Below are 55931 nucleotides of genomic sequence, written 5' to 3'. Positions count from 1 at the left end.
AAAACTCAGAAAAACTATTTTCTGAAGCAAAATGGAAAAGTGGAGACACGGAATAATGTTATGCGTTCAGACAGTGAATTTATGGAATATGACAGCCAAAACAGGACAGAGATCCTGCAGGAATATTTTGTTCCAGTGGATGAATTCTCTTCTTATGTGGATGACTTAAAGGCAGTTCTTACTAAAGAAGATCTGAATGTGCTGAATATTACGATACGCTATGTTGATCAAGACCAGCAGGCGATGATGACGTATGCGAAAAAGGATATGTTTGCCCTTGTTTGGCTGATCAATCAGGAGAAAAGCAAGAAAGGCACTGCTGATACTAAAAGAGTAGTCCGCAAGCTCATTAATATTACACTCGATCATGGAGGCAGCTATTATCTGCCTTATTACCCTTTCGCCAGCCAAAGCCAGCTGGAACGTGCCTATCCGCATACGCAGGAATTCTTTGCACTGAAAAGAAAGTATGATCCGTCCGAAATGTTCATGAACTACTTTTATAAGGAGTACGGAGATGACCTATAAACAGCTCATACGATCACAAAGCGTCATGATGACGGCAAGCAGCATCGTATTTCCTTTTTATCTGCTGCTTCTCCGCAATCTGGGTGACAGCTATTCTCAATTCGGCTGGGCCTATGGTCTGTTTGCTTTATCTTCCGCCTTATTTCATCCGTTCATTGGCAAGTGGAGTGACAGGTTTGGTGACCGTATACTGCTGCTGATCTATGCATGGGGAATGGCGGTGGTCATGCTGCTGGTTCCAGTCCTATCTGAGACCTGGCATGTTTATGTTATTCAGATAGTTATGGGCCTTTTGGGAGCATTTCAGAAAACAACAGAAAAAACAGCCCTATCCCGCCACACGGAAAGAAGCAATGCCGGTAAAAAGGTGGGCCACTATCATTTATGGACGTCTATTTGGGCAGCACTTGCTGTCATCATGACAGGATACATTATTGATTTTCTAACCATCGGCTCATTGTTTTATCTTACCTCTTTGTTGTATTTGATCGGGGGGATAATTCTCTGGAAGCACCCGGTTATGGATGAATCAGCCAGCCAGTTGGATAAAAAGGTGATGTAAAGTAAAAAGAAGGACGAACCCCAGGTTCGGGTGTTTCGTCCTTTCATTTTGTAAGGATCAAGAAGGATTACCCAAGCGCTTTAGTTCCTCGTCGATCTGTTTAATATCAATCCGCTCAAACAGCGGCTTTACACCTGAAAGCTGAATTCGATCCGGATAAATCACCTTCCACGATGATTCTTTCATTCCAAGTGCCTGCTGGACTTCTTTGCTCGAAAAAGGAAGGAATGGTTCCAGCAGCTGCGCGAGATTAGCGATAATGGCAACACAGGTAGCCATTGTTGTCTCACAGCCAGCAGGGTTCTCATTAATTTGTTTCCAAGGCTGCTGTTCATCAAAATATTTATTCGCCGAACGGATGTAAGCGAAAATTTCTTCAAGTGCTTCTTTAAAACGGGACTCTTCAATCAAACGGCCTGTCTTTTGGTAAAGAGGAGGTAAAAGGGATTCTGCGATACGATCAACTCTACTCTTTGGCAAGAGCCCCCCGTAATATTTTTCAATAAATTTAAGTGTCCGGTTCACAAAATTGCCGTAGGCGCCAAGCAGTTCGCCGTTATGGCTATAGATGAACTCTCTCCATGAAAAATCAGTATCTCGGTTTTCGGGTGCATTGATCGTTAGGAAGTAGCGGATCGAATCCGGATGGTACCTCTCCAGAATGTCTGGAACCCAGACCGCCCAATTTTTACTCGTGGATAATTTTTTCTTCTCCAGTGTCAAATATTCATTCGAAACAATGTGACGGGGAAGGGCGGGATTTTGAGTTCCGTGCAGGATGGCAGGCCAGATGATGGTGTGGAACGGAATGTTATCCTTGCCATGGACATAATACGTGATCGTGTCTTCCTTCCAAAAGAGCGAATCATCATTGCCAGTCTCCTGTGACCATAATTGGCTGGCAGAAAGATAGCCTGACACCGCTTCAATCCAGACATACACCTTTTTGTCTTCATAGCCCTCAATCGGGATACTTACTCCAATAGGCAAGTCACGTGAAACGGCACGGTCGATCAATCCTTCTTGTAGATAGCGCTTAGTCAACTGAATGGCATTCTGCCGCCAGGATTGTTTCTGCTCTGCTCGTTCAACATCTCTTTCCAGCTTTTCCTGAAACTGACGAAGCGCAAAATAGAAATGCTCAGTGAGCTTGAACACGGGCGGCTGGCCGCATAGCTTACATGTCCGGTCCAGCAGATCAGCAGGATCAAGGATGGTAGAACAATAGTCGCACTGATCTCCTCGCGCCTGTTTTCCGCATACGGGGCATGTACCCTCAACATAACGGTCAGGCAGAAACTGATCGTAGGTTTCACAATACGCTTGCTCCATTTCTTTTTTATAGATATATCCGTTGTTTAATAAAGTAAGAAAAATCTTCTGAACGACCTCATGATGTTGGGGGTGGTCCGTTCTTGTGTAACAGTCGTACGAGAAACCGAGCCTGGTGAAGCAATCCTGAAATTCGGTATGATAGCGGTCCGCTACTTCCTGCGGTGAAATGTTTTCCTGCCTTGCCCGGATAGTAATCGGTGTCCCGTTGCAGTCACTGCCTGAAACGTATAATACGTTCTCTCTCTTTAGGCGGTAATAGCGGGCTAACAGATCTCCAGGCAGCAGACTTGAAATGTGACCAGTGTGCAGTGAGCCATTCGCATAGGGCCAGGCTCCTCCAATAAAAATCGCCATTAGTCATTCTCCTCAATTTAGAGTTCAGTTATATCAGAATTGGCTAAACTGTTGGATTGCATGCTTAGACATTAAAAAAACCGTCCATATCTAAATATAGATAAGGACGGGGCTGATCTTCCCGTGGTACCACCTTCATTCATGAGAGGCTTGCGCCTGTCACCTCAGCTAGTACGGAGTGGATAAAAAACACTCTTATACTGTGGATTTGATAACAAGTGCCACCACTTGCTGCCGCCTACTTGCTTAAAGAAGCGTTCGGGACAGAGCTCAGAGACCATTTTCAAACCGTCATTTTTTGCTTCTTTTCAGCTGCCGAAGCTCTCTGTGTAAAAATAGTACGATTCTACTTTTCTCATCATTGCTTTTTTGAATAAGGATTTTGTAACCATTATTATAGCAAATATATTCAAATAATATCCAGTATTACAATAAAATAGATAAATAAGTCTATTGCTTGCATGTCACCTACGGGAGTAAAATTAAATTGTCTGAAAATTATGATAGCGAGGAGACAGGTGAATGAAAAAGAGGAACATGGCATTGGCGGCCGCGGCCGTGATATTATTGTCAGTCAGTATGCCTTCTTTTCAGCATGGAAACAGCCCTGCTTTAAGAGGAAATGCTGTAAACGCTCAATCATTAAGCGCGAAATCTTCTGCAGATGACTTTTTAAAAAGGAATGCCGCTAAGTACAACCTTTCAAATGATCTCTCAGGCCTGGACTATGTTACGACCATTTCAACAGCTGCCGGCAGCTATGTGCGTTATCAGCAGATGGTAAACGGTTCACCTGTTTTCTCCAAGCAGCTTACCGCGACAGTCGAACTTGATGGACATGTCAGTTTGATAGTCTCAGATTATACACCATATAACTCAGTTGAACGTGCGCCGGACAAGCTTACAAAGGAGCAGGCTGAGACAAAGGCTGCTGCCTATATCAATGACAAAGGAAAAGGTAAGTGGGGCACGACAGAGAACACGTTTGGCTATGTGATTCAAAACGGCAAAGCCATTCCTGTGTATAAAGTCGTGATTCATGCGAATGAACCATTTGGGGCCTGGGAAGCGATCGTCCATGCGGGCAATGGGAGATTAATAGAGAAAAAGGATCTTAACCAAAAAGCAACAGGTTCAGGGCAGGTTTTTCTACCGAATCCGGTGGAGTCCAGTGGAAGTGCGGCAGGGCTGGCAGACAATAATGATGCGGATTCACCAGCATTGAACGCCCAGCTTAAAAATGTTCAATTATTGGGTCTTGATGGAACAGGAAAACTGGCAGGCCAATATGTTGCCATTAACTCAAAAGCAAGGACGAAAAGTTCAACCCTTACATTCAATTACACTCGCTCGGATAATCAATTTGAAGATGTAATGGCTTACTATCATATTGATACCTTGCAGCGCTACATTCAATCGCTAGGTTTTACCAACATCAACAACCGTTCGATTACAGCGAATGTGAATACGTATAAACAGGATAACTCTTTTTACAGCCCGACGAAGAAGGATCTTACCTTTGGTTCTGGCGGGGTGGATGATGCTGAGGATGCAGGAGTCATCGCTCACGAATATGGACATTCTATTCAGGACAATCAGGTTCCAGGTTTTGGGGACTCCCTTGAAGGAGGATCTATGGGGGAGGGCTTTGGAGACTATCTTGGTGCAACCTATGAGGATGCAGTTACAGGGGATGGATTTGGACATGCTTGTGTTGCGGAATGGGATTCAACCTCCTATTCTTCGTCAAACCCTCCTTGTCTGAGAAGACTGGATGAAAATAAAGTATACCCAAGGGATGTTGCCGGGGAAGTTCATGCGGATGGAGAGATTTGGTCTCAGCCCCTATATGAGCTGGCAGGAGCTATTGGAAGGGACGCTGCTACAAAAATTATTTTGCAGTCTCATTGGTCACTGACACCCAATGCAACATTTAATGACGGGGCACGGGCGATCAAGCAGGCAGATCAGCAGCTCAATGGCGGCCGCAATGCAAAAACAATTGATGCAGTCTTTAAAGCGAGAGGGCTATCAACCAATTAATACATGAAAAAAGGGGCTGTCCAAGAAGTCTGTAAGCTGTTGATTTCCGTTCCAGGCTGCTCGCTTTCCGCGGGGCGTGCGGTGAGCCTTAACGGCGTGAACGCCTACTTTTTGGTGCAAGNTGTCTCACCTGTCACGCTAGTCCCGCAGGACAAGGAAGGCTCCGGCAGCTTTTTATCGCACGAAGAAAATGTGAAGTTCATTTTCGAGGAGTCTCGCATCTTCCACTTCAAATAACTTTTCATTGAAGATTTTTCAAGCCAAAAAGGGGCTGCCTGAAGGTCAATTTTCGACTTTCTGGACAGCCCCTTTATTATTTATTTTTATTCTGATTCAATTTCACGATCTTATATGCACTATGCTTGATGACTTGCCTTTCGTGCTGTGGATCTACCTCCTGAAATTCTTTGAAATCTGCCACGACAGTATCTGGAAAGCTTGCAATGACCCTGGCTTTCATGTTATTTACTTCGATTACGTCGTAAGGAAGTGCTGGTTTCATAGAAATCTCCTTTATAATGATTTGAACCCATAAAAAAAGAGCCGATCGGGCTCTTTTTTATGACAAGCTCAAATTCTGATCTTACACGTGTGTAGGTGTGTCACGGATTACTCCGTGCTCGCTTTGAAGGCTGCCATTAGCAGCAGCTGCACCCATCAAGGCTGTTAAAACCAAAAAAGTTCCCAGTAAAATTTTTGCTTTTTTCATCGTAAATACCCCATTTCTTCAATTTTGGTTTTAGCGCGGTACGCCTGATAAAAATAAGTACTGGCTTTCTCAAACTTTTTTTCATGATGAAGAATCGTAGCAATGGCTTCGGTATAATCTTGTACAAAGCCCCATAACTGCTGTTCTTCAAAGTATTTCAAATGCTCAGTAACAACTTGCTCGATTTCCTCAGAGGGAAGATTAGAGTACTGGGCATTTAAAATTTGCAGGTGGTGAATATACTCTTCATTCTGAATGGTGCTGCAAACGTCCATGCCTTGCTGGAGATAAAAAAAACCATTCTCTTTATCTTCCATTTTGAAGTATTCCCGTGCGAGCAGGAAGGATAGTTTATGGGGGATAAACTCCTTGCTGTACAGTTCGCTAAGGTGGCGAATGGCAATATCGGACAAATTTTGTTCAGAATAAAGGAATCCAAGGTTATAGCGTATAAAGTTGAGAAGCTCTTCATCTTTAAACTTCTCAGCGATATCCAGTGAATCCAAAAAGTGCTCTTCTGCCTGCTCGTACTGTTTTAGACTAAGACAGCAGAGACCTAGAATGTTTTCGCAGTCTGCACTTCTGAGATCGTTTTTTGAAACTTCTTCATACGTGGTTTTAGCCAGTTTTGCATAGCTGAGTGAAAGCAGAAACTTCCTGCTGTGATAATAGGCAGTGGCCGCTTTATAAAAAAATTCGGCAACTTCGATCTTATCTTCAATACTGCCCATAAATCTTTCCGCTTCATAATAGCAGGCCACAGCTTCTATGTACTGGTTCATACTGTAGGCATAGACGCCTTTGAAAAAGTGATAGTAGAAAGCCATTTCAGGGGATAACTGTCTTTGAAGCAGTTCAAGCTGCTGCAATAGAACTGCAGTGTCATCAAAGTTTTTTTGGATGAGTGTATACCGGATCTCCAGCAGCGAATGCCATAACAGTTCTTGCTGATCCAGTCCGGCAGGATCGATTTGTTCCTGCACCTCAATATTTAATTCTTCGACCACTGCCAGATTTCGATCCCTCATACTCACGTTCCATCGACTGAGCAATTCAATGACTTCAGACGCCTTTTCTGTTTGTAATATCATGATAACTCCCCTTAAGAAGGTTATATGAAAATAGTAGCATATAATGGAAAAAGGAAAGTTGGGAAAGTAGTATTAAAAATATAGCGATTATTAAGCAGGAATCTATCTCATTTTCCCAAGTTATTCTAAAATTCGGATTTTTCATCTTTATTCATTTTGGGTTTATAATAGTAGCCATTGTGGTAATTAGCAATGAGGAAGGTGAAGATTATGTATAAGCTCATCTCGCTTGCTATACCAATTGTACTGCTGAGCGTATGGCTTGGCTTTGCGCATGGTGACAAAGCGAAAACGGAAGAAAATATGCCAAAAACTAAAATAAATTCAGGATCGCACCCTTTAAATACATTATCTAATGTGGTTGTTTCAACCGACAGTCTTTCGAATCAGGAAAAGGATATCATGCTGGAGCAGGTCATATCTACAGACAAGCTCTTTCCCGATCAGCGACCTGCCAGTATATCGGCTCACAGCGGCAAAACCTACGCGAATGCGAAAGAAAAGCCGGTGAAAGAAAGTATAGTAAAACCGGTGAAGCAAAAACCAGCAAAGGAAAAAAAGGCAAAGAAACCCAAAGATAACAAAGGCTTGAAAAAAGGAAAAGTGAAAAAAGACATGCCGGTAAAGCCGGAAAAACCGGCAAAAGAGGAAGAAAACCCCGTTAAAATTCCGAAGCCTTCTGAAAAGCCTGCTGATCAGACAAAGCCAAAACCTGAACCAAAGCCTGAAAAACCAATGCCGCCTGAGGAAGAAGATACAAATAAGGACGATGGGACAGATGGCGGTCAAAGTGATGCTCAGCCATCACAGCAGGATAACAGTGCTCAAATACAGAGCATAACCCCTCAAAATGAGAGTACAACAGAATAAAACGAAGGCCTTTTCTGATGAGAAGGTCTTTTTTGTTGTGATCTTGAGAGAAAAGTCTTGCTTGTTTGAGCGGAATTAAGCGTAACTCAAAATAATTGAACCTTTTAGAAAAGTCAGATAACTTTATGGCCTGATTTCAGATAAACACAGTTGTTCATCAACTCACAGAAAAGGGTAGGATACTATGGAAGCAATATTTTTAGGCGTTGAGGAGGCTCTATTCTATGTATATCTTTACAGGAGATGAAATTAAAAAAATCGATCAAACAGCACAAAATAGCGGCATGGATGTGTATACCTTGATGGAGAATGCCGGAAAAGCTCTGTATGAAGCCGTCTCGGATCTGGTAACCAGAGAAAGCCGTATCCTCGTCATGGCGGGTAAAGGCAATAACGGAGGAGACGGCATCGTGCTCTCAAGATACCTTCAGCAGAACGGATTCCATTGTGAGCTCGCCCTTCCAGATGGAAAACCAGGCACGGAAACAGCGTTCAAACATTTTACTTATTATACGGCTTGCGGCCTGAAGGTATCCGAACGGGAAGGGAAATATGATGTGATCATTGACGCCCTGCTCGGTGTCGGAACTTCTCCTCCCTTAAGAGGGAAGATTGCCCAAGAGGTCAGATGGGCAAATTCGCAGCAAGCACTGAAAATAGCGGTGGATCTCCCTACAGGTGTTTCTGCAGATCATGGAAAAACAGATGAAGCCTTTCAAGCAGAATTTACTTTTTGCCTGCATGGCTTTAAACCCTCTGCGTTTTTAGAAGGAAGTACAGATTTCTTTGGTGTCATCAGAGTGTTATCAATCGGTTTGCCTCAGCAATCCAATTGGCAAGTTTGGACAGAAGAAAATGTTCGGTCAACGTTTCATAAGAGGTTTGCCGGTGCTCATAAAGGAACGTTTGGAACGGGCCTTCTTCTTGCAGGATCTGATGAGATGCCAGGAAGTGCGCTGCTGGCTGGAAAAGGCGCATTAAAAAGCGGCATTGGAAAACTGACGATAGGAACGAGCCGTTTTGTCTCAGGGATTCTAGCGGGGCAGCTGCCAGAAGCGATGTACAAGCATGACGGACTAGAGGCTGTGGGAGAGGGCGATGTACCAAAAGGGATAAAGGCCTGCGCGATCGGACCAGGGCTGGCAGATGCTGAAAAAACCGACATGGCATTACAGCACTTAATGAACACGGATCTGCATCTGGTCATCGATGCAGGAGCACTAAAAAAACGAACGTACCCGAAGCGAAAAGGTTTAGTGATCCTAACCCCGCATCCCGGTGAATTCAGCAGAATGACAGGCGTACCAGCCAGTGACATACAAAAAAACAGATTTCAGTATGCTCTTGCCTATGCACAGGAACAGAACGCAATCGTTATTTTGAAAGGAAGATATACGGTGCTGGCCTTTCCTGACGGCAGCCTCATTGTCAATCCGACAGGCAACGCCGGTCTGGCTAAAGGGGGAACAGGTGACACGCTTACCGGAATGCTTCTGGCTTTCGTTTCCTCAGAAAAAGACGTAAAGCCGGCTGTAGCCAATGCAGTTTATTTTCATGGAGCAAGTGCTGATTTATGGGAACAGACAAATGCTGAACGAGGATTGCTCGCCAGTGATGTAAGTGAACACCTTCCGCTGGTCATGAAATCATTTGAGCATTAAATCCGTAATTAGACAAAGTTTCCAACTTAACATAGATAAAAGTTTATTACAAATAAAAAAGTCAGACGTTCAACTTATGAGGAAAAGGCACGAAAGAAACTAATGGGCAGCGATTTAAGGGATGGTTTTTAATTTTGGCAATGCTATTGGGGTGAACTATCTTCTGACAGCTAAAAGCTTGCAGCAGATAGGTGGATTAGCAAGCATATAGATTAAAAATATGTTTCATAAACCGCAAATACGGATAATTATATGTATTATTTGTCAAAATACGTCGAAAAATAATTAGAATGAGGAGTGCAGAGTACTAAGGAATTTTGAAATTTTGAAGGAGGAAGTTCATGTCAGATCAAGGACCATTTAAAAAAACGATATCATTATTAGATCTTATACTCATCGGACTAGGAGCCATCTTTGGATCAGCTTGGCTGTTTGCAGTAAGTAATGTTGCTTCCAAAGCAGGACCACTCGGGAGTATTTCCTGGATTATCGGAGGAGTCATCGTTCTGCTGATCGGGCTTGTCTATGCTGAACTGGGTGCAGCCCTTCCGCGTACAGGGGGGATTTTAAGGTATCCGGTGTATTCGCATGGACCGCTGGTAGGATATCTCATATCCTTTATTACTATCGTTGCTTACACAAGTTTGATTTCAATAGAAGTAACAGCTGTCAGACAGTATATCGCTTACTGGTTTCCAGGGCTTACGAAAGCAGGGTCTGACTCACCGACGATCACAGGCTGGCTCGTACAGTTCGGTTTGCTTTGTGTGTTTTTCCTGTTGAACTACTGGAGTGTTAAAACTTTTACAAAATCGAACATTATCATTTCGATCTTTAAATATTTTGTCCCGCTCACCATTATCACCGTGTTAGCCTTCCATTTTAAATCCGGAAACTTTTCGGTTGAAGGATTCGCTCCATTTGGTTTCCAAGGTGTCCAGGCCGCAATATCCACAGGCGGTGTTATGTTTGCCTATCTAGGGCTGCATCCGATCGTATCTGTTGCAGGTGAAGTAAAGAATCCTCAGCGGAATATTCCAATCGCTCTCATTGTGTGTATCGTTCTCGCCGCAGTGATTTATACTCTTCTGCAAGTTCTGTTTATCGGTGCCATTCCTACAGATGTGCTTGGTGGAGGCTGGCAAAAGATACAGCAAGAATTCGCCCTGCCGTTTAAAGATATAGCAGTCGCGCTGGGACTAGGATGGCTTGCGACCATCGTTGTGCTTGATGCCGTCATTTCACCCGGAGGAAATGGAAATATCTTTATGAACACAACATCCCGTTTAGTGTACGCATGGAGCCGTACAGGAACACTGTTTAATGTATTCTCAAGAGTACATGAAAAAACAGGAATCCCTCGGCCGTCATTATGGCTGTCCTTCGTGCTGTCCGTGTTCTGGACACTGCCGTTTCCATCTTGGAACGCGCTCGTAAATGTGTGTTCAGTTGCCTTGATCCTTTCCTATGCGATCGCTCCGATTTCTTCGGCGGCATTCCGCTTAAACGCTAAGGATCTTCACAAGCCATTTACTCTTAAAGGGATGAGTATTATTGCTCCTCTCTCCTTTATTTTCGCGACCTATATCGTATATTGGTCCGGCTGGAAGACGATTTCATGGTTAATCGGTTCACAGCTTCTGATGTTCGTCATCTACCTGCTCTTTTCGAAGTATGTACCGAAGAAGGATGTCAGTCTTGCACAGCAATTGAAATCATCATGGTGGCTAGTGGCCTACTATGTGATGATGCTTATCATTTCGTATATCGGTTCCTTTGGAGGCGGACTAGGCGTGTTGAGTAATCCATTGGATCTCATAATCATTGCTATCGGCTCTCTGTTGATTTATTTCTGGGCCAAACATTCCGGGCTGCCAAAAGCCATCATTGATAATGATGATGAGGATCTTAAAGAACAAGAAGAAAGCATAAAGGGAAACCCTGTTTCAACGTAATATACAAATCAACTATAAATAAAGAGTCTCTCCCAAACCGGGGGAGGCTTTTTATCATATGGGTTATGGAAGTTGACACTCTTGAGAAAAAGAAGTATATTACTTATTGTTTCTCTATTTTGTGCAAAATTTAATTTCAGGCAATGGAATATATGGAGTTTAAATGGAGGTTATCTTATGTCAACCAGAGATTTCACAGATGTTATCAATGAACGTCACTCAGTAAGAAAATATGATCCTTCTGCAGAACTGTCAGCAGAAGAAATTACAGAACTCCTTGAGGACGCAGCTAAAGCACCCTCTTCTTGGAACCTTCAGCACTGGAAGTTTCTTGTGTTCCATGATCAGCAAGCAAAAGAGCAGCTTCTTCCGATTGCTTATAATCAGGAACAAGTAGTGCAAGCATCAGCTGTTGTTGCCATTCTTGGTGATTTAGAAGCTGACCAAAATGCTGACAGAGTTTATCAGGATGCCGTTGATGGCGGATTTATGACAGAGGAAATTAAAACAGCACTTGTTAGCCAGATTAAAGATGCTTATGCAACCCGTCCGGAAATGGCTCGTGATGAGGCCATCCGCAATGCCTCACTCGCATCCATGCAGCTTATGCTTACAGCAAAAGCAAAAGGACTTGATACATGTGCAATGGGTGGATTCAATGCCGATGAACTCGTAAAAGCGTTTGGCATTCCGGAAAGGTATCTTCCCGTTATGCTGATATCTGTAGGAAAAGCAGCTAAAACAGCTCATCAGACTGCCCGATTCCCGATCCAAGAAGCGATTGTATGGAACAAATTTTAATTTATATAAAGTAAAAAAGCAGCTCTCACATGTGAGAGCTGCTTTTTTTAGGCTTCAAGCCAGTTTTGAGACCAATTTTCCACTTCTCTCATGATCGGCTGGATCGCCAATCCTTTTTCAGTAAGGGAATACTCTATGCGTACAGGGGTCTCTGGAATAACCACCCGTTTTACTAAACCATGCTGTTCAAGGTCCTTTAATCTCTCAGAAAGAATCCTGCCGCTCACTCCGATGGCTGATTCAATGGCACAAAAACGGTGAGGGCCGGATAGAAGCAGATAAATAATCATGCCCGTCCATCGCTGGCTCAAGAGATTCATTGCTTTTTCGAACCTGGGACAAAGTTTGGACGTGTTCATTGTGTACCTTCACCTCGCTAATTTTAGTATAACATAAGATGATTTTTATTAATATAATTACTTTTAGTAAGTGTCGATAAACAAAAAAGTACCAGCCAGGCGGCTAGGTACTTTTTTTGTTTATTTTCCATTAGAGACGGGCACGGCATTAAAGTATTCTTCCAGTGTTTCTCCTTTGCCCATGATCTTTTGTGCAACAGATTTTCCTACAAAACGGATGTGCCAAGGCTCGTACTTATACCCGGTAATGGAGTCCTTTCCTTCGGGATAGCGAATAATAAAGCCGAACTCTGAAACATGTTTAGCAAGCCATTTTGATTCTTGTGTGCCGCCAAAACAATCTTGGGCAGGACACTTTCCGCCGTCTCCAGCTACATCAATCGCCAATCCTGTTTCATGTTCACTTGTTCCAGGAAGTGCGCTGTATGTTCTTGCTTTTTCATAGCCATCGCGTTTTGCATAATTATTGAACAGCGTTGTTTGTGTAGCATGCGAACGGTATGCTGATACTCCGGTCAAGTGGATACCTTCTTTTTCCGCGGCAGCAAACATGGTTTCAAGCGCATCAGCAGCAGCCTTGCGCATCATGCGTTTCTCGGTCTTTTCACTGAAAATAAACGGTACATCAGGATAAACAAGGTCTGCCGGCTTGTAGTTTTCAGGCAGTTTAGAACGTTTGTTTACTAGAACCGGAATACTTTCTGGATGGGCTACAACAGAGACACTGTCGTCCTTTTGAGCTGGCGGTTTTGGCTTTTTATTCTGACCCTGCGAAGGCTCACCCGGTTCATTTTTTTTCTTATCCTGATCTTTTTTCGGTTCAGGATCCTGGCTTACATTGCCGTTATTATTCTTGTTTTCGCCGTTCTTTTTGTTTTCATTAGAAGGTGTGTTTTTATCATCGTTTTTTTTCGTCGGTTCATTCTTTTTATGTGCCTCATGTTCATGTTTTTCCGTTTTATGAGACGTATTTTCTTTTTGGGTTTGATCATCATTGGAACAGCCGGCAAAAAGAGCCAGACTTAATGCAAGTGCAACTCCTGAAACTAACCTTTTCTTCATATGTAAAACTTCCTTTCAAAATTGCGTTGTTGATTCCGACTTCTAATTATAACTGAAGTTTCCCTGTGAAACAAAGGATGAAACTGAATATTATATGAACATATCATAGTACAATGAACCAATACGTTAAACATTCATAAAATAAAATATTAAAAAAATTAGATAAATAGGTTTCAGGCTTGTAAGTACCGGGAATAGATTTAGAAAACTGGTAAGGAGGGATGGACAATGGATATGAATCAAGTTGCACAGCCTATTTCAAAGCCAATGACCCAGTCCGTTCTGAAGCAGCCGCTATTGCTGGCAGCAGGAACATCTAAAAAACCAGACGAAGATCGAAAACCAGAGTATGAATTAACGTTTTTGAATCCAAACTGATTTTTCTAGGAGATTGTGCTGATGTTGAACTAAAAAGCCTGGACTCATATGAATGGAGTTCAGGCTATTTATTTTGTCCTGAGATAAGATAAGATGGATATATATTACATAAAAGGGTGTGGTGTGATGGTTCTGAAATTGAAGGGAGTTATTAAAACGGGTGAACAATTTGAAGAATTGCGTTCTCTTTGTGGAACCCCCAGTGTTCGCGCGGCCAATAAGGTAATTTCACAACTCGACCGCCATTGCAGAGAGTTTATTTCAAAGTCTCCGTTTTTAACGCTGGCCACTTCTGATTCAAAGGGGAAGTGTGATGTTTCTCCTCGTGGAGATGCACCTGGGTTTGTGACAGTTCTTGATGACCATCATTTATTTATTCCAGAACGCCTAGGAAACAAAAGGTTAGACTCCGCCGGAAATATTTTAGGGAATCCGGGCGTAGGTGTGCTTTTTATGATCCCGGGGCTCGGAGAAACTCTGAGAGTAAACGGTCAAGCCTTTATCTGCCGGGATCGTGAGCTTCTCGAACAAAATGCGGTCAATGGCAGATCACCCTTGTTTGGTATTGTCGTAAAAGCAGAAGAGTGCTATATCCATTGTGCCAAGGCGTTTATTCGCTCTGGGCTCTGGAATCCGGAATCATGGTCATCGAAGGAGTTGCTGCCTTCTGCTCCGCAAATGCTGGCAGATCATATGAATCTCCCGAATATGAGTGCTGAGCAAGTTGCAGAAGGTTTAAATGAGGGTTATAGGAACCGGCTGTATTAAAAAAATGGAAGAGGGTGTCAGGCACTGTTAACATAATGGTGCCTGACACCCTCTTTTACTATCTAATTCTTTGGGCTTGCGATTTTAGATGGCTTGGACTCTTGTCCAGCTTTATTGATGGAGGTGACGTAATAGCTGTATTTAGCAGCCTTTAATGAAGATAGCAGTTCTGCATAGTCTTTGTTTCAAACGTAAGTTTATGTAAAGCCCCTTATCAGGTGTTGAAAAGAATTGGACACAGCCGGCCAGGTTATGGTGTACTAATAAAGGAATCTTATTTAATGGAGGAATTCAGATTGAACGAACAAATGGCCAATGAAATTCTTTCTGATCTGCGCAGCGGGAATCTTAGTGAATACGTCGTTATTAAAGAAGAGTTTTTTGTCTTTCGTGAGATTCTTGTAAAGCAAGAGGATAAGAAAGCATTCCGCGGATTCATAGTCCCGGGCGGTGGGGGGAACGTAAAGTATTTGTATCAGCCTGGCTGGACAGCTTAAACCGAAATCTGGAGCATTCCGGATCCAACAAAAAATCGGTACCCTATCTGAAGGGAACCGATTTTTTTATTATTTAACGATAATCACCGGGCATTCTGCTGCATGAGCTACCTGATGGCTGACACTTCCCAATAAGGCTTCTTTTATAAACCCCTTACCTGTGCTCCCCATGACAATGACATCGTACTCGTGTTTTTTTGCATACGAAGTGATGATCTGAGAAGGCTCCCCGTTATAGGCATGCGTTTCAAAGGGAATTCCTGATTCAGAGAGATACTGAATGGCAGGCTGCAATAGTTCTTTGTCCTCTTCTTCCATTATCTCATCCAGATCAAAGTTAAGAAGCGGTTCCTGCAAAGGAAGGTTTTTATTTACATGCAGAATTGTAACCATTTCAGTATTCATCTTATGAGCCAGTTCCACTCCGTGCTGAAGAGCGCGGGCAGAAGGAGCTGAACCATCAAAGGCAATCAGAATTTTATTGTACATTGTAGAGACCTTCCTTTCCTTTAATGAGAAATTGAATCCACATGAGCAAGATGTTTACGGCCAAACGCAACAACCAGCATGGCGAATAGAACAAAAATCGCGCCCGTTACAAATGGTACATGTGGTGAATAGGTTTCAGCCAGTTTATTGGCAAGCCATGGTCCGATCGCACCACCGATGAAACGTACAAAACTGTAGGCAGCCGAGGCTGTTGCCCGCTCAACCGGTGCTACCTGCATAACAGCTGTTGTGATCAATGTATTGTTTGTCCCAAGGAAAAGACCGGCAACGATAACGGCTACGATGACCACCAAGCTTGATTCTGTCCAGATTCCCATAGCCAGCAGTGTCAATGCGAATAAGATCAGCATCGCACACATGGATTTTACTGTACCGAATCTTGCCTGAATTTTTGGTGCAACGAATACAGAAGTTATGGCTAAGCATAAGCCCCATCCGAGGAACACATAGCCGAGGCCATGTTCGTCTAAATTCATAACAAATGGTGAATAGGCCATTAGAGTAAAGAATCCAATGTTATAAAGAAATGCGGTTAGACCCAGTCTAAGAAGTCCTGGATATTTCAATGCTTTAATCGGGTCGAGTACAGAACTTTTAACTTTTGGTTTAGGTACATGCGGCATTTTTAACAATAAGGCAAAGAATGCGATCACCATCAGTACGCTGACGCCGTAAAAAGGTCCGCGCCAAGAAATCGATCCCAGCTCCCCACCAAGTAATGGCCCAACGGAAATCCCCAATCCGATGGCTGCTTCATATAAAATAATGGCTTTTGCAGTACCTCCGATGGATAAACCAACAATGGCGGATAAAGCAGTTGCGATGAATAACGAGTTTCCTAACCCCCAACCGCCGCGAAAACCAACGATTTGGGAAATCTCATTAGAGGAGCCGGCTAAAGCAGAAAAAACGATAATCAATAATATTCCTGACAATAACGTCCACTTGATACCAACCCGGCTGGAAACCACGCCTGTAATCAGCATAGCGATACCGGTAATCAAATTGTAGCTGGAAAATAATAATGAGACCTGGCTCGGAGTAGCGTTAAGCTGATGAGCGATGGCAGGCAAAATAGGATCCACGAGACCCAATCCCATAAAAGAAATAATGGTGGCAAAGAAGATAACCCATATGACCAGAGGCTGTTTGCTTGGCTGTTCCTGGATACTCAAAGCTTCTTGTTTCATACCTAAAAACCCCTTTTTCTATTTTAATATAAGTTAAAATAAATCACGTAATAGCATTGTTTACTCAAGAATTATAAAGTATATTAACCTTGACGTCAACGTAAACATTTCCTTTTTAATATGCTTTTGTGGTATTTTTTATATAGAGCGATTTTTCGTATATATGAACTTTATTGGCAAAGGAGCAAGAAAAATGAATGGGTTAAAAATAGATGATGTGGCTAAGCAGAGCGGGTTAACAAAACGGACGATCCGTTATTATGAACAGATCGGCCTGCTGGCTTCACCTCCGAGGAGTGAGGGGGGAATAAGACTATATTCAGAGGAGCATGTGGAGTTCTTAAAGAAGATCACAAATGCAAAAGAAGTGATGGGCTTTTCGCTTTCGGAGCTGCAGGAATTCATTACACTCAGTGACACCTTAGAACTTCAAAAACATGATTACAGACAGTTTAAAGGGACGAGCCAGCAAAAAGTAAAGCTTGAGAAAGTATTATTGACAGTAGAAGAGCAATTAAAACTGTTAGAACAAAAAAAGAAAAATATTCTCAAGGTGGAGGGAGACTTGGTCTCTCTTCGTGACAGGGCAAAAGCTGCGCTGATTCGATTTGAACAGGAAAAATAAAAAAGCAGGCGGGAAAGGGTAACACCCGTCCAGCCTGCTTTTTTTTATACGTTAATTGGTTTGTTCAATGACGTTTCCTTCTGCAGGAATAGGGTGCTCCTTGAGCAATTTCGCAAAATGAATCAAGTTATGCGCCATGATCTTGGAATGCTGCATCGTAAATTCGTTTTCATAGCCTTTGGACTCGATATAAGAAGGACCAGGGCCAGCTTCTCCGACCCAATACGTATCTACATTCGGAGGGACTGTAAATCCGATATGAGATAAAGCGTAGAGCACTGAACGGCTGACATGCTTGGCGCCGTCTTCGTTTCCTGTTACAACGACACCGCCGACTTTGTTATAGAAGAGATATTGCCCTTTATCGTTCGTTTGGCTGCTTGCCCCATACAGCCTTTCAATTAATACTGTTGTAAGGCTGCTCTGCTGTCCTAGCCAGATCGGAGAACCAATAATTAAAATATCAGCTTCCTTTACTTTTTCGAAAATAATCGGCCATTCATCATTGTCGCTGATGGCATCTCCTGTTACTCCGTATTCAATGTTATAGTCTGCAAGAGTAACGAATTCTGTTTCAATTTCTTTTTCATCAAAAATTTTAACCGATTCATCAATGAGCGCTCTTGTATTTGATGTTTGGTTGCTCTTGTTTAAGGTACAGTTAATAACGAGTGCTTTTATGGACATTATTGATTCTACTCTCCTTCTGTTCGATTCTTTTTGATACAATGTACCCTTCTATTCAAACTGAAAACATAAAAAAGCCCGCCGGCTTCCCAGGATCTAGGAAACCGGCGGGCTCTTATTGTTTTATTAGTTCACTCCAACATTTGTCCACGCTGTTTTTACTGCTGTGTATTCAGCGCTTGTGCTGCCATACAGATCAGCAGCAGCGCTTAATAGTGCAGCACGTGCTCCGCTGAAGTTAGTAGTCGGCGTCATATAGCGAGTCAGTGCTCTGTAGTAAATTTTCTCTGCTTTAGCTTTTCCGATCGCAGTGATCGTGTTATAAGCAGCTTTGTTAGGGATACCGCTGTTCGTATGCACTCCGCCATTATCACTTGAAGTGTTGACATATCCGCTCATATTGTCAGGCTGACCATAGAGCTTTGGATTTGAGAGGCTGCGGAGGCCATCTCCAGCTGTTCCAGGAGTATATACATCTTCACCCATCAGCCAGTCGTTTGGATCAAGGAAATATCCGAACACGTCTGACATGGATTCATTTAATGCTCCTGATTGATAGGAATAATTGAGTCCTGCCGTTCGTTCTGTTACCGCATGCGTTAATTCATGGGCAACAACATCAAGTGCACCGGACAATGGACGGAACTGAACGCCATCGCCATCACCGTATACCATCTGTGATCCATTCCAGAATGCGTTGTTGTATTTATAGCTGTAATGAACGGTAGAACTAATGGATGCACCTGCATTATCAAAGCTGTTGCGTCCATGAGTATTTAAATAATAATCATAAACTTTGCCGGCATAGTAGTTCGCATCAACATCTGCACCTTGTGAAGATGAAGTCCAAGCGTTGTTGGAATCCACAGAATACGCTCCTGGAAGGCTTGACCCATTTTGAGCCGTGTAGGTTTCGATGACACCATTCATCGGTTTCGTGGTGTCAAATAAGTAATAATAGCCAGCAGATAGATAGGTGTTTAACGTTTTGCTGTCACCGAGGACACCGTATCCAGAACCGGTGGTCGGTCCATCGTTATTTACAGCGTTAAAGCTCTTAAGGACATCTCCATTGGCTGCATCAACGTAGACTTGCCAGTTTGCAGGATAAGGATCGATGAATTGAAGGGCAACACGGTAGGCAAGTTTGAATTTATCTCCGTCTTTAAACATGACAAGTTTGGACTTTTCGACCGTATCACTTATCTTTGCACCTTTAAAGGCAAGCGGCTTGAGGTTTTCTTTTTTTGGCTGTTCACCTATATGCTTCCAAGCAGCTTTTATGGCGTTCGCCTTTGTCAGCTTTTTAGTAGCTTTAAAATTTTTAGGAAGGTTGGAATGGACGTCTCCATTGATTGCAGTAATTTTTCCTTGCTTGTCCGTATGAACGATGAACGTTGCTCCATCAATTGGAACACCGTTGATCGACTGGTTAAACACATAGTGTGTCATACCTAAATCATCTTTTTCTTGTTTTACTAGAGTGAGATGCTTTGATGCTTCAAACGGAAAGAGTTGTTTATTGCTGTCTAGAAAGGCAAGGATTTCTTTCTTGGAAAGGTATGTACCTTTGGAAAGTTTGCCTGAAATAAAGGATGGAACAGAATTTTCTTTTGATCGAGTAACTTGAACCTGAGAGGTAACGGTTTTGTCATTCTCATGAAGAACCAGTTTTTGAGCTTTTGTTCCAGGCTCATTAGCTGCTGCTGCCTGATAGGCTGAACTGAATAGTAAACCAGCCGATAGTACTGCAATCAAACCTTTTTTCATAAAATACCCTCCTAAAATTCTGTGTAGGGGGCGCCCTTGGATTTATCATAGCACAGGGGCAGTACTTCGGTATTGGGAAAAACAGGGTGGTTTACTGTGAAATTCAGATTAAAGTTTACACCTGTTTTCCCAAGTGTAAAGAATGAGAAAAAGGAGTATAATTTTGTGTCTTTTTTGTGTCTATTAATAAAAAGTGATAGTGATGGATATTGCAAAACCATTACAATTCCCGTTCGGGGTATGAATTAAACCTGACATATGTTATTCTATATAGAAATAATAAAAAATTATTTGGGCAATATAGCTATTTTGAGCTCCCCCCATAATGGAAAGGGGATTGATGACCATGAATCAATCAAAAATTCAGGACATGCTGCTCGATCTAAAAACGAAACAATACATCGAATCAGATGTAACCCATACGCTAAGTCAAAATAGTATCCCATTAATCTCAATAAGCTACAGTAAATCCGACCATGTTTTTAAAATACAATATTCCGATAACCCCGAGATTGAGTCATACGCTAATATCGACGCAGCGATGGACGCTATCACCTCAGAGTTAAACAGACATAAATAAAATAAACACCGTGATTACGGTGTTTTTTCTTTTGCCCTGACACTCGTATTGTTAAGGGTATATCTACTTTTGTACTAGCAGATATGATATAATCACAGGAAAATTAGTAGAAAAGAAAGAGGCTGACAATGCTTACATTTTCAGAAAAAATAAATATTATTGAAGAAAACTTCCCTCAATTAACAAGGAAAGATATTTCCCTTGGGCGCATAAATTACCATCTCGAGGAGAGCAATCGCGACAAAAAAATTGTTATACAGCATCTGCATCCGAACGGGAACGGTTTTGTTTATGCTGGACATCTGCCTAGAGGCAAGAAGAATGAAAAAGGCATGGTCAACATCCGGGATTATTCGGCTGACGAGCTGATTAACCTCGTACAGAAATCAATGAACTATTTATTAGAAGAAAAGGGTAATTCAGAAGAGGAGCCTAATCCTTCAGAACCGGAAAAAGAAAATTGGATTGGAGGAGTAGACCACGAAAAGCTCCTGCTCGTTCATGAAGATGAACTATGGAATATATATGCGGGCTTAAATTTAGAAGCTGCTTTTGAATCCTATAAAGAAGCACATGACTATTTAGTTGAAGAAGGCTTTCAAAAAATATAGCCATCCATTTTCATGATACTTAATCTTAATTGAGGAGTTTATAGAGATGGACATAAATCAAGAATTGCATCAATTTCTTCTGAATAGAGCCAGAAATTTGACCGAGGAATGGTATGATTCCCTTGATAAGTCAGGCACGGCTGGAGTATACAGTTCCAATGATCCCGCAGTTATAAAGACGCTGAAAGAACAAAATTATGAATTTCATATTCATTTATGTGAAGTGCTTGTAAAAGATGAAAACGCCTTTTTTAAAGATTTTGATGAGTGGATTATTAAAATTGCAAAAGACAATGAACATTTAAAAACACCCATTCATTACATCATAAAAGAATTCATGAGGGTACGGCAGCAGTATCTTGATTATATCAACGAGTTCGTATCGATTCATCCAGAAGACATCGAACAGTTGCAGATCGAAGAATGGAATCGGGTGATGATCAAGGTTTTTGACAATGTCATGCTTCAATTCATTGAGGAGACCCATAAATATTCCATCAATCGGCTGAAAGCACAGCAAGAATTACTGAATGAATTGAGTTCACCTGTCATCTCATTAAATAACGATACCGCTTTACTGCCGCTTGTTGGCGATATTGACACGGCCCGTGCGAAGTTTATTCTGGAGAATACACTAAATCAATGTGTCCAAAAGGGAATTGGCCATCTCTTTATTGATTTATCGGGTGTTGTGATGATTGATACTATGGTAGCTCATGAGATCTTCCAGCTTATTGATGCACTTGATCTCGTCGGTGTGAAGACTACCCTTTCAGGTATCCGTCCAGAAATCGCTGCAACTGCAGTTCAGCTCGGCTTATCCTTTGACAGGGTTTCCATCTCTTCTACACTGGCTCAGGCGATGGACTTCAATAACGAGCAAAAAGGAAATAGCAACTGATATTTGCCAGGCAGCATTACTCATTGTAATGCTGCCTTTTTTATTTGAGTTTGAGGGATAAAAGGGTATGATACTAAATAAAAGGAAGAGTAACGAAAAATGTATTAATAGGAGGCATTATGGAACTAAAAGGAATACACCACGTCTCAGCCATCACGGCATTAGCGGGGAAAAATTATGAGTTTTATACGAAAGTCCTTGGAATGCGGCTGATCAAGAAAACCGTCAATCAGGATGACACCTCTGTGTATCATCTGTTCTATGGCGATGAAAAAGGGAATGCAGGAACTGAATTAACGTTTTTCGAAATCCCCAAAGCAGGAAGGAATCATGATGGCGCTAATAGCATTTCAGAAATATCCCTTCGCGTAAAGAACAATGAAGCGCTGCAATACTGGAAAACACGGTTCGAAGAGAAGAAGGTCGAACATGAGGAATTGTCGGAACGGTTCCGCCGGCTGTCATTAGCTTTTAAAGATGAAGAAGGACAGCGCCTGCGTCTTGTTTCAGACGAAACGAATAGTGGCGTAGCGGGCGGTGTGCCATGGGAAAAAAGCGCTGTTCCAAAGGACTTCGGAATTATCGGTCTTGGGCCGGTCATGCTGACGGTTCGTACAAGAGAATTAACCGAGGAAGTCATCACTGAAATTTTAGGATTCAGAAAAAAAGGAGCTTATGCCTCTCAAGTACCTGGTCAGCCGGACATTCTCGTGTACGAAACGGGAGAGGGCGGTACGGGTGCAGAACTTCATATTGAAGAGCGAAAGGACTTGCCTCCTGAACGGCTGGGAAGAGGAGGAGTTCATCATGTGGCGTTCCGTGTGAATGATGAAGAGGAACTCAGACAATGGATCAATAAAATACAGGGCGCCCGAATTCCAAATTCGGATTTTGTAGACCGGTACTATTTTAAGTCGTTATATTTCAGAGAGCTTAATGGGATTTTATTTGAATTAGCGACGGATGGTCCAGGCTTTGCTACGGATGAGGACCTTGAACATCTTGGTGAATCATTGGCATTGCCTCCTTTCCTCGAACCGAAGCGCCAAGAGATTGAAGCCAAACTGAAACCGCTGGATACCAAATTGTCCTAAACTTCATGTTGTGGGTATGGGATTCCCTCCTTTGCATCATATTAACTAAGAAAATCAAACTGCAAAGGAAGGGATAACCTATGGCAACTATACTTTATATCACTGCCCACCCTCATGATGAAACACAATCCTACAGCATGACTGCAGGAAAGGCATTTATTGAATCCTATAGAGATGCAAATCCAAGTGATGAAGTCATCCACTTGGATCTATACAAAGAAAATATTCCTCAGATTGATGCTGATGTATTCAGCGGGTGGGGAAAGCTAAGAACCGGTTCAACGTTTGATCAGCTGTCTGAGAATGAGCAATCCAAGGTTCGGCGGCTATCCGAACTGACCGAGCAATTTGTTGCCGCGGACAAATATGTTTTTGTGACGCCGCTTTGGAATTTTTTGTTTCCACCGGTTATGAAGGCTTATATTGACTCCATCTGTACAGCAGGAAAGACATTTAATTATACAGAGCAAGGTCCGGTCGGTTTGCTCACAGACAAGAAAGCACTGCATATCCAGGCGCGCGGAGGGATTTATTCGGAAGGCCCGGCCAAGGAATTGGAGATGGGGCACCGTTATATTGGAGTAATCATGAATTTCTTTGGTGTTCCTTCTTTTGAAGGTTTATTTGTCGAAGGGCACAATCAATTTCCTGACCGGGCGGAAGAAATTAAACAAAATGCCATTGCGAGAGCAAAGGAAATAGCCCTGAAATTCTAAATGAATAAAAAACGAAAAGGAAAGCCTTTTACGCAAGTAAATAGCGTTCCTTTTTCTTTTAGGCTTTGTTAAAGCATAGTGTTTATTCTCTTTCATAATGTGCCTCGCATACTGATGCTTAAAAGAGACTCTCAAGTCTTTTTCTCCATTAATAAGGGGTGAACTGGCAAGGCGATTCAATCACCCCCACCAAAAATCAACAACATGGGACTAACAAGCTTTCTTTTAAGTAGTAAAGAGCTCTCCTTGAATAGCTTTAATATATCGTTCTGCGGATCTTTGAACAGCTTTTGACGCATTTTCTTGTACGACTCTGTGAAAAGCATTGTACAAGCGATTAAATTGTAAATCCTTAACATTATCGGCTATACGGCTAACAACGGAAGCAGGCAGAGGGATAAGGTTAGGATAGCTGTACATAAAACTGACCCAGCTGCGGTCAGCCACCACCTGTATGACGTCTCCTGTTAAAAGGACACCCTTTCTTTGGCTGCCATCAGCCCAGTGAAGGACTGCTCCTCCCTTAAAGTGGCCGCCCAGATGGTGCAGCGTCAATCCCTTGCTAAGTTCAAGCTTCTCACCGGACCAAAAATGAATATGGCTGCTTGTGCGGGTGACCCATTCTTTATCGCCTTCATGTATGTAGATCGGTACGTTGAACGTTTCTGCCCACTCTACCTGGCTTGAATAATAATGGGGATGGGAAAGGGCAATCGCATCGATACCTCCAAGCTGTTCAACCGCTTCAATCGTAGCTTTGTCAAGGTAGGTAATGCAATCCCATAAAAGATTGAAACCTTCGCTTTGAACAAGGTAAGCCGTCTGTGAGATGGCAAAGTCTGGCTGGGTATGTATACTGTACAGGTTTGGCTCATCTTCCTTGATGATGTTGCAAAAATCGTCAGCTCTCATTTCTTTAAGTGTTGTCCATTTTTGGCCAGCCGGATTAACATACTGCCTCTCTTCATTGCAAATGATGCACTCTGAAGGAGGCTGCTCAGATTGCTGGTACTGAACACCGCATGTGCTGCAAATAAATAATTCCACATCATCAACTCCTAATCTTAATAAATCTTAATAATTTCTGCACACGATTCTTAAGGTTTGAATTTTATGATAGAACTATAAATTCAAACCAACGGAGTGTGTTACAGTGTCCTTATCTTTTGTTTCTCAATACATCGTTAAGCCAAGAACGGTCGGAGCCATTCTCCCGAGTTCCACATATCTTGCTGCAAAAATGGTAGGAGAAATCGATTTTAACTCTGCCTCCTACATTATTGAACTGGGACCAGGGACGGGAGTCTTCACTGATAAATTGCTTGATAAACGAAATGAGAAAACTACAATCTTGATTATAGAGTATAATAGAGAATTTTATAAACGATTAGCATATAAATACAAAGATGAGAAAAATTTCTATGTTGTTAATGGTTCTGCGGAAAACCTGCATCTTTATATGAAGATGTACAACATTCCTTATGCAGACGCCATTGTTTCAGGTCTGCCGTTTGCCAGTCTGCCAAAGGAAATGTCAGATTCAATTTTAATAAGTTCAAAAGCCGCGCTCCATCAAGACGGTAAATTTATTACGTTTCAATATACAAAATGGAAAAGGAAAATGATTGAAGAGTACTTCTCTGACATTAACGTAAAGAAAGAGCTAAGGAATGTACCGCCGGCCTATGTTTTCAGCTGCAGCAAAGAATCATAGAAAGGGAAAGTCCTTATTGTTGATGATGAAAAAATCAGCTGATAAGTTTCAAATCTATACCGCATGAACACTCTGACTGTTGGGACATCTTGAAAGAACTAAGCATCACGGATTTTGAGGAAGCTATTGAAATTGGAATGACAGACATCAGCAGGTTTGCTTGATACTTCTTAATGTAATATCTCGTCAATGAGACTGACATTGTGGAAAAGTTAAGTCACCGTGTGAAGTATTCGTTTGAACCAAAGGAAATTTATATTGGATTGTCCTCAGATGAATCAAGTATTCAAATTACCGTAAGAAATAGGGGTGTGGAAATACCAGGGGATGAAATTGATAAGCTACAGCTTTATACCGTCCTTTAAATTATTAAGGATAACAGAGCTTTGAATTTGCTGATGATTTATTCTGCTTGCCTTTCGTGGCATAAATATTGTTTAGACACGAGTTAGGTAACGGTTCTAATCAAACACAAAAGGGGCTGTCCTGAAAGTCGAAAATTGACCTTCAGCAGCTCCTTTTTGGCTTGAAAATCTTCAATGAAAAGTTGATTGAAGTGGAAGGTGCGAGACTCCTGCGGGACTAGCGTGACAGGTGAGACTCCCGCAGGCGCTTGCGCCAAGAAGCTCACCGCACGCCCCGCGGAAAGCGAGCACCCTGGTACGGAAATCAACAGCTTACAGACTTCTTGGACAGCCCCTTTTCATCACTTTTGGTAATTATTCCGATGAGATTCCCGTGTTCGATAAGGAGGCCAGTACATTCAGCAATTTCGTTCCATCAGGACTCCCAAGACCTGTACAGGCATCCCATCCTGCATGGGAATCATATCCTATATTGTTCCCCTCTGTAATGTCATGAAGGGGTTGATCTTGTACCTGTAATTGATAGAGAAAAGGATTCACAAAGCCCAAAGGATGTTCTAATTTTTGGTTAATCATCGCAATTAAACCTGCCCAAAGTGGAGCGACTGCGCTTGTTCCTCCCACAACAAATTGTTGTCCATCTGCTTGAACTTCATATCCAGTAGCAGGATCCGCATTACCCGCTACATCAGGAACCCCGCGTCCTACTCTTCCTCCTGGGTTTACAGATGCAGGAACTTGAGCATTTGCCTGCCAATCTGGCAGATTAAAAACATCACTGACTCCTCCTCCGGTCGCCCCATGTTCTCCTTCATTCCAAACCACTTCCTTCTGAATGGTCTGGCCAGCCCCCTCTAGACGTGTGCCCCCGCAAGCCAGGACATAAGGGCTCGAAGCTGGAAAGTCTACATGGGCAAGTCCATCATTTACCCCGTCAAAAGAACCATTATCCCCTGAAGCACAGCATATCGTCACTCCAAGTGCCGCTGCATCATGGAAGACTTGATTCATGGCCACTGTGGCCTGATTCGTCCATTCACTTTCGGAAGCTCCCCAACTAATCGAAATGACGGAAGGTTTATTATTGGTATCGTGAATGGCTGTTGTAATGGCTTTTAAGAATCCTGCATCTGTATTCGGAGCGAAATACATCGCGATTTTTACGCCAGGAGCAACCGCAGCTGCTACCTCAATATCTAGCACAACTTCACCATCAGGCCCATCAGGACTACCTGTTGGTTTATTTTTAGCTCCTTTAATGGAAACGTCCGTAATGTGAGGAACTGGTACGCCAAGACGAGTAAAATATTCCTTTAGGTCTGTATTTCGATACCCGCCACCTAATTCAATAATACCGATACATTGGTCTTTGCAATTGATATCTGCAGGAAAATTATAAAGCTTGGCTACTTGTGGCGGTGTAAAGGAACTTCCCGTTTTCCTCTGTTTGGCGGTCTCTATATTTTCTCTACGGATTCGAAAATGTGGCTTTGTTTGCGGCCGGTTATCTAAGCCCAAAACGGCTTGTACAATATCTTTGAGGTTTTCGGGTATGTGAACATAACCTGTGCGTCCCCGATAAGTAAATTCGGGATGTTCATAAGTGCCAAGTTCAACTTTAAAGGCTTTATTCACTGTGGCGATCGTTCCTGATAACACGATTGTACCTGCAGCAGCGTTTACCTCTTTGACTTCAAGTCCATAACGATCGGCAAATTCCTCTATTTTCTTTAAGTCTTCCGGAACGGCACGGTGGGTTTTTGAAAATTCTTCATGATTAAGGTAATTACGTTCATTTGGATGACGAACTTCCATTTCTTTTACGATCGTCTTTAAAGCAGATTGAATAGCGGAGCGACGTACAAATAATGTCACAGATAGCGTGTCATTTGGGTCTGCTGGGCCAAGTTCTCTAGCATTGGGGAGGGGTTTACGTTCACTGCCTTGAATACGAATATGATTATCCATTTATTAAACATCTCCTTTCTTGCCTTACAATTATTTTACTTTATCATTCACTTTAACCGCTATCAAAAACTGAACATTTAAAAAATTTTACACATTTTATCCTTTCAATATTATTCTAGTATTAATAATAGAAGGGATTCATTGACGAGCCTGAAATTATTAAATTACACTCGAACTTTATAAAAGGTGATAGTGCTTGATTTCAAAACCAAGAATACGCGGTTTTTTGCTGCATTTCAGTATAGAATCCCCCCGATCCTACAAACAATAGAAAAAGATCAGGGGTGATGTGATGAGTAAAAAAAGCTGCAGTTCTTCGGCCGGCCGAGACAGCAAGAGCGGGGACTTAAAATGGTGGCAGCTCTCTTTAATGGGAGTGGGCTGCACGATCGGAACGGGTTATTTCTTAGGATCTTCCATAGGCATTAAGATGACCGGACCTTCGATCGTTATCTCTTTTATCCTGGCAGCAATCGGTACATATATTGTTTTTAATGTTCTCGCCCAAATGACGGCCGAAGATCCGCAGAAAGGATCTTTTTGTGCGTATGCTAAAAAAGCGTTTGGACGCTGGGCTGGGTTCAGCTGTGGCTGGAACTATTGGATTTCCAATATTCTTGTGATGGGGAGCCAGCTGACGGCACTTTCCATCCTGTCTCGTTTTTGGTTTCACAATGTTCCGCTATGGGTGTTTGCTGCAGGTTATGCCGTATTGGCGATCGCTGTTGTTTTGACCGGAACAAAAGGATTCGACAAAATTGAGGATATTCTCGCGATTGTAAAGGTGGCGGCTATCTTAATGTTCATTATTATAGCGGCAGCAGCAATGGCCGGCTGGATTGACGGCGAAGGGAAGAAACCGGGCCTGCCGGACAGTTTACAGGTGCTTTTTCATGATGGCTTTCGTGGGTTTTGGTCCTCACTCATCTATGCGTTCTATGCGTTTGGAGGTATTGAAGTCATCGGTTTAATGGCCATGCAGCTGAAGAAGAAAGAGGATGGCCCTAAAGCAGGAAAAGCGATGATGATTCTGCTTACAGGTATTTATGTGCTTTCCATGGGCCTAGCCGTTACAATGGTGTTTCAGCATGCCTTTGATGATAAAGAAAGTCCTTTTGTTACCGCATTGAGTGATTATCATCTTCCGTTTTTTCCCCATGTGTTTAACGGTGCCATTATCATTGCGGGATTTTCTACAATGACCGCTTCACTGTTTGGAGTAACAAACCTTTTATGTACGATGTCTGAGGATGGAGATGCACCTGGCGTTTTTAGCAAAAAAGTGAAAAAGCTGAAGGACCTCCCCTTGGCCTCACTGGGGATCGGAGCTGCCGGTCTGCTGGCTTCCATCATTACGGCTTTACTTCTGCCGGGAAAGATTTATGAATACATTACAACAGCTGCAGGGATATTGCTTCTTTATAACTGGCTGTTCATTATTGTTTCATCCTTAAAGGTTCTGAAACAAAAGGTGTGGGGTAAAGTATTCTCCATGTTAGGAATCGTTCTTCTTTTAGCGAGCATCAGCGGCACGATGGCTGAGAAGACCATCCGTCCAGGTTTTTATGTGAGCCTTCTTCTTGCGGCAATCATTGGTGCAGCGGCCGTATTCATGGGGAAAGTTTGGAAAAAGGCTGAAGCTAAAGGCGATTGAAAGGCTGTTTCCAAGGAAACTTGGAGAGAGCTTTTTTATTTATGAAAATTATAGGTAAAATAAACGTATTAAAAATTTTAAGAGTAAAATGAACTTATTCTTATTTTTGACGTCATTTTATTAGAAGACAATTCGTTGAGGCAGTTTGTCTAGAAGCGGGTGAATAAAGTGTGGACCACGAACTCCAGCAATTAATCGTAAACGCCAAAAAAGGAGATCAGGATTCCTTTTCAAAAATCGTTCGAAAATATAAAGGGAAAGTGTACCGGCATGCCTTTGCGATGGTCCATGATCAAATGGAAGCGGAAGATATTACTCAGGAAGCTTTCGTAAAAGCTTATTTTTCACTTCATCATTTGAAGCAGGATTATGCCTTCGCCTCTTGGTTAACACGAATCGTTACAAACTTATGTTATGACCGGATAAAGAAAGCTGAAAAGTCGCCTGTGCTGCATGTGGATCCGGAAAAAACAGAACGGCTGCCAAGCACCCATTCTGAAGTTGAAAACGCACAGTTGAAAATGAATCTTCAGTTTGCGATGCAAAAGCTTTCGGCTGAGCATCGTACCGTGATCGTATTACGGGATGTACAAGGATTCTCTTACCAGGAGATTGCAGATATTTTAGAAATACCGGCAGGAACCGTTAAATCCAGAATCAATATGGCTCGAACAGAATTAAGGAGAGAACTCATGAGGGGTGATCGGGATGCATGATGAAGTAAAAGAGCTTCTTTCTGCATATGTGGATGAAGAATTAAACAGGGATGAACGTACAAAGATTGAGGAACATAGCAAGACCTGCAATGAATGCTGGAAAGAGCTGCAAGAACTGAATGAGTTAAAAGAACTGCTGTCTTCTGTTTATCATGGCGCAGAGCCGGATGAATGGCGGATTGAACAGGCGGTGCTTAATCAAATTCAAGCTGAAAGTTCACCTGACCGGCTTCTTTCATGGAAATGGATCTTTGCTACAGGTTTCAGTGCTTTGGTAATCATCAGTATCGTATGGATCATGATACCTGTAATCTATAAAAGCATACACGTTGGAATGACCTTAACTTCTATTTCGTTTAGTCTGCTGCATTCAGCATTTGCCGTTGCAGGCGGACTTCCTAACCTGCTCGAAGTAATTCTTGTTCTTACATTGATTATTTTATTTGCTTCCGGATGGTCCGTACGGCGATTATTAGGCACAAAAACAACAGGGTAGGAGGGCGGCCATGAAAAGATTCCATATTTTTATCTCGTTGATCATCATGTTATTTGCCAGTATGCCGCTGCTTAGCCCTACGGCTTATGCTGCAGAGAAGAACATTATGAAATCAAAAGAAGTCGTTATTCCGTTCAACCAAAGTGTAGAAAATGTGATTGTGTTTGGGCACGATGCGGTCATAAAGGGAAAGGTCAAAACGGCAGTAATCGTTTTTAATGGAGATGTGAACATTAAGCGACAAGCCAAAATTAAAGAGTTGGTTCTTGTTGTTGGAGGGCATGTCAAACAGGAGCCCGGTTCCAATGTTACAGAGAATATAGTATCGATCAACTTGGACAGTCCATCTCAGAACAGCCTGTTTCTTGGGGGAATGGTATTGGTCGGCGGCTGGCTGATGCGGCTCATTGGAAGCATTGTTCTTGTTCTGTTAACCATTTTGGCAGGCCTGTCGTTGAATAAAAGATTCAGCAGCTTTGCAGAAATCACCAAAGGAAAAGCGGCTCGTTTCATTTTGTCAGGAGCTATCACAAGTCTGGCGATCCTGATTTTAAGCCTGTTACTGGGCATTACCGTTATCGGCATCCCGATCTCCATTATTCTTCTGTTGTTCCCTTTGATTTCTTTCATAGCTGGAATGGCGGTTTTAAGTAAAGAAACGGCAAAGAGGATCGCCGGATTAGAGAACAAACCAGCTTGGATCGTCTATTTGACAGGATCTTTTTTAATCGTATCTATTTTTAATTTCCCGGTCATCGGAGGCATCGTCTTTTTTATCCTCTATTGTCTATCACTTGGAATGTCCATTCAATGGCTGTACAGCAGATTGCGGCGGGGGAAATAAATATAAGCATTGAAGTCTTTAACTACTTGTTAAGGACTTTTTTTATTTCTAAATGAACTTTTTGCGATCTTTCTCGTCTTTTTACTAGTGTAGGGACTTTTAAGCAAAATCCATTTATAAAAATAGGTGATGAAGAATGAAGAAAATATTGTTTCTACCGTTTTTGCAAATGCCGTCAGGGCATCATCAGGCTGCCGAGGCGTTAATTGATATGTTGAAGATCAGAAAAAAGGATATCGTCTTAAAGAAAGTGGACTTGTTAAGCTATATGAATGTTTCGCTAGAAAAGATGGTGACGGGAACGTATCTCAAGTGGATCAAACTCATGCCGGGAACCTACGATCTCGTTTATAAAAATTTTACCTATTCAACGATGAGAAAGGTCCATTCGTTCAAGGGTTATGAAATTTTGTTTCTGAAAAAAATGGAAAAGCTTCTGGAGGATGAACAGCCGGACGTTATTGTATGTACACACAGCATCCCGTCTTACCTTTTGAGTGCATTGAAGCGGAAAGGAAAGTGCCAGGTTCCGGTCATGAATGTATATACGGACTTTTTTATCAACGACGTATGGGGCAGGGAAGAAATTGACTATCACTTTGTCCCAAACCAGGATATGAAATCAAAATTAGTGACAGACCATCACATTTCTCATAAAAACATCATCGTATCAGGAATTCCTGTGCATGAGCAATTTACGAAAACAGAAAAACGGAGCAGTGAGAGCAGCCGGAGAAAAATCTTGATCTCAGGAGGGAGCAGCGGTTTAGGGGATATTTATGAGTTAATAACAGCTGCTGAAACGTCTGGTGCTTTCGACTATTTTGTGCTTTGCGGAAATAACCGTAAGCTGTATGAAAAAATCAGGCAGCTGGATGCGGATCATATTCATCCTCTTCCATACATTGCTTCAAGGCAAGAGATGAACGAATGGTACGACCGGGTCGATGCTGTAGTGACGAAGCCGGGGGGAATCACAGTGAGTGAAGCGCTGCAGAAAAACCTGCCCATCTTCGTTCATTCCGTGCTACCGGGACAGGAAGAGATCAATCTTGAATATTTGGAAGAAAAGAATCTGGTTTTCCGGCTTGAAAGATCTCAATCCATTGAAGAGCAGCTGCATAGGGTCTTAGGCAATAAACCCGAATTGAAAAAATGGCATGCTGCCAAAAAAGCGTATGAAAAAGGCATAGAGATGCTGTCGCCAGATCAGATGGCAAAGTTTATCCAGTCCATTTTAGAACCGGCGATGTCTTTTACTCAGCACGCTTAACCACTAAAAATGTTTTGCCAATACATCAAGACAGGAGCTTTACGAAATGGTAAGGAGGCCTATATCAAGAGAATCAAAATACTTGTATGGTGCATGGATCATTCTTCTGATCTATCTCTCTCCGCTTTTTATTTTAGGAGAGAATGTTCACATCCGAGTCCATGATAATATGGATTCCAATATCGCGTGGTACCGGGTTCTCGTTCACAGCGGACAGCTGTTTGGAAATATTCACGCTGTCATACCGCAAGTGATCAACGGCCTGCCGAGGGATGCCTTTGAAACGGAATTCAGCGGCATCGTATGGCTGCATGCGTTGTTTCCAGCAATGCAAGCCTATGCCATATCACAGGCGATAACACGGGTGTTTGCTTTTATTGGGATGTACCTGCTGCTGAAAGATCATTTTGTGAAAGAGCAGGAATTATCGTTTATCCGTGTTGGTGTTGCCTTAGCCTTTGCTTTAACGCCTTTTTGGCCTTCAGGCATGCTGAGCACCCTCGGAATGCCGCTCGCATTATGGGCGTTTTTAAATATTCGCAATCAGGCATCAGGTCGTAAGGAATGGCTGGTCCTTCTCCTGCTGCCCTTTTACTCCAGCTTTGTATTAGGTTTTTTCTTTTTTCTCTTTGCTATGGCTTTATTGTGGATAACAGATGTGTGGAGAAAGAGAAAGTGGAATTTTAAATTCCTCATTAGTATCAGCTTTATGATTTTGATCTACATGGTGACTGAATACCGCCTGGTGTATTCACTTCTGCTTCCACAGGCACCGACGAGCAGGAATGAATTCAAGGAATCTGTCCTTGATTTTCCATCTTCCATAAGGCTGATGCTGAAAAATTTTCTATTGGGCCATACTCATGTGATGACGATTCACACGTACTTCATTTTGCCGCTTTTATTCGTGGCCCTGTGGAAGGTCATTAGACAAAAGACATGGAGAAATGAAACTCTTTTTCTTTTTCTCATGGCATTGAATGCTGTCTTATCAGTATGGTATGGCTTTTGGTTTTTTAAAGGATGGCAGCCGCTGAAAGATCAAGTCTCTCTTTTAAATACGTTTAACTTTTCGAGGTTTCACTTTCTGCATCCGTTAATTTTGTATCTTTTGTTCGCAGTAGGCTTGAAGATTGTTGGGCAGGGGAAGGGTAAATGGAAAAAAACAGCCGTGGTTTTGCTTATCCTTCAGTTGCTATTGCTGTTCACACTGAATGAGGAAATCCGTTATCGAATCGCTGGATACCCTTCGTTCAAGGAATTTTACTCCACTCAGCTCTTTGAGAAAATTGACCGCTATATTGGAAAACCGAAATATACGTATCGGGTAGCAAGCATAGGACTGCATCCCTCGATCTCTCAATACAACGGATTTTACACGCTCGATACCTATAACAATTTTTATCCGCTCTCCTATAAACACCAATTCCGGTCCATTATTTCTAAGGAACTGGACAAGAACCGAAAACTGAAGAACTATTTTGACCACTGGGGCGGCCGATGTTATCTATTCTCAGCAGAACTCGGCAAGCATTATAGTTTTGAGAAAGATTCGGATAAAAAAATCGACCACCTGCAATTAAACACAAAGGCGTTTAAAAAGCTTGGAGGACGGTACATCTTTTCATCTGTTCCTATCGTCAATGCCAGGGAAGATCATTTAACGTATGAAAAAACATTTACGGACCCGCATTCGGTATGGAAAATCTATCTTTACCAGGTGAGATGAGCTAAAAGGGAGTGAATTTGATGAATGAACCTATCTTAACGATTGTTGTTCCCTGCTACAACGAAGAAGAAGTACTGCAGGAAACAACAAAGCAATTAACCTATCTTCTGGAAGACCTGGAGACAGAAAAGTTGATTCATACACAAAGTAAAATCATGTTTGTGGATGACGGCAGCGAAGACAGGACATGGAACATGATTGAAGAAGAAAGCTTTGTGAATGGTTATGTAACTGGATTGAAATTATCCAGGAACGCCGGCCATCAGAACGCTTTGCTAGCTGGTTTGATGAAAGCAAAGGAATTCTCGGATTGTGTCATTTCCATTGATGCCGATCTGCAGGATGACATCACCGTCATCAGGGAATTTATCCTGAAATACAATGAAGGCTGCGAGATCGTGTATGGTGTCCGAAGAAAAAGAGATACCGATACATTTTTAAAACGAACGACAGCGAATGGTTTCTATCGTTTTATGCAAAAGATTGGAATAGACCTCATTCCTAATCACGCAGATTTTCGTTTAATGAGCAAGAGGGCCTTGGATGAGCTGTGCCGATATGAAGAAAACAACTTATTTTTGAGGGGGATCATTCCTCTCATTGGGTTTAAGTCTGCAAATGTTTATTACGACCGTAAAGAACGGATGGCGGGCACTACAAAATATCCATTAAAGAAAATGCTCGCTTTTGCAGTGGACGGGATTACTTCGTTCAGTATTGCTCCGATCCGCTTTGTGACCCTCATCGGATTGATGTCCATCATCCTCAGCGTACTATTAGGAGGATATACCATTGTTCAGGAGGTCTTGGGCCGTACAGAATCAGGATGGTCATCCTTAATGATTTCCATATGGTTTATCGGAGGACTGCAGCTTTTAGGTATAGGGGTAATCGGGGAATACATCGGAAAAATCTTTAAAGAAGTAAAGCGGCGTCCAAAATACTCGATAGAAACAAATCTTAATCTGGAAGATACGGCAAGAAAACGAGAGATTTTCCATGAAAGCACGGTCCGCTAATACAATAATAAATCCTCTTTCCTTACCAATTGTTAATCTATAAAATGGTAAGGGAGGGGATTTTTTTATGTATATTCGAATAGCCTTTAACTGAAAATCTCATTTGAAGTACAAAGGTTAAATAAGGTGTGACAAACTACCTAATCGGGAAGAATGAGGTTGAACTCTATACATAAAATTAAAAATTAGAGAGTGTGGAACTAATGGGGCAGCTATTTAAACACTTGAAAAACGGAAATAAGTCCGCATTTTTAGCGGCAATCGTCAACACCATCATTGCCATCATTAAAGGCGGCGCCTATCTCAGTACAGGGAATGTGGCCATGTTTGCAGAAACGATGCACAGTCTAGGTGATGCAGCCAATCAATTCTTTGTATTCATCGGTTCTGCATTAAGCAAAAGAGGGGCAACAAACCGTTTTCCTAATGGGTTTGGAAGACTTGTGAACCTCGTGCTGCTGGGCGCCGTTCTAATTGTTGGGATCATGTCGTTTGAAACAGTTAAAGAAGGATTTACACACATCTTTCACCCAACGGAATCGACTGGCTTTGCCATCAATCTGGCTGTGCTGGGAGCGGCGGTCCTGCTCGAGGCATTCGTCCTTTTTAAAGCAATGAAAGAGATCATGCATGATGCAGGAGACACCACGAGCGGTTTTGCCGTATTCGCTAAAAGTTTCGGTTACCTCCCAAAAGCTAAACCAGCTACAAAACTTGTTTTTATGGAAGATATGGTAGCCACGGCAGGCGGACTGCTCGCTATCATCGCCATTGTCATCGCCCACTACACACCGTTTCACCAAGCGGAAGGCATCGCGTCAATACTGATCGGCCTTATGATGTTCTTTGTTGTCGGAAAAGTATTTCTTGATAATGCTGCAGGGGCTCTTGGAGAAGCGGATGAGGAAATGGAAGACAAAATTGGTGATTTGGTCTTGCGTGATCCTGATGTAAAAGATGTGGTCGGAGTAACCGTCATTAAAGAAGGCGAAGATCTTCATGTCGAACTTGAAGTCGAAGTAGATCCATCGCTGACCGTCGCCCAGGCAGACGACATAAAAGACCGTCTTGAAGAGCAGATCTTATTGGAAAAAGGCGTAGCAGATGTCACCATTGAGTTTGATGAAGACGATGGTGTTCAGCAATGGCAGGAACACCGCAAAAACATGAATAAAACTGAAAAATGAGTAAAAAAACAAAGGATTTCTCCATGCTTTTTGGAGGAATCCTTTGTTTTTGATGTTGATGAAGAGAAGAAATTGGAAGGTAAATGGAAATGCAAGCCGAAACAATAGATTTACATGCCGAATTCATCAGTTTACCGTCCAAAATTTAAATTTACCCGCCAAAATGGAGCAAATACCCGCCAAATGCCCATTTTGGTCAACTAACTAGACTAAAACATTCCGGGATAGCCGTAATATGGGTAAAATACCTGCTGGCTTTGCTGTCCCTGCCCGCCTTGCTGCTGCCCGCCCGGCATCCCAGGGAACGAGCCAGGAAATTGCGGCATCTGCTGCTGTCCGCCCTGTCCTTGCTGAGGCTGCTGCCCTTGCTGTCCGCCTTGCTGGGTCTGCCCGCCCGGCATCCCGGGGAACAAGCCAGGAAACTGCGGCATCTGCTGCTGTCCGCCCTGTCCTTGCTGAGGCTGCTGCCCTTGCTGTCCACCTTGCTGGGTCTGCCCGCCTTGCTGCTGCCCGCCCGGCATCCCGGGGAACAAGCCAGGAAACTGCGGCATCTGCTGCTGTCCGCCCTGTCCTTGCTGAGGCTGCTGCCCTTGCTGTCCGCCTTGCTGTCCCTGCCCGCCCGGCATCCCGGGGAACATCCCAGGAAACTGCGGCATCTGAGGCTGCCCGCCCTGTCCCTGCTGAGACTGCTGACCTTGCTGTCCGCCTTGCTGGGTCTGGCCGCCTGGCATCCCCGGGAACATCCCGGGAAATTGTGGCATCTGAGGCTGCCCGCCTAATCCTTGCTGACTGGGTTGACCCTGGCCATAAAATCCATGGAATCCAGGTGTCTGCTGTCCTGATCCCTGGCCAGCCCCTTGTCCGGGAAATTGGGGATACATTCTTTTGCAATAATGGTTCATCCAGAAACCTCCTTATTTACATACAAACTATCCTATTCTGCCTTACAGTGGTTGGACACTGATTCTAAAGACCAGGTGAAAAACAGGGCATTGGTCTCAAGAAAGAAAGGGTTAATTTTACGAAGAGGGGGAATCTTCAGGATGAGGGGAAATTTGTAAGGAATATCAAATCCATACAAAAAAGGGGGATGGCAAAATGAAAAAAATACTTGCTAGTTTGGCAGTTGTCATCATGGCCTGGGGGATTTCATTTTCAACAGCATCAGCTTCAGCGCCAGGATTTCATCACCCGGTGGACTGGGATAAAAATTCAATTTTACGCAAGGATTCGCGTGGTGTGGAAGTTAAAAACATGCAGTATATTATCAATGTTCTCAGATTTTATACCGATTCGTCAGTCATTGACTCCGATGGGATCTTTGGTCCAAAAACCGAAGCCGCTGTTAAACAATATCAAAAAACGCACAACCTGGTCGTTGATGGTGTAGTGGGGCCGAGGACATGGGACAGCTTCTCTCAATTCATTGAAAAGAGAGGAAAGAACACTTATGGAGCCGGTGGATACATGGCCGTAAGAATCCATTGGAAATACGATAGCTCTAATTTCTACGCGCCCTCCAAAGCAAATATCTATGGAAATGGCGAAACATTAACCGATACGTATCGGTTATATGCCAATTAAATGTACTTAGGAATAACAATATCCTTATAAGCTTTCCTTCAAAGAGAACGTGCCTTATTCAGGCACGTTTTTCTTTGTTTTGCAATACTGAAGCTCTTAGCGTGCAAGGAATAAATCCTTTCTGACGGACGTACCTATAAAGTAGGAGGTGTATGATGTTTGGTCATCGAATGAAATTGCGGAAAGGACCTCTGCCGTTTAAACGTGTGCTGTTATACTCGTTGATCATGCTCCTCGGTATGACCATTTTTGCATTTTGGTTAGTGGACCATAAAATTGAACCCATCTTAAAAAACATCGCCCGTTCGGAAGTCCATAACATCGCGGATGAAGCCATCAATGATGCCATTCTTAAAACTACAAATCAATATGATATGAATAAATTGATTGTTATCCATGAACAAAAAGGCCAGCATCCGGCCTACAGTCTAAATTATCAAATGTTTAATAAGGTTTTGGGGAAAATGACGGAAAGTATTCATGATGAAATAAAGAGTCAGCAGCATACCAAAAAAGATAGATTCGGAAACAGACTTAACTCGATTGTCTATCAAATCCCGTTAGGTGCAGCATTTAACAACTCCTTGCTATCTGATGTAGGGCCTCCCGTACCAGTAGAAATGAGTGTGGTTGGAAACGTGGATTCAGAGCTGAAAACCAAGCCAATGAACGTAGGAATTAATAATCCATATCTTGAGGTTTATGTACATTTAAAAGTAAACGTACAGGTTGTTGTACCATTTTCTTCAGAGAAAGTAACCGTAGCGAACGATGTAAAACTTGGTGATCTTTTCTTGCCGCAAGACGTTCCAGAGTATTACGGAGACGGCGGAGGCTTATTCAAACCAGCAGTTATTGGCAATAAAGCGAAAAAGAACGATTAAGGGGCTGTCCTGAAAGTCGAAAATTGACCTTCAGGCAGCTCCTTTGACGTGAAAAATCTTCAATGAAAAGTTGATTGGAGTGCAAGGTGCGAGACTCCTGCGGGACTAGCGTGACAGGTGAGACTCCCGCAGGCGCTTGCGCCAAAAAGTAGGGGTTCACGCCGGTATGGCTCACCGCACGCCCCGCGGAAAGCGAGCAGCCTGGAGCGGAGATCAACAGCTACCAGACTTCTTGGACAGCCCCTTTTTTACTTCTAATATATGGAATTTTACTGGTGGAGATATAATGAAAGTACAGATAAAAAGGAGAATATGAATCATGAAACTCATTTCTAATTATAAAGATCATGATAGACTTAGATGCAGCTTTAATAACCTTGCTCAAAAAACGTTCGGCATTAGCTTCGAACAATGGTATCAAGCCGGATACTGGACAGATAAGTATATCCCTTATTCTTATGCCTTAGGGGAAGAAGTCGTTGCGAATGTATCGGTAAATAAAGTTGATTTACTTATTAACGGTCAAATCACCAAAGCAATCCAAATCGGCACTGTCATGACCCATCCGAATTACAGATATCAGGGGCTTGCCCGCAGGCTGATGGAAAGGGTGATGAATGATTATCATAATACAGATGCGTTCTACTTATTTGCCAATCGCGAGGTTCTTGAGTTTTATCCGAAATTTGGTTTTACAAGAATGGAAGAATTTCAGTTTGCGATGCCTGTTGAAAAGAAAAAAGAAACGAAAAATACATCGAGTGTGATAGAGCTTAATGCTGTCCATCAATCAGACCGCAGCTTTTTTTACTTTTCTTCCTCAGTTTCTGTCACAATCCCAAGTTCTTCTGCATCTTCAATTCTGTAGCTGATCAATACATATTGATACGTACCGACTTTGTTGGCTTCTTCTTCGGACATTATCTTTTTTCCCGGGCGTTCCGGCCAGTCGAACTCTTTTTTATCCTTTTTTCCAAGAGCTTTCATGATGGGAGGAAAGGACTCCTGCCATTCTTTAGCTGTCATGCGGTCGCTCGAGGAATTGATCGTTACATGATAGGGGAGTTCATTCAGTTCAACACCCTGCTTTTTTTCTTCTCTTACCTTCGCAAGAGATCTTTCATACAGCTTTAACGCAGGTTCGATTAATTGATAGGTTAGTGAAAGTGCTACTTCGGGCTGTTCGGCCTGTGCCTGGAGATCACCTCTGTAAAGCACACCTTCCATATTAACGGTTTTATAATACTTCTCCACAAGATTACCGAGCTGCTTTGTTTCTGCCACTTCCAGAAGGTCCGCTTCTTCAAGCTTTTTCACGTTAGTCCATCGTTCGGATCACTTTGCTTCTCCAAAGCACGAGAACCACAAACATGGTAAGGACCACGCTTGAAACCAAAATAATTTTGTCAATCGGAATTCCTCCTGATAGTAAAGAGGATACAAGAGCGAATGAGAGTGGGACAAATCCCATAGAAGCTGTAGCCATTAAGCTTTGCACTCTGCCCATCATGTGTTTATCCGTCATCTCTTGAACTAAGGACGGAGAGATAATATTTGAGATGGATAAGCATACACCTGCCATCGATAGAAGCAAAATACCATGCCAGAGAGCGGACATTTGGCTTAAGAAAATATTAAAGACCGAGAGAAGAGCGATTAGAGAAAGGCTGATGACCGGCCGTTTTCTTTTTATGTTCAATAGCCCAGTAAGCAGTGCTCCCACTACCATACCGCCAGCAAGCGAGCTTTCCAGATAGCTTAACGCCAATACATCTCCTTTTAAATACTGATCCACCATTAGAGGCAATCCGATATTGAGAGGGCCGACCAAGAACAGATTGACAAAAATTGAAGTGGCCATCGTTATGAGCAGGTAGGGGACGCTTTTGACGTAGACAATGCCTTCCTTTAACTGCTGAAATGTGGATTCTCTTTTTTTTGTTTCTTTTGATTGCTGATCTGGATAGCAGATTTGCGAGATAAGAATGCTGCTGCAGATGAGCAGGATAGAAGTGCAGCCGAAAACGCCGCTGAAGGAGCCAAATTTAATGATAAAGCCGGCGATGACCGGGCCAGTTAATAAAGATAGCTGATTAGTGGTCTGCATGAGAGAGTTGGAGCGTACATATGCTCCTTTTCAACGATGGTGGGAAGCATGGATTGGTTCGCCGGCCAGTAAAAGGCATCAAGTACACCAAAACAAAGAGCAAATATACCGAGGAAAATCAGGTTCATACTGTCGTTCATGATCAAAAGAACTAAGCCAAGTACAAGTAATCCTCTCGTAAGATTGGAAATGAAGATCACATGCGACCGCTTCATCCGGTCAGCAAGAACACCGCCGATTGACATGAGCAGTACCCGTGGAATGGAGGTGAGCATCATAATAATTCCAAGCTTTGATGGGGCTTCTAGAGCACGTATAACAAACCAGGTCTCTGAAATTAAATAGATAGAGAACGACAGCCCTGTAAAAGTAAAATCCTTTTTAGTGAATATTAATCGTTCGACAAAATGTTTAGTAAGAGAAAATCAATCCAATTGATTTTCTGGGAATCCATGGTAAACTTATTCATGAGTTAGCACCTAGTAATATTACCAACCTATAATATTAGGAGGCTGAGTATGAAATCAAAAGCAAGGCTTACGGCATCGGCACGTATGTACCGGAGAAAGTCCTGACAAACGAAGATCTGCAGAAGCTCGTCGATACGAGTGACGTACCGCACAGCGCAAACTTGAGAATGATAGAATCCATTTGTGAAAAAGTAGGGTTTCCCGCAGAAAAAATGCTCACCAGCATGGAGTATTGCGGAAATACTTCCTCGGTTTCCATTCCGCTGGCGCTGGATCTGGCTATAAAAAAAGGAAAGTTGAACGACGGAGACATCCTTTTGCTTTATGGATTCGGAGGCGGTCTGACGCATGCCGGCCAATTGCTGCAGTGGAATCCTGATCCTGCTAAACAATCATAAGGATATGAAACTCAAATGGAGTATATAGGTAGAGTGGAAGGTCAGGAAATTATAGGATCTGGATGGTGGTCGGGCAGATGATACGCTGGGAAACGAAGATGATTTCAACGGAACGCGGAAGCTTTGAAGTGTTTAGTAAAGGACAGGGACCTGCGTTATGTGTGACCCATCTTTATTCAGAGTTTAATGAGACGGGTGACAGATTTGCTGATACATTTACGGAAACAAACCAAGTATTTCTAGTAAATCTGAGAGAAGCGGGAAGGTCAGAACAAGCGCACGAACCGTATCAGCTCAGTATGATTGAGACGGTGCTCGATCTGGAAGCAGTTAGATTGGAGCTGGGCATTCAGTCTTGGAACGTTGCCGGACATTCTACCGGGGGAATGCTTGGGCTTGTCTATGGCATGCGGCATCCTCAATCCATTGATTCTTTAATCATTGCCGGTTCCGCAGCCAGGGAATATGCCTCCTCATCGCCCTATTGTATCTATCATCAGGAGCATCCACAGTTTGAAAAGATGCAAATGCTGATCGAACGCCTGAAAACGAACCTATCAGAAGAAGAACGCAGCCGCTGCTCCCGGGAGCGGACGAAACTCTCCTTGCATGAGCCAGATCGGTATGATGAATATTTTACAGGGGATGTCCACAAATCGATGTCTGCTTCCCGCATGAACTTTTTTGCACGGGAAATTCTGCTATTTGATATTACGAAACAATTGCACAAGGTTACTGCCAGAACTTTGGTGATTTGCGGAGCACATGACGTCCAGTGCCCTCTTCCTTTCTCTAGGGAAATTGCAGAACTAATCCCTAACGCCGAGCTGGAAGTTTTTAATGACAGCAATCATTATCCTTTTTTGGAAGAAGCTGAAAAATTCAGCAGGGTGATCAAAGAATTTCTATTCCATCCTGTCATGAGGCATAAAACATGAGAGCAATAGAGTTTGAAAAGCAGTTTGTGACAGCTGGAATCTTTGTCTTCTATAAAGGGCTTTTCCCGTTTCAGATCGGTCCGACAAGGAAAGGGGATCAGCTCGGAGTCGTCAGGCTGGGTGGGCATCGGGAAGGAAATGAAACACCGATCGAGACAGCGGTGAGGGAATTGCATGAAGAATCGGGCATGAATGTAAAAACCATCCATTCCCCAGTGACCTATCATACGCCCAGCTGGAATTATCCTGAAACAAAAGTGAGGGCACAGGATTCACAAGGAATGGCTCCCGTTCTGATTAAAGGTGTAAACGGTGAATATTCTGTCATGTACTTTGGGGAGTCCATGGATAAGCCTGTACCATCTTCTGAAGCGAAAGCGATTGTATTATTGAAACCGGCAGATATTGTGATAATTTGCAGCAGGACGCTGACTTTTGGTGAGTATATAGCCCGCAATGGAATTGTTGTAGAAAGAGAGAAGATGGACCGTAATCTTAATCTGGTGCCCTTTCCGCAGCTTCGTTTTTTATCCAGGCTGTTAAATGATGAACCAGAGTGGCTCAAGGGTCTTTTTAATATGAAAATCTAGCAATAGAATTAGCCCAAAGTGGATTCGAACATTGATTCAAAGAGGTTTTTCTATAAGTACCGTTAAACTTTTAGTTGAGGTGCGGTCCATGAGCGATACAATACTGCTGGTCGAAGATGATCTCTCGATACAAGAAACGGTAGAACGTTTTTTAGTAAAAGAAGGATATCAAGTAACAGCTGCAAGTAATGGGGAAGAGGCTTTTAAACTCTAATCCATCACTTGGGCAGCCGTTTGCATGCTTTTAAGGGAAAATAAAAAAGCCCAGCATTAGGCTGAGCTGTAAATTTAAATTATTGAAATAGTCCGGAATGCAGAACTTCATTCGCTGCAGAAACAACATTGAACAAGAAAGCTCCCCACCATACAAGACGGCCTCGGGAAGAAACTTTGCTCCATCTTGTTCCCTTGCCATGTTCTTTGAAATAAATAAGAGCAGCAAGGGCCGTTATATTAAAGAAGATCATGCTCCAGCGGGCTACAACAAGGTAAGTCGGACTAACTAATCCACCGGCAAGCAGCAATCCATTGATTAAGAACAGCATATAGAAAAACGGAAGACTTTTCATGTCATCACTTCTCTCCAAGATGATCAAATCCTCGTTTATTCTAACACCGCAATTATGAAATTGGAATGGGTTTGCTCAATGGTTAACAATGTTGACACATTTCTTATCCGAGCGGAAGAATCAATGTTTTTTCGAAGGAACATGTATGACATCAGAAGATGAAATCATCACCATCATGCTCCCTCCATAGGTTTTGGCCCGGATCAGGATCGGCTGGTTATAACGGTTCTGAAAACGGAAATCAGGCCCGTACCAGCTTACGGTTGCATCCCTGCCTTTTGGAACATAAGGTACACTTCGGCTGTGTGAAAAACGCTGCACAATATGAAGTCCAGCCCGGTCCACGGCATTAAAAAGAGTAGAGGAGACCTGGCAGATTCCTCCGCCAACTCCTTCTGAAAGCTCTCCACGAACAATAACAGGTGCACGCATGTACCCTTTGTCCGTAGTCCGTCTTCCTACGACCCTGTTAAAGGAAAAGGTCTCTCCAGGAAACACGACTTGATTATCAATCGCTTTTGCGGCAAGTGAAATATTATGGGTCCTGGATGAATGAGAACGGTTGAAATAAGTGACATACTGAGCAAGGTGATTGGTCCTGATATTTCCAAGCAGCTCACTGTCAACCCTGGGGTGGACCGTTATTAGAGGGACTTCAAGTTTATGAGGCCCCTTGCTGAAAAAGCTGGCATAGAATTGCTCTTTAAACGCTTTTTTGTAGAGCATGGAACCGTTTTCTCCAGGAGTAATTCCTCCTAAATCATTAATTCTTGCATTAAGAGGCGGACGGTAAACCTGACCTTCCAATTTTGCAGCAAACGACTCGAATTTTTCACCGTCTATGATAGGCGTACCAGGCAGCGGGACCATAAAGTCTTTTCGATCAATAATTGCGATGGTTTGGCCTTGCTGAATCAATGATATACTCTCAGGCGTATAGACAGGCTGTACGGCCAGCAGCATACCGGTTAACCATGAAAGTAACATAACGAATAACCTCCCAAAAGATAGTATGAGGAAGGACGGCTGGATTTATGTAGTAAGCATTCACATAAATAAAATTTAGATTTTTCAAAAAAGTTATTGACTTTCCATTGCATACCTGTTTTAATAACAATTAATCCGATGAGGATTATATGAATTAAAAACTCCATAAATTTTTTCTTATTCTGAGAGGTGGAGGGAATTGGCCCTGCGAAACCTCGGCAGTGGACTCTTTAACGAGAGAACTGTGCCAAATCCAACAAGCATCAGCTTTTTATTGAGTAAAAAAATATCGTGCAGCTGATTGGTAAACCAAAGGCCGTGTCTCAACATTAGCAGACATGGCCTTTTGGTTTTCTTTTTTTTCAGTGGAGGGATTTGGCCCTTTGAAGTCTCGGCAGCGGTCCCACAGAGGGAACTGTGCCAATTCCAACAAGCTTTGGCTTGGACAATAAGAAGTGTAATTTGGTTATGTCTAACCTCTTCTTATTACGTGATCGTAGTAGGAAGAGGTTTTTATTACGGTATAAAACAGAGTAAATCCATAGGGATATTTGTATATTCTTTTTTGCTGCTGATTGGAAAACCAAAGGCAACTCTCTTTTTGGGATGTATGCCTTTGTTTTTTTTACTCAGCTCGAGCAAAAAGAAATAGTTGAAATAAGAGAGAGAAGGGAGATGCTGGTATGTCGTCGTTATTAATTGTTGGTGGAGATCATCTTGGGAAAATTACGAAGAAACTGGAGCATCAAGACATAAGGGAGATCATTCATGTGAGCGGAAGAAAAGCTAGAATGTCTCAAAAGGAGATTCCAAGTCATGTGAACTTGGTTCTGGTCCTGACCGATTTTATAAACCATGAGTTTTCAGCAGCGATTAAGAAAAAGGCGAACAAACAGAGTGTTCCCATCTATTTTTCCAAGAGGTCCTGGTGCTCGATCTATGCTGTACTTGAAAAATCGGAGCTTTTAAGCAATCGCACAAAACGGAAGAAGATAGCCGTTAATGGGTAATAAGAAAACCTGCCTCACAGGGCAGGTTTCATTCCGTTGAATTAATTTTTACAACTTCAAGCTGAAAGGGAACGCACTCTTCCAGCCTTTCTTTAATCTGTTCGGCTTCCTCTCTGGACAATGGAGTATTTGAGTCTCTTAACGTTTCCAGGCTGAAAGTAAACCTCCCGCTGGATTCAATAACCTTGTATTCTTTCATGGAAATTCCCCTTTCTCCCTTTCATTTGAGATTGCCAAAATGGCACGATGGTATATCTATATACTTCTACATACCCGGTTCGTTCCCTTTTTAGTATTTTGATTGGAGGAATTGAAAAAATATAGTTATAGGAAAATCATCACTCTAATATACATAATCGATGGAATCTCGATGGGAAACCGTGCTGATGGAGGGATGAAGGTATGGCTGTTAAACCACCGATACTGCAGAGAGGGGACACCATCGGGATCGTGACACTAGGAAGCCCTCTGGAGGCCCAAATAATTAATGAAGGATTAAACACGCTGCGAAATTTTGGATTCAATATTGTCCTCGGGAAAAATGTTTACACGAATACTGGTTTTTTGGCCGGAACGGATGAACAGCGGGCAGCTGATTTAATGGCGATGTTTACGAATAAAAAGGTGAAAATGATTTTGCCGACAAGAGGGGGAGTAGGAGTAGAGGGAATTCTGCCGTATCTGGATTTTGATGTCATCCGGCAGAATCCAAAAATCGTATCAGGTTACAGCGATATTACGATCCTGCTGAATGTACTGTATCAATATACCGATTTAATCACCTTTCAGAGCCTTCTCCTGCTGGACTTTAATCCAAATACACCGGCTTATAGCTACCAACAGTTTTTCCAGGCAACTTCCACTGTTCAGTCACCCCGGCAAATTGTTAATCCGCCGGGTATTCCTCAAATTAGCAGAGTACAAGGAAATATAACGGGAGAAGTTGTTGGCGGCAATTTGACCTCGCTTGTGCATTCACTTGGAACTCCGTTTGAGATTGATACAGCAGGAAAAATTTTAGTGATAGAGGAGACCCATGAACCGATTAACGCGGTTTACCGGTATCTCAATCATTTAAAAATTGCGGGTAAATTTGATGATTGTGCAGGCATTGTGATGGGTGAATGTACAGCGTGTGAACCGGCGTACGGTGTAACGTATGATCAGCTCATTACTACGTTTGTCGTACCACTTGGGAAGCCGCTCATGACAAATGTTACAACAGCACATGGGTATTATAAGGCAGCCATCCCAATCGGTGCACAGGCGAACCTCGATACCGTTAACAACCGTTTTTCAATTTTAGAGCCGAGTGTGAGCAATATGTAATATAAAAGAGATTATCCAGCTGCCAGCTCCATCCATAAATAAAAGGTGGCATAGGCCCTCCAGCCTGTCCAATTTTGAGACCACTCGATGATTTCTGGAAGGCTTGGCTTGGAGTAGGAACCAAGCACCTTTTTTAACGCGTTATGCAAACCAGCGTCTGCAGCAGGAAATGCATCAGGATGGCGCAGGCACCTCATGATGACATAGTTTGCTGACCTGCTCCCTATTCCGCGGATCGAAGTCAATTTCTTTTCCATCTCGTGAAGGGGCAGTTCTTGGAGTCCTGTTTTGGTTAATCTGCCGTTAGAGATTAATTCAGCAGCATCTAACAAGTACTCTGCCTTTCGGTTTGTGAACTTTAGGGAGAGCAAATTTTCTTTAGTAAGATTGGCGACTTTATCAGGCTCAGGAAACATCCAATAATCTTTTCCGTTAAATGCCATGTTTTCTCCGAAGTGTTCAACTAACCGCCTCTTCAATAAATAAGCCACGTGAAGGCTGACTTGCTGCCCCATTATAGACCAGGCCAAGGCTTCAAACAGGTCAGGCACTCCAATGATTCTCAGCCCTTCCCGCCCTGGGACAACTACGCAAAATACGGTCTTCTTCTGCCATTTGATAGAAAGGGGTTAAATCCCGTTCCAAATCCATCCAATCGATGACGTGATGAACAATCTCTGCTTTTGTATTGTGATCGGGAACTTTGATTGGAAATGATAGAACGAGGTGCTGATCTGTGGCCTCCAACTGAATCAAAACACACTCTTTTTCACATCTAACCGCCTTCCTTACAGATTTGTTGTCCATATCCACGGAATGCAGCAGTTCATTTTGATTTCGGTTTAAATAACGAAGACACTCTTCAAAAAGAACATCATGCCGTTTGATCTCAATATATTTTCCTTTGTCACTCCACATAAACAATCTCCTAAGCTTTTTAATATAGGAAGTCGATTAGCTTCCGGCTTCCTCCCGCAGACGGTTGAAGTCCCCTTCATGCCTTGTAGCCACAGCAATATCAAAAAGGGCATGGTTGAACTTCTCGTGGTCCAGACTGAACAAAAAGCTATTTACAAAGCCTTTGGCGGTGTATACGGCAAAATTCCATCCGGCATCAAAGTCTTTGGGATTGATTGAGCTCGCCATTAAATCGAGTACTTTTAGGATTTCAATCCCTACAATGCAGCCTTGCATTTGCCATATGGATACCCTCCCAGAAGTAAAAACGTCCTAGCGATTATTAGATGGTTCGGTTTAGCCATCTTACATATGTCTTTTGTTATAGGATCTTAATGATTGCAACAAACCCTTTAGTCCACTAAATCGTAAAGCAGGGTTACTCAATGGGATCAACTAGCATTATTCAAGCAAATGTGGAGGTCAGGGATGGCGTAATACAAAGAACAAGCATTACAGGTAAAGCGATTATAGTAGAATAGACCCGCTTAAACCCCTAGAAACCAACCAACTTTCTCGATAACTTATGTAGGGGGTGCCTGGCACCAGTAAAATGCTATTTCTTGCTCACACCCAGATATTGGGGTAAATTGTAAAAAAGACACAAGTTGAAGAAAGGAACACACTATGAATAAAAAGTTATTATCTTTTTTTGGAGGAAACAGTGGAGCTTCAGGAAAAAGTGAACAGATTCAGAATCGTGAAAGCTGGCTTAAGGTGATTGTAATTGGTGCATTTGCTCTTTTACTTTTTTATAAGATTGCCACCTCGCCATTTGTTTTCCGTTTCTCTGATTTTATTTCTCTCTTTGCTTCTCTTTTTGCGTTGACGATTTCAGTGATGTACTATAAAAAATTTAATGACCTCGTTCGCAGATTAGAGGAGGGGTCCATTAAGGGGCAAAGGGATGATGCCCCGGTAATACAATCACTTCCGGAAACGGTAGCTTCAAGGAATGACCAACAAGATTTAGAAGCAGAAGAAACATTTCTTGAAGGAGAAATGGAGACTCTAAAGGAAAAAATGCTGAAAGAGGAAGAACTGCAGGTTGATGATAAGCTGGCAGAGGAAGTACAAGAAGAACAGGCTGAAGAAGCCTCAGAAAAGGATGAGCCAAAAGAACAGGCTGCTGAACGGCTTGAAGAGGCTCAGGCTTCCTCCGTCACTCCTCAGGTAACAGAAGAAGAACCGCCGGAAACAGAGGATAGGATTGAATATAAAAAGTCAGATGAAGATTACGTCTATGAGCCGAATGAAGAAGACATGAAAACCCAGCGAATTAAAGAAGAAGAGCTTAAACAGATTGAGATGGACAAAACCCAGATTTACCAGCAGCTGTATACTAGAGCCGATCTGAATGAAGAAGAGAGGAAATATTTCCAACAGCAGCTTCAGGAAAAAGAAACTCAAGCCTCTAATCTAAAACAGGAACTCATTCAGTTTACGAACAAGATCTCACAGGCGATCAATAAAACACCGCAGCTATTTCAAAAGCGTGATTCCAGGATTGAAGGAATCGTTCGGCTGCTCAAGCCTGATTTTGTAAATACTGCATCATTAAGTGAAATCAATGAACGTCTTGACGAACTGACCATTAATATACCGGAGGAGACACTGGAATCTCTTCAGCGTGAAGGGTTACTCGATGAATCGTTCCATTTTACCCGTTCCGGTTACAGGGAAGCGATCAACACAAGCAAACTGATCTAATCTATTTATATTTCAAAGAAAAGAAGCATCTTCTTAATAGGTGCTTCTTTTTTGATTCCAAATAAAAAAGCGGTGTCAGGCACCGAAATCCCGGTGCCTGACACCCTAAAAGAAATGCACTTACATTTCCCGCTTAAACCCCAAATATTGAAGGGCAAGATGCAGGCTGGAAAATGTGGTGACCTTCATCGATTTCATGCCCGGCGGTCTCCAGGTTGGAAGCGTGTTTTTCCATATAAGAAGTACTTACCATAAGAACAGCAGTATCAACTACGGAATCAAATTCAGAAATCAGTTCGTAAAACGTATCGAGATCCAATTTTTGCAATTTGGCTTCTTCTTTTATGATGATGCCGATTTTAGTACGGTAAAAATGTACTTCTTCGATGGCACGATCCAATGGGATAATAAGCGAAACAAAGATATCAGCATATTCAGCTCCCCATTCCTTCAGCCTTTCAACAGAGACAGCTGGTGGAAGCGATACGGTCTCTCTATACAAATAATCAGCTTCATACGAAGATGTTCTAACCGACTCCGATTGTTTCCTAAGTGGCTGTAATCGAATCGCTCTTCATCTAATATTCTTTTCGCTAAGGTTTCCTTTTGATTTAAAATAAGTCCGCTCATTGTTTTGAAATAGGGGCTTGTTTCTTTGCTCAGTACTTTCGACACTTTCAGACCCATCCTTTAATAAAGAATAAAAAACAGTTGTTAAAGTTTTCGTCGTTTTTCCGTTTTTTGTAACGTTTTGAGAGGGATTGAATGCTCTAGTAGCTGGAAATGGTGCCAGGCACCGCTTTTACATACTTGTGTAATCGCGGTGCCTGGCACCTTTCATTTTTCACCGGAAGGTTTACTCCAGGGCAATAAGGATAATATTAAACGAGATGTTATTTCTTTTGTTACATAAAAAAGTTCATTATAGTAGGATACATATGTTGGAACATAATTGCTTGAAAAGAAGGGTTGCCCATGCTGGAAAAAAGAGTGGTCAGAATTGCTTTTGAAGTGCTTTGCATTATTTTTGGGAGTTTGCTCATTGGGGTAGGATCGAATACGCTGCTTCTGCCGGCACATTTACTTTCTGGCGGCCTGATGGGTATTTGCATGATCATCTACAATACGTTAGGCTGGTCGGTCGGAACGCAATATTTTCTCTATAATATTCCGCTCCTAGTCCTGGCCTATATTCATCTGGGCAAGAAATTTATTATTTATACACTGCTGGCGGTTGGTTTCGATTCACTGTTTCTGCATCTTATACCGATTAAGATGATGTGGACGCACAATATTATTCTTGCCTCGATCTTCGGGGGTGTGGTTTCTTTTGCTGGCGGAGCCATTATGCTTCGTGCCGGAGGTTCAAATGGGGGACTCGATGTTCTTGGGCGAGTGATCGCCAAGTATAAAAATCTTTCGATCGCCCGCTTCGGCCTGATCATGAATTTTATCATTATTTCCGTTTCCGCTGTTATCTTCAATGTACAGTCGGCCATGTTCACGATTCTTTCGATGTATGTCGGCGCGAAAACATACGATACCATCCTGACTGTGGCAGAAAGAAGTTCCGTCATGATTGTGACCGATAAAGGAAACGAGGTGTCAGGTGCATTAAACGAAGCCTTTAACCGGGGGGTAACATTCTGGGAAGGTGAAGGAGCGTATTCTCATGAAAGCAAACAGGTAGTTTTTTGTGTCATTGTGAATATTCAATGGGCTGATTTGGTTGATATTGTGAAAGGTATTGATGAAACAGCCTTTATTTCAGCAATTCCTGCTCATAAGATTGTCGGAAACTTTAAAAATGTGTGGTAAAACAAAAACCTGCTCAAGAAGGCAGGTTTTTGTTATGTCTGAGAGTCTTTTTCCACTAAAGTTTTTAGCATCGACATCTTGTTCTGCCAGAACTGTTCGAAGTAGGAGAGCCATTTTTCCAATTCAGACAAAGGCTCAGCTTGAAGCGTGTAAAGTTTCTCCCTGCCGGACTTTCGTTTTTTAACTAAGCCTGCTTCAGAAAGGATCAGCAGATGCTTGGACACCGCGGTCCTGCTCATAGGAAACCGTTCCGAAAGTTCAGTGATGGCAAATTCCTTTCCTGCCAGCAATTTTAAAATTTCACGGCGTGTAGGGTCTGCGATGGCCTGGAAAACATCGTGCTTTTTAGCTGAAGCGTTCATTCTTTTTCTGCAAGTTCCTTTAGACTTTGCATGATTTTCGCCCAGCCGCCGTTCATATTGTCCCGTACAGCGGATACTTTTTGCTGTGCTTTAGGCAGGATAGCATCCGGATGGCCCCAGCCTGAATGAGTAAGGGTAAAACGGGTCTTACCTTCTTCTTCCTTAAGTTCAAACGTTACGATCCAGCCAAATTGATCCCACGCAAAAGAAAGCTTATGCGGCTTCTCAACCAATAACACTTTGCATGGTGACGGGCCAAACGGAGATTGAATATGGAAATCATGGCCAACATGCGGCTCAAAGTCATTGGGCATAAACCAAGCGGAGATCCCATCTGCAGTTGCAACGGTCTTCCACACTTTTTCAATAGGGGCATTGAAAACATCAGTATATTGAATATCTTTTACTCGTTCTTCCGTAAAATCGGACATCATGGTTTCCCTCACTTTTTAAAATTATGTGAAACTATATGGTTTCGCTTTCTGAATTATATACAACCATTTGGTTTCATGTCAACAATGTTTCGGTTTTTTACAAATATTACATAGTATGGTTTGCAATCATTAGAGAGAAAATTTAAGTATACCAATCGAGGAGGTGAAAACACATGGCTCAACAAGGTGGAAACAACAACGAACTATTGGTTCAAGGTGCTCAACAAGCTATCGACCAAATGAAGTACGAAATCGCTTCTGAATTTGGTGTACAACTTGGTGCTGACCAAACAGCTCGTGCTAACGGATCTGTTGGTGGAGAAATCACTAAACGTCTAGTAGCTCAAGCTCAATCTCAACTTTCTGGATTTGGTGGAAAACGCTAATTCTAGCGAAGACATAACAGAATACTCAATGGACAAGGCTGCCTATTTTAAATAGGCAGTCCTTATTTTTTTCCAATCATTAAAAAGTATGAGCGTCAACATTATGTCAAATAATAAAGTTGTGTACGAGATTCTACTTTCGGAGGTCATGAAATGGTATGGTCACAGCAGAGCATCAATCAGTTTAAAGACCGTCTCCAGCAGATGCAAAATGAATTGAACGAGCGGTTGGCGTATAACCGTCATTATGGAAATGAGTTAGAGCTTATTAAAGAATCGGTCAGCGAGCTTTCGAGTTATGATAACCATCCGGGGGATCTGGGTACAGAATTGTTCGAAAGGCAAAAAGATATCGCATTGAATGAATTAAATGAATCGGAATTAAAATCCATTCATCAGGCACTTGAAAGAATTGATGCAGGGGAATATGGATATTGCAAAACGTGCGGACAGCCAATCAGTATGGCAAGACTAGAGGCCTTGCCAACAACGGCTTACTGCAAAGAGCACAGCCTTGAACAAAGCAGTTCCAATAACCGGCCAATTGAAGAAGAAGTATTGAAGCCTCCATATGGCCAATATAATAATGATCAAAAAGATGCAACCTTTTACGATTCAGAAGATTCCTGGCAGGACGTAGCTGTTTACGGGACAAGTGAGTCCCCGTCTGATTTCTCGGAAAATGGAATGATGAATTATAATGAAATGTTTATTGAATCCGAAGAAAATGTGGGGTACGTTGAGGATATTGAAGGTTTTATCGCAACAGACATGGATGGAAGCAATACTCGCATCATTCCGAATAAAATGCACAAAGATTATGAACGGTTTCTGGTGGATCAGGAACAAACGGACGAAGATTCAGATTATGTTTAACAAGATAAAAACTCCTTTTGTATATAACAGGGAGTTTTTTTTATTTTCCACACTCGTTTTGTAGTTCTTTTATTTCGAATTATTAATATGAATAGCATTTAAATGTTTAAAGTATTCCAGTTTCTCACCATGCTCAACGATTTCTTCCCCGTTCCATAGCCCGCTTGCAAAAGCATGACATGTATCAAGACAAAAATCGATGTGCTCTGGAAAGTCTGTAAGATTCCTTACTTGTACAAGTTCCTCCATAGTCACTCCAAGTGAACCGGCTCTTCCTGCTCTATTTTCAAGAAGAATTTTACATTTTCCATCCCATTGCTGAAGAACCGTGTTGAGGTTACCGAAATGAACGACTACCACTGCTGCCCCACAGGCATCTGCGATTTCCAGATCGTTTACCAGGGAAGCAACTGTCAGCTCTTTATTATCTTCTTGAGGAGTAAGGCTAGTGGCAGCCGAACGTCATGGTTTACTTCCCTCATACAAATAAATTAGATGATTTATTAACGGAGGAAATATTTTCATGCAATTTTTGTATAAAAAACCTTTTTAGAGAGATGTTAACAAAAAAAGGAGGTGAACATACATATGGCAAATCGCGGAAACAACAATGAGGTTTTAGTTCAAGGGGCTCAACAGGCACTTGATCAAATGAAGTGGGAAATCGCTTCTGAATTTGGAGTTCAACTCGGGGCTGACACTACTTCTCGTGCAAATGGATCAGTAGGAGGAGAAATCACCAAACGTCTAGTGGCTACTGCTCAACAGCAGCTTTCTGGTTACGCTCGTTAATTTCAATGAAAAAGCTGGCCGCAGTGCTGCGGACCAGCTTTTTCTTATTTCTGATCTAAATCTTCTTCACCCATGCATTGGTGTCATATCCTCTCACTTGCCAGTAGCCCATATGCCGTCTATCGTGAATTTCCAGTTCTTGTTTGTAAATCGGGGGATTTCTGTAACGGTGTAAACCCGAATATTGTGAAATTGAACCAAACTAAGAATAATTGAACGGAACTGTCTGAGAATTGAACCAAACTAAATTTTCAGACTACTGACTCAATCCCATGATTGATTCTCATGACAAGAATGAACATCCTTTTTTTGTTGCAAACTAAAAGCAGGAAAGGGAGGTTTTAACTTTGGAACAGGCAAAGGTAATCTTACTAAAGTTTATTGTAAGCTTGATTGCTTTTTCAATCGGACTGGATTTGTTTTTCGATGCGACACTGGCTGATATCATTTCTTTTAGTGTTACGGCAACTGCTGTATCTTATATCCTGGCTGACCGCATTCTCCTGCCGCGGATTGGAAACATCAATACATTGATGGCAGAGTTCATTTTAATGTACACGATCGTTTGGATCTTTGGGGCGATATTGCTTCACGGTTACCTGCAGATCGCCTGGGGGAGCGCTATCTCTGCCATTATCATTTCGGCAGCAGAGATCTATGTTCACCGCTATCTGCTCAAACACATGCCGGAAAGAAAAAGAGAGATCAGGCATCAGGGAGCCACTCCTAAATTACGATTTGTCACAGAATTTGCAGAAGATGACGATCCATCTGGCAAAAAGTAATTTTGGATAAGATTGACAAAATAGAGTGTCTTTGCGTAACTAATAGCGTAACGAAAAACCATGAATGAGGTGGAAAGGATGTTTTTTTTTATCAACTGTTCTTATTAGAGATTTAGCTTGATACGGGAGAAGTCTGCCCTTTTTTTGAAATTAAGCTAATCGAAGAACAGTAGGTAAAATCACCAATCCCTTCTTATGTTATTAACTATTCAGTGGGGCTGTCCAAGAAGTCTGTAAGCTGTTGATTTCCGTTCCAGGCTGCTCGCTTTCCGCGGGGCGTGCGGTGAGCCTTACCGGCGTGAACGCCTACTTTTTGGTGCAAG

65 protein-coding genes, 3 pseudogenes, 2 riboswitches and 1 other annotated feature (1 of these 71 cut by a window edge) are annotated in these 55931 nt (G+C 42.4%); of the genes and pseudogenes, 40 read left to right on the top strand and 28 right to left on the bottom strand.

The genetic code is table 11. From position 1 onward, the window contains the following. Positions 1-528 carry the final stretch of an FAD-binding oxidoreductase gene (locus AR335_RS12245; protein ID WP_062236027.1) on the top strand. Its footprint begins 918 nt before the window's first position, so only the last 528 of its 1446 coding nucleotides appear in the window; its start codon lies beyond the left edge, outside the window; its stop codon occupies positions 526-528. Further along, a complete protein-coding gene (locus AR335_RS12240; protein ID WP_062236024.1) occupies positions 518-1090 on the top strand; it encodes an MFS transporter in 573 nt (190 codons plus the stop codon). The genes AR335_RS12245 and AR335_RS12240 overlap by 11 nt, the downstream gene beginning before the upstream one ends. 57 nt (positions 1091-1147) lie before the next feature. Here the strand turns inward: AR335_RS12240 and metG are convergent, their stop codons facing one another. Then, entirely contained in the window at positions 1148-2779 is a 1632-nt protein-coding gene (metG, locus tag AR335_RS12235) for a methionine--tRNA ligase (RefSeq protein WP_062236021.1), read from the bottom strand. 99 nt (positions 2780-2878) lie between these two features. Beyond that, positions 2879-3150: a binding site (T-box leader), on the bottom strand. 208 nt (positions 3151-3358) lie between these two features. On the opposite strand from metG, the gene AR335_RS12230 reads away from it, so the two are divergent. Then, positions 3359-4822: a M36 family metallopeptidase gene (locus AR335_RS12230; RefSeq protein ID WP_234293293.1), complete on the top strand. Its 1464-nt coding sequence runs from the start codon at positions 3359-3361 to the stop codon at positions 4820-4822. Positions 4823-5135: 313 nt separating this feature from the next. Here AR335_RS12230 and AR335_RS12225 read toward each other — a convergent pair whose 3' ends face one another. The 3 genes from AR335_RS12225 to AR335_RS12220 form a co-directional block, all read right to left on the bottom strand. After that, positions 5136-5324: a hypothetical protein gene (locus tag AR335_RS12225; protein WP_062236014.1), complete on the bottom strand. Its 189-nt coding sequence runs from the start codon at positions 5322-5324 to the stop codon at positions 5136-5138. 81 nt (positions 5325-5405) lie between these two features. Then, positions 5406-5531 (bottom strand): hypothetical protein, encoded by a 126-nt coding sequence (locus tag AR335_RS25195; protein WP_255357573.1) that lies wholly within the window; start codon positions 5529-5531, stop codon positions 5406-5408. Beyond that, positions 5528-6622 (bottom strand): tetratricopeptide repeat protein, encoded by a 1095-nt coding sequence (locus tag AR335_RS12220; protein WP_053355305.1) that lies wholly within the window; start codon positions 6620-6622, stop codon positions 5528-5530. The genes AR335_RS25195 and AR335_RS12220 overlap by 4 nt, the downstream gene beginning before the upstream one ends. A 210-nt stretch (positions 6623-6832) precedes the next feature. Here AR335_RS12220 and AR335_RS12215 point away from each other — a divergent pair, with 210 nt between their 5' ends. The 4 genes from AR335_RS12215 to AR335_RS12200 all read left to right on the top strand — a co-directional run bounded on the left by AR335_RS12215 (position 6833) and on the right by AR335_RS12200 (position 11909). Beyond that, positions 6833-7492 (top strand): hypothetical protein, encoded by a 660-nt coding sequence (locus AR335_RS12215; RefSeq protein WP_062236011.1) that lies wholly within the window; start codon positions 6833-6835, stop codon positions 7490-7492. Positions 7493-7716: 224 nt separating this feature from the next. After that, positions 7717-9153: an NAD(P)H-hydrate dehydratase gene (locus tag AR335_RS12210; RefSeq protein ID WP_062236008.1), complete on the top strand. Its 1437-nt coding sequence runs from the start codon at positions 7717-7719 to the stop codon at positions 9151-9153. 341 nt (positions 9154-9494) lie between these two features. Then, positions 9495-11108, top strand: a complete 1614-nt coding sequence (locus AR335_RS12205; protein WP_062236006.1) for an APC family permease — start codon at positions 9495-9497, stop codon at positions 11106-11108. 177 nt (positions 11109-11285) lie between these two features. Further along, positions 11286-11909: a nitroreductase family protein gene (locus tag AR335_RS12200; RefSeq protein ID WP_062236003.1), complete on the top strand. Its 624-nt coding sequence runs from the start codon at positions 11286-11288 to the stop codon at positions 11907-11909. Positions 11910-11956: 47 nt separating this feature from the next. Here the strand turns inward: AR335_RS12200 and AR335_RS12195 are convergent, their stop codons facing one another. Then, positions 11957-12268 carry a winged helix-turn-helix transcriptional regulator gene (locus tag AR335_RS12195; RefSeq protein WP_062235998.1) on the bottom strand — a complete coding sequence of 104 codons (312 nt, stop codon included), beginning with the start codon at positions 12266-12268 and terminating at the stop codon, positions 11957-11959. A 120-nt stretch (positions 12269-12388) separates the two neighbouring features. Continuing rightward, a complete protein-coding gene (locus AR335_RS12190; RefSeq protein ID WP_062235994.1) occupies positions 12389-13330 on the bottom strand; it encodes a M15 family metallopeptidase in 942 nt (313 codons plus the stop codon). A 228-nt stretch (positions 13331-13558) separates the two neighbouring features. Between AR335_RS12190 and AR335_RS24035 the strand changes: the two genes are divergently transcribed. From AR335_RS24035 to AR335_RS12180, 3 genes are all read left to right on the top strand, one after another. After that, positions 13559-13708: a hypothetical protein gene (locus AR335_RS24035; protein ID WP_156316246.1), complete on the top strand. Its 150-nt coding sequence runs from the start codon at positions 13559-13561 to the stop codon at positions 13706-13708. A 126-nt stretch (positions 13709-13834) separates the two neighbouring features. After that, complete coding sequence (locus tag AR335_RS12185; protein ID WP_062235991.1) at positions 13835-14476, top strand: pyridoxamine 5'-phosphate oxidase family protein; 642 nt, start codon at positions 13835-13837, stop codon at positions 14474-14476. Between the two features lie 296 nt (positions 14477-14772). After that, the gene (locus tag AR335_RS12180; protein WP_053358335.1) at positions 14773-14973 is read left to right on the top strand and encodes a hypothetical protein; all 201 of its coding nucleotides are present in this window, start codon (positions 14773-14775) and stop codon (positions 14971-14973) included. 69 nt (positions 14974-15042) lie between these two features. Here AR335_RS12180 and AR335_RS12175 read toward each other — a convergent pair whose 3' ends face one another. Together AR335_RS12175 and AR335_RS12170 are read right to left on the bottom strand one after the other, a co-directional pair. Continuing rightward, positions 15043-15462, bottom strand: coding sequence for a universal stress protein (locus AR335_RS12175; protein WP_053355294.1), 420 nt, complete (start codon positions 15460-15462; stop codon positions 15043-15045). A gap of 20 nt (positions 15463-15482) precedes the next feature. After that, entirely contained in the window at positions 15483-16673 is a 1191-nt protein-coding gene (locus AR335_RS12170) for an MFS transporter (RefSeq protein ID WP_062235988.1), read from the bottom strand. A 193-nt stretch (positions 16674-16866) separates the two neighbouring features. Here AR335_RS12170 and AR335_RS12165 point away from each other — a divergent pair, with 193 nt between their 5' ends. Next, complete coding sequence (locus AR335_RS12165) at positions 16867-17298, top strand: MerR family transcriptional regulator (RefSeq protein WP_062235985.1); 432 nt, start codon at positions 16867-16869, stop codon at positions 17296-17298. Positions 17299-17349: 51 nt separating this feature from the next. Here AR335_RS12165 and AR335_RS12160 read toward each other — a convergent pair whose 3' ends face one another. Continuing rightward, positions 17350-17985 (bottom strand): flavodoxin family protein, encoded by a 636-nt coding sequence (locus tag AR335_RS12160; protein WP_062235982.1) that lies wholly within the window; start codon positions 17983-17985, stop codon positions 17350-17352. A gap of 126 nt (positions 17986-18111) precedes the next feature. After that, the gene (locus AR335_RS12155) at positions 18112-19755 is read right to left on the bottom strand and encodes a M4 family metallopeptidase (protein ID WP_062235978.1); all 1644 of its coding nucleotides are present in this window, start codon (positions 19753-19755) and stop codon (positions 18112-18114) included. A gap of 346 nt (positions 19756-20101) precedes the next feature. Here AR335_RS12155 and AR335_RS12150 point away from each other — a divergent pair, with 346 nt between their 5' ends. The 5 genes from AR335_RS12150 (at position 20102) to AR335_RS12130 (ending at position 23657) form a co-directional block, all read left to right on the top strand. After that, a complete protein-coding gene (locus AR335_RS12150) occupies positions 20102-20335 on the top strand; it encodes a hypothetical protein (RefSeq protein WP_053355290.1) in 234 nt (77 codons plus the stop codon). A 128-nt stretch (positions 20336-20463) separates the two neighbouring features. Beyond that, positions 20464-20946, top strand: coding sequence for a hypothetical protein (locus tag AR335_RS12145; RefSeq protein WP_062235975.1), 483 nt, complete (start codon positions 20464-20466; stop codon positions 20944-20946). Between the two features lie 46 nt (positions 20947-20992). Next, positions 20993-21847, top strand: coding sequence for an STAS domain-containing protein (locus AR335_RS12140; RefSeq protein WP_062235971.1), 855 nt, complete (start codon positions 20993-20995; stop codon positions 21845-21847). A gap of 119 nt (positions 21848-21966) precedes the next feature. Further along, complete coding sequence (locus AR335_RS12135) at positions 21967-22941, top strand: ring-cleaving dioxygenase (protein WP_062235969.1); 975 nt, start codon at positions 21967-21969, stop codon at positions 22939-22941. A gap of 80 nt (positions 22942-23021) precedes the next feature. Next, on the top strand, positions 23022-23657 hold the full coding sequence (locus AR335_RS12130) for an FMN-dependent NADH-azoreductase (protein WP_062235965.1): 636 nt from the start codon (positions 23022-23024) through the stop codon (positions 23655-23657). Positions 23658-23882: 225 nt separating this feature from the next. Here AR335_RS12130 and AR335_RS12125 read toward each other — a convergent pair whose 3' ends face one another. Further along, on the bottom strand, positions 23883-24704 hold the full coding sequence (locus AR335_RS12125; protein ID WP_062235961.1) for an MBL fold metallo-hydrolase: 822 nt from the start codon (positions 24702-24704) through the stop codon (positions 23883-23885). A gap of 106 nt (positions 24705-24810) precedes the next feature. On the opposite strand from AR335_RS12125, the gene AR335_RS12120 reads away from it, so the two are divergent. Further along, the gene (locus AR335_RS12120; protein ID WP_062235958.1) at positions 24811-25371 is read left to right on the top strand and encodes a class I SAM-dependent methyltransferase; all 561 of its coding nucleotides are present in this window, start codon (positions 24811-24813) and stop codon (positions 25369-25371) included. Positions 25372-25819: 448 nt separating this feature from the next. Here the strand turns inward: AR335_RS12120 and AR335_RS24030 are convergent, their stop codons facing one another. Together AR335_RS24030 and AR335_RS12115 are read right to left on the bottom strand one after the other, a co-directional pair. After that, a complete protein-coding gene (locus AR335_RS24030) occupies positions 25820-26044 on the bottom strand; it encodes a hypothetical protein (protein WP_156418952.1) in 225 nt (74 codons plus the stop codon). A gap of 46 nt (positions 26045-26090) precedes the next feature. After that, positions 26091-27704 carry a S53 family peptidase gene (locus AR335_RS12115; protein ID WP_062235955.1) on the bottom strand — a complete coding sequence of 538 codons (1614 nt, stop codon included), beginning with the start codon at positions 27702-27704 and terminating at the stop codon, positions 26091-26093. A gap of 292 nt (positions 27705-27996) precedes the next feature. Between AR335_RS12115 and AR335_RS12110 the strand changes: the two genes are divergently transcribed. The 8 genes from AR335_RS12110 (at position 27997) to AR335_RS12075 (ending at position 36622) form a co-directional block, all read left to right on the top strand. Beyond that, a complete protein-coding gene (locus tag AR335_RS12110) occupies positions 27997-29358 on the top strand; it encodes an amino acid permease (RefSeq protein ID WP_062235952.1) in 1362 nt (453 codons plus the stop codon). Positions 29359-29528: 170 nt separating this feature from the next. Continuing rightward, the gene (locus AR335_RS12105; protein WP_062235948.1) at positions 29529-30074 is read left to right on the top strand and encodes an RNA polymerase sigma factor; all 546 of its coding nucleotides are present in this window, start codon (positions 29529-29531) and stop codon (positions 30072-30074) included. Next, positions 30067-30570 (top strand): anti-sigma factor family protein, encoded by a 504-nt coding sequence (locus AR335_RS12100; protein WP_053355280.1) that lies wholly within the window; start codon positions 30067-30069, stop codon positions 30568-30570. The genes AR335_RS12105 and AR335_RS12100 overlap by 8 nt, the downstream gene beginning before the upstream one ends. Positions 30571-30580: 10 nt before the next feature. Then, positions 30581-31414, top strand: coding sequence for a hypothetical protein (locus AR335_RS12095; RefSeq protein ID WP_053355279.1), 834 nt, complete (start codon positions 30581-30583; stop codon positions 31412-31414). 136 nt (positions 31415-31550) lie between these two features. Beyond that, on the top strand, positions 31551-32687 hold the full coding sequence (locus tag AR335_RS12090; RefSeq protein ID WP_062235945.1) for an MGDG synthase family glycosyltransferase: 1137 nt from the start codon (positions 31551-31553) through the stop codon (positions 32685-32687). Positions 32688-32733: 46 nt separating this feature from the next. Next, the gene (locus AR335_RS12085) at positions 32734-34416 is read left to right on the top strand and encodes a DUF6044 family protein (RefSeq protein WP_062235942.1); all 1683 of its coding nucleotides are present in this window, start codon (positions 32734-32736) and stop codon (positions 34414-34416) included. 20 nt (positions 34417-34436) lie between these two features. Then, positions 34437-35435, top strand: coding sequence for a glycosyltransferase family 2 protein (locus tag AR335_RS12080; protein ID WP_062235939.1), 999 nt, complete (start codon positions 34437-34439; stop codon positions 35433-35435). 203 nt (positions 35436-35638) lie between these two features. After that, positions 35639-36622 carry a cation diffusion facilitator family transporter gene (locus tag AR335_RS12075; RefSeq protein ID WP_062235936.1) on the top strand — a complete coding sequence of 328 codons (984 nt, stop codon included), beginning with the start codon at positions 35639-35641 and terminating at the stop codon, positions 36620-36622. A 209-nt stretch (positions 36623-36831) separates the two neighbouring features. Here the strand turns inward: AR335_RS12075 and AR335_RS12070 are convergent, their stop codons facing one another. Continuing rightward, entirely contained in the window at positions 36832-37524 is a 693-nt protein-coding gene (locus tag AR335_RS12070) for a hypothetical protein (RefSeq protein WP_062235934.1), read from the bottom strand. A 196-nt stretch (positions 37525-37720) separates the two neighbouring features. Here AR335_RS12070 and AR335_RS12065 point away from each other — a divergent pair, with 196 nt between their 5' ends. Then, entirely contained in the window at positions 37721-38206 is a 486-nt protein-coding gene (locus tag AR335_RS12065) for a peptidoglycan-binding domain-containing protein (protein WP_062235931.1), read from the top strand. A 155-nt stretch (positions 38207-38361) separates the two neighbouring features. Further along, entirely contained in the window at positions 38362-39090 is a 729-nt protein-coding gene (yunB, locus tag AR335_RS12060; protein WP_062235928.1) for a sporulation protein YunB, read from the top strand. Here the strand turns inward: yunB and AR335_RS24025 are convergent. Further along, positions 39059-39307 carry a hypothetical protein gene (locus tag AR335_RS24025; RefSeq protein ID WP_156418951.1) on the bottom strand — a complete coding sequence of 83 codons (249 nt, stop codon included), beginning with the start codon at positions 39305-39307 and terminating at the stop codon, positions 39059-39061. The genes yunB and AR335_RS24025 overlap by 32 nt on opposite strands. A 102-nt stretch (positions 39308-39409) precedes the next feature. On the opposite strand from AR335_RS24025, the gene AR335_RS12055 reads away from it, so the two are divergent. Beyond that, the gene (locus AR335_RS12055) at positions 39410-39958 is read left to right on the top strand and encodes a GNAT family N-acetyltransferase (RefSeq protein WP_062235925.1); all 549 of its coding nucleotides are present in this window, start codon (positions 39410-39412) and stop codon (positions 39956-39958) included. Here the strand turns inward: AR335_RS12055 and AR335_RS12050 are convergent. Genes AR335_RS12050 through AR335_RS25190 form a run of 3 tightly spaced genes read right to left on the bottom strand, consistent with a single transcriptional unit; the run spans position 39898 to position 41556 of the window. Next, entirely contained in the window at positions 39898-40407 is a 510-nt protein-coding gene (locus AR335_RS12050) for a hypothetical protein (RefSeq protein ID WP_062235922.1), read from the bottom strand. The genes AR335_RS12055 and AR335_RS12050 overlap by 61 nt on opposite strands. Position 40408: 1 nt before the next feature. After that, a complete protein-coding gene (locus AR335_RS12045; protein WP_062235919.1) occupies positions 40409-41197 on the bottom strand; it encodes an MFS transporter in 789 nt (262 codons plus the stop codon). Next, on the bottom strand, positions 41167-41556 hold the full coding sequence (locus AR335_RS25190; protein ID WP_369795831.1) for an MFS transporter: 390 nt from the start codon (positions 41554-41556) through the stop codon (positions 41167-41169). The genes AR335_RS12045 and AR335_RS25190 overlap by 31 nt, the downstream gene beginning before the upstream one ends. Before the next feature lie 254 nt (positions 41557-41810). Here AR335_RS25190 and AR335_RS12040 point away from each other — a divergent pair. The 4 genes and pseudogenes from AR335_RS12040 to AR335_RS23165 all read left to right on the top strand — a co-directional run. After that, positions 41811-42065: pseudogene (locus AR335_RS12040) on the top strand (3-oxoacyl-[acyl-carrier-protein] synthase III C-terminal domain-containing protein); the annotation flags it as partial. A 77-nt stretch (positions 42066-42142) separates the two neighbouring features. Next, a complete protein-coding gene (locus AR335_RS12035) occupies positions 42143-43003 on the top strand; it encodes an alpha/beta fold hydrolase (protein WP_062235912.1) in 861 nt (286 codons plus the stop codon). Beyond that, the gene (locus AR335_RS12030; protein ID WP_062235909.1) at positions 43000-43593 is read left to right on the top strand and encodes an NUDIX domain-containing protein; all 594 of its coding nucleotides are present in this window, start codon (positions 43000-43002) and stop codon (positions 43591-43593) included. The genes AR335_RS12035 and AR335_RS12030 overlap by 4 nt, the downstream gene beginning before the upstream one ends. 88 nt (positions 43594-43681) lie before the next feature. Further along, positions 43682-43792, top strand: a pseudogene (locus AR335_RS23165) (DNA-binding response regulator); the annotation flags it as partial. Positions 43793-43886: 94 nt separating this feature from the next. Here the strand turns inward: AR335_RS23165 and AR335_RS12025 are convergent. Continuing rightward, positions 43887-44180, bottom strand: a complete 294-nt coding sequence (locus tag AR335_RS12025) for a hypothetical protein (protein WP_156418948.1) — start codon at positions 44178-44180, stop codon at positions 43887-43889. A 102-nt stretch (positions 44181-44282) separates the two neighbouring features. Continuing rightward, the gene (locus AR335_RS12020; protein WP_062235903.1) at positions 44283-45149 is read right to left on the bottom strand and encodes a VanW family protein; all 867 of its coding nucleotides are present in this window, start codon (positions 45147-45149) and stop codon (positions 44283-44285) included. Between the two features lie 174 nt (positions 45150-45323). Continuing rightward, positions 45324-45434: riboswitch (SAM riboswitch) on the top strand. Positions 45435-45504: 70 nt separating this feature from the next. Then, a riboswitch (SAM riboswitch) is annotated at positions 45505-45604 on the top strand. Between the two features lie 228 nt (positions 45605-45832). On the opposite strand from AR335_RS12020, the gene AR335_RS12015 reads away from it, so the two are divergent. Beyond that, positions 45833-46159 (top strand): DUF2325 domain-containing protein, encoded by a 327-nt coding sequence (locus tag AR335_RS12015; protein ID WP_062235900.1) that lies wholly within the window; start codon positions 45833-45835, stop codon positions 46157-46159. 28 nt (positions 46160-46187) lie between these two features. Here the strand turns inward: AR335_RS12015 and AR335_RS24015 are convergent, their stop codons facing one another. Beyond that, positions 46188-46358 carry a hypothetical protein gene (locus AR335_RS24015; RefSeq protein ID WP_156316245.1) on the bottom strand — a complete coding sequence of 57 codons (171 nt, stop codon included), beginning with the start codon at positions 46356-46358 and terminating at the stop codon, positions 46188-46190. Between the two features lie 203 nt (positions 46359-46561). Here AR335_RS24015 and AR335_RS12010 point away from each other — a divergent pair, with 203 nt between their 5' ends. Next, positions 46562-47488, top strand: coding sequence for a S66 peptidase family protein (locus AR335_RS12010; protein WP_062235896.1), 927 nt, complete (start codon positions 46562-46564; stop codon positions 47486-47488). Between the two features lie 11 nt (positions 47489-47499). Here the strand turns inward: AR335_RS12010 and AR335_RS12005 are convergent, their stop codons facing one another. From AR335_RS12005 to AR335_RS11995, 3 genes are read right to left on the bottom strand one after another with little or no spacing between them, the layout of a single operon-like run. Beyond that, entirely contained in the window at positions 47500-48003 is a 504-nt protein-coding gene (locus tag AR335_RS12005) for a DNA-3-methyladenine glycosylase family protein (RefSeq protein ID WP_062235893.1), read from the bottom strand. A gap of 28 nt (positions 48004-48031) precedes the next feature. Then, entirely contained in the window at positions 48032-48406 is a 375-nt protein-coding gene (locus AR335_RS12000; protein ID WP_062235890.1) for a hypothetical protein, read from the bottom strand. A gap of 36 nt (positions 48407-48442) precedes the next feature. Continuing rightward, positions 48443-48682: a hypothetical protein gene (locus tag AR335_RS11995; RefSeq protein ID WP_062235887.1), complete on the bottom strand. Its 240-nt coding sequence runs from the start codon at positions 48680-48682 to the stop codon at positions 48443-48445. A gap of 390 nt (positions 48683-49072) precedes the next feature. Between AR335_RS11995 and AR335_RS11990 the strand changes: the two genes are divergently transcribed. Further along, complete coding sequence (locus AR335_RS11990; protein WP_062235884.1) at positions 49073-50155, top strand: hypothetical protein; 1083 nt, start codon at positions 49073-49075, stop codon at positions 50153-50155. A 133-nt stretch (positions 50156-50288) separates the two neighbouring features. Here the strand turns inward: AR335_RS11990 and AR335_RS11985 are convergent, their stop codons facing one another. Then, the gene (locus AR335_RS11985) at positions 50289-50657 is read right to left on the bottom strand and encodes a hypothetical protein (protein WP_062235881.1); all 369 of its coding nucleotides are present in this window, start codon (positions 50655-50657) and stop codon (positions 50289-50291) included. 473 nt (positions 50658-51130) lie between these two features. Here AR335_RS11985 and AR335_RS11980 point away from each other — a divergent pair, with 473 nt between their 5' ends. After that, complete coding sequence (locus tag AR335_RS11980) at positions 51131-51973, top strand: YitT family protein (RefSeq protein WP_062235878.1); 843 nt, start codon at positions 51131-51133, stop codon at positions 51971-51973. A gap of 32 nt (positions 51974-52005) precedes the next feature. On the opposite strand, the gene AR335_RS11975 is transcribed toward AR335_RS11980, so the two are convergent. Then, on the bottom strand, positions 52006-52335 hold the full coding sequence (locus AR335_RS11975; RefSeq protein ID WP_062235875.1) for an ArsR/SmtB family transcription factor: 330 nt from the start codon (positions 52333-52335) through the stop codon (positions 52006-52008). Further along, positions 52332-52766 (bottom strand): SRPBCC family protein, encoded by a 435-nt coding sequence (locus AR335_RS11970; RefSeq protein WP_062235872.1) that lies wholly within the window; start codon positions 52764-52766, stop codon positions 52332-52334. The genes AR335_RS11975 and AR335_RS11970 overlap by 4 nt, the downstream gene beginning before the upstream one ends. A gap of 176 nt (positions 52767-52942) precedes the next feature. Between AR335_RS11970 and AR335_RS11965 the strand changes: the two genes are divergently transcribed. Together AR335_RS11965 and AR335_RS11960 are read left to right on the top strand one after the other, a co-directional pair. Beyond that, positions 52943-53155 (top strand): alpha/beta-type small acid-soluble spore protein, encoded by a 213-nt coding sequence (locus AR335_RS11965; protein WP_053355250.1) that lies wholly within the window; start codon positions 52943-52945, stop codon positions 53153-53155. A 153-nt stretch (positions 53156-53308) separates the two neighbouring features. Continuing rightward, entirely contained in the window at positions 53309-54031 is a 723-nt protein-coding gene (locus tag AR335_RS11960; RefSeq protein WP_062235869.1) for a TraR/DksA C4-type zinc finger protein, read from the top strand. A 69-nt stretch (positions 54032-54100) separates the two neighbouring features. Here AR335_RS11960 and AR335_RS11955 read toward each other — a convergent pair. After that, a pseudogene (locus tag AR335_RS11955) lies at positions 54101-54457 on the bottom strand (TIM barrel protein); the annotation flags it as partial. A gap of 162 nt (positions 54458-54619) precedes the next feature. Between AR335_RS11955 and AR335_RS11950 the strand changes: the two are divergent. Beyond that, positions 54620-54823 (top strand): alpha/beta-type small acid-soluble spore protein, encoded by a 204-nt coding sequence (locus tag AR335_RS11950; RefSeq protein WP_053355247.1) that lies wholly within the window; start codon positions 54620-54622, stop codon positions 54821-54823. Between the two features lie 347 nt (positions 54824-55170). Then, positions 55171-55608: a YndM family protein gene (locus AR335_RS11945; RefSeq protein ID WP_062235864.1), complete on the top strand. Its 438-nt coding sequence runs from the start codon at positions 55171-55173 to the stop codon at positions 55606-55608. Positions 55609-55931: the final 323 nt, after the last annotated feature.

Origin of the sequence: Fictibacillus sp. FJAT-27399 (assembly GCF_001510655.1) — a bacterium.
Taxonomy (GTDB): Bacteria; Bacillota; Bacilli; order Bacillales; family Fictibacillaceae; genus Fictibacillus_C; species Fictibacillus_C marinisediminis.
The sequence above is the reverse complement of the archived record's forward strand: the minus strand, read 5'-3'. Positions and strand labels throughout refer to the sequence as shown.

Coding starts and splice junctions, on each gene's coding strand:
- AR335_RS12240 (WP_062236024.1), top strand. CDS start 518: ATGACCTATAAACAGCTCATACGATCACAAAGCGTCATGATGACGGCA.
- metG (WP_062236021.1), bottom strand. CDS start 2,779: ATGGCGATTTTTATTGGAGGAGCCTGGCCCTATGCGAATGGCTCACTG.
- AR335_RS12230 (WP_234293293.1), top strand. CDS start 3,359: ATGCCTTCTTTTCAGCATGGAAACAGCCCTGCTTTAAGAGGAAATGCT.
- AR335_RS12225 (WP_062236014.1), bottom strand. CDS start 5,324: ATGAAACCAGCACTTCCTTACGACGTAATCGAAGTAAATAACATGAAA.
- AR335_RS25195 (WP_255357573.1), bottom strand. CDS start 5,531: ATGAAAAAAGCAAAAATTTTACTGGGAACTTTTTTGGTTTTAACAGCC.
- AR335_RS12220 (WP_053355305.1), bottom strand. CDS start 6,622: ATGATATTACAAACAGAAAAGGCGTCTGAAGTCATTGAATTGCTCAGT.
- AR335_RS12215 (WP_062236011.1), top strand. CDS start 6,833: ATGTATAAGCTCATCTCGCTTGCTATACCAATTGTACTGCTGAGCGTA.
- AR335_RS12210 (WP_062236008.1), top strand. CDS start 7,717: ATGTATATCTTTACAGGAGATGAAATTAAAAAAATCGATCAAACAGCA.
- AR335_RS12205 (WP_062236006.1), top strand. CDS start 9,495: ATGTCAGATCAAGGACCATTTAAAAAAACGATATCATTATTAGATCTT.
- AR335_RS12200 (WP_062236003.1), top strand. CDS start 11,286: ATGTCAACCAGAGATTTCACAGATGTTATCAATGAACGTCACTCAGTA.
- AR335_RS12195 (WP_062235998.1), bottom strand. CDS start 12,268: ATGAACACGTCCAAACTTTGTCCCAGGTTCGAAAAAGCAATGAATCTC.
- AR335_RS12190 (WP_062235994.1), bottom strand. CDS start 13,330: ATGAAGAAAAGGTTAGTTTCAGGAGTTGCACTTGCATTAAGTCTGGCT.
- AR335_RS24035 (WP_156316246.1), top strand. CDS start 13,559: ATGGATATGAATCAAGTTGCACAGCCTATTTCAAAGCCAATGACCCAG.
- AR335_RS12185 (WP_062235991.1), top strand. CDS start 13,835: ATGGTTCTGAAATTGAAGGGAGTTATTAAAACGGGTGAACAATTTGAA.
- AR335_RS12175 (WP_053355294.1), bottom strand. CDS start 15,462: ATGTACAATAAAATTCTGATTGCCTTTGATGGTTCAGCTCCTTCTGCC.
- AR335_RS12170 (WP_062235988.1), bottom strand. CDS start 16,673: ATGAAACAAGAAGCTTTGAGTATCCAGGAACAGCCAAGCAAACAGCCT.
- AR335_RS12165 (WP_062235985.1), top strand. CDS start 16,867: ATGAATGGGTTAAAAATAGATGATGTGGCTAAGCAGAGCGGGTTAACA.
- AR335_RS12160 (WP_062235982.1), bottom strand. CDS start 17,985: ATGTCCATAAAAGCACTCGTTATTAACTGTACCTTAAACAAGAGCAAC.
- AR335_RS12155 (WP_062235978.1), bottom strand. CDS start 19,755: ATGAAAAAAGGTTTGATTGCAGTACTATCGGCTGGTTTACTATTCAGT.
- AR335_RS12150 (WP_053355290.1), top strand. CDS start 20,102: ATGAATCAATCAAAAATTCAGGACATGCTGCTCGATCTAAAAACGAAA.
- AR335_RS12145 (WP_062235975.1), top strand. CDS start 20,464: ATGCTTACATTTTCAGAAAAAATAAATATTATTGAAGAAAACTTCCCT.
- AR335_RS12140 (WP_062235971.1), top strand. CDS start 20,993: ATGGACATAAATCAAGAATTGCATCAATTTCTTCTGAATAGAGCCAGA.
- AR335_RS12135 (WP_062235969.1), top strand. CDS start 21,967: ATGGAACTAAAAGGAATACACCACGTCTCAGCCATCACGGCATTAGCG.
- AR335_RS12130 (WP_062235965.1), top strand. CDS start 23,022: ATGGCAACTATACTTTATATCACTGCCCACCCTCATGATGAAACACAA.
- AR335_RS12115 (WP_062235955.1), bottom strand. CDS start 27,704: ATGGATAATCATATTCGTATTCAAGGCAGTGAACGTAAACCCCTCCCC.
- AR335_RS12110 (WP_062235952.1), top strand. CDS start 27,997: ATGAGTAAAAAAAGCTGCAGTTCTTCGGCCGGCCGAGACAGCAAGAGC.
- AR335_RS12100 (WP_053355280.1), top strand. CDS start 30,067: ATGCATGATGAAGTAAAAGAGCTTCTTTCTGCATATGTGGATGAAGAA.
- AR335_RS12095 (WP_053355279.1), top strand. CDS start 30,581: ATGAAAAGATTCCATATTTTTATCTCGTTGATCATCATGTTATTTGCC.
- AR335_RS12090 (WP_062235945.1), top strand. CDS start 31,551: ATGAAGAAAATATTGTTTCTACCGTTTTTGCAAATGCCGTCAGGGCAT.
- AR335_RS12085 (WP_062235942.1), top strand. CDS start 32,734: ATGGTAAGGAGGCCTATATCAAGAGAATCAAAATACTTGTATGGTGCA.
- AR335_RS12080 (WP_062235939.1), top strand. CDS start 34,437: ATGAATGAACCTATCTTAACGATTGTTGTTCCCTGCTACAACGAAGAA.
- AR335_RS12075 (WP_062235936.1), top strand. CDS start 35,639: ATGGGGCAGCTATTTAAACACTTGAAAAACGGAAATAAGTCCGCATTT.
- AR335_RS12070 (WP_062235934.1), bottom strand. CDS start 37,524: ATGAACCATTATTGCAAAAGAATGTATCCCCAATTTCCCGGACAAGGG.
- AR335_RS12065 (WP_062235931.1), top strand. CDS start 37,721: ATGAAAAAAATACTTGCTAGTTTGGCAGTTGTCATCATGGCCTGGGGG.
- yunB (WP_062235928.1), top strand. CDS start 38,362: ATGTTTGGTCATCGAATGAAATTGCGGAAAGGACCTCTGCCGTTTAAA.
- AR335_RS12055 (WP_062235925.1), top strand. CDS start 39,410: ATGAAACTCATTTCTAATTATAAAGATCATGATAGACTTAGATGCAGC.
- AR335_RS12045 (WP_062235919.1), bottom strand. CDS start 41,197: ATGCAGACCACTAATCAGCTATCTTTATTAACTGGCCCGGTCATCGCC.
- AR335_RS12035 (WP_062235912.1), top strand. CDS start 42,143: ATGATACGCTGGGAAACGAAGATGATTTCAACGGAACGCGGAAGCTTT.
- AR335_RS12030 (WP_062235909.1), top strand. CDS start 43,000: ATGAGAGCAATAGAGTTTGAAAAGCAGTTTGTGACAGCTGGAATCTTT.
- AR335_RS12020 (WP_062235903.1), bottom strand. CDS start 45,149: ATGTTACTTTCATGGTTAACCGGTATGCTGCTGGCCGTACAGCCTGTC.
- AR335_RS12015 (WP_062235900.1), top strand. CDS start 45,833: ATGTCGTCGTTATTAATTGTTGGTGGAGATCATCTTGGGAAAATTACG.
- AR335_RS24015 (WP_156316245.1), bottom strand. CDS start 46,358: ATGAAAGAATACAAGGTTATTGAATCCAGCGGGAGGTTTACTTTCAGC.
- AR335_RS12010 (WP_062235896.1), top strand. CDS start 46,562: ATGGCTGTTAAACCACCGATACTGCAGAGAGGGGACACCATCGGGATC.
- AR335_RS12005 (WP_062235893.1), bottom strand. CDS start 48,003: ATGGGGCAGCAAGTCAGCCTTCACGTGGCTTATTTATTGAAGAGGCGG.
- AR335_RS12000 (WP_062235890.1), bottom strand. CDS start 48,406: ATGTGGAGTGACAAAGGAAAATATATTGAGATCAAACGGCATGATGTT.
- AR335_RS11995 (WP_062235887.1), bottom strand. CDS start 48,682: ATGCAAGGCTGCATTGTAGGGATTGAAATCCTAAAAGTACTCGATTTA.
- AR335_RS11990 (WP_062235884.1), top strand. CDS start 49,073: ATGAATAAAAAGTTATTATCTTTTTTTGGAGGAAACAGTGGAGCTTCA.
- AR335_RS11980 (WP_062235878.1), top strand. CDS start 51,131: ATGCTGGAAAAAAGAGTGGTCAGAATTGCTTTTGAAGTGCTTTGCATT.
- AR335_RS11975 (WP_062235875.1), bottom strand. CDS start 52,335: ATGAACGCTTCAGCTAAAAAGCACGATGTTTTCCAGGCCATCGCAGAC.
- AR335_RS11970 (WP_062235872.1), bottom strand. CDS start 52,766: ATGTCCGATTTTACGGAAGAACGAGTAAAAGATATTCAATATACTGAT.
- AR335_RS11965 (WP_053355250.1), top strand. CDS start 52,943: ATGGCTCAACAAGGTGGAAACAACAACGAACTATTGGTTCAAGGTGCT.
- AR335_RS11960 (WP_062235869.1), top strand. CDS start 53,309: ATGGTATGGTCACAGCAGAGCATCAATCAGTTTAAAGACCGTCTCCAG.
- AR335_RS11950 (WP_053355247.1), top strand. CDS start 54,620: ATGGCAAATCGCGGAAACAACAATGAGGTTTTAGTTCAAGGGGCTCAA.